Raw genomic sequence first — 54,482 nt, forward strand, 5'->3', positions numbered from 1 at the left:
TACTTGGACGAACGCGACGTGCCGGTGCGGCTATGAGTCCGACCGTCAACGAGTTGCGCAATCAGATCCGCGTCGCTGTCGACCGCTTCGAACGCGAGGGGTCGGCCGGCTTCACCAAAGAGGATCTGGCGGCAATCTGCGCCGCCGTCGACCACGACGTGGGCGCGAAGCCGTTCCCGCCGACAGCCGAGATGCGGGCAGCGATCCGCGAGCGCGTCGACGACCTCGACGCCGACACCGAGGGCCAGAAAGCGTTACGAAAGGCGGAACTCGAAACGCTGGCAGCGTCGCTCGACGACACGTAGCGATCGGCGGAGAAAGCGCGGAAACGTCGATTACGCGGCGGCGTCGAACGCGTTCTTGAACGCCGTCGTCTTATCGCGGATGCGGCCCGCGGCGTCCTCGATGGCGTCGAGGGGCTCTTTGGTCTCGTCGGTCTTGACCGAGAGGATCGGCTCGGTCTGACCGCCCGACTGTTCGGGGTTGACGTCGTAGGTCGCCGCCGTGACGCCGTCGGTTTCCAGCAGCGCGCCCTTGAGCACGTTCATGAACGTGTGGTCCTCCCCGCCGATCTCGATAGAAATCTCCTCGTCGCTGCTCTCGATAACCCGCAGTTCCATGGGCGAGATTTTGCTCGTGGATCGCTTGTACCTTTCGATAGCGAGACTCGCTGACGCCGGTGAGAGGGTGTTTTATCCCGCACGAGTCCTCAGGAGGGAGTATGCAACTCCACTGGCACCGGCGGGATCTGCGCGCCGCCGACAACCGGGCGCTGGCGGCGGCCGCCGAGGACGGGCCGGTCTGTCCGGTGTTCGTGTTCGACGACGCGGTGCTCGATCACGCCTCGCCCCCGCGGGTCGCGTTCATGCTCGACGCGCTCCTGTCGCTTCGCACTTGGTACTGGGAGCACGACGGCGACCTACTACTGGCCCGCGGCGATCCCCGCGAGGTCCTGCCGTCGATTGCAGAGGTGCTCGACGCCGAGCGGGTCGTCTGGAACAAGGATTACTCCGGGCTGGCCCGCGAGCGCGACGCCGAAGTCCGGCGAGCGCTCGACGACGCCGACGTTGCCCGTGCGAGCTACCACGACGCCATCCTCCACGAGCCCGGGTCGATCACGACCAACGAGGGCGAGCACTACTCGGTGTACACCTACTTCTGGAAGAAGTGGCGCGACCGAGCCAAAGACGACCCGTTCCCGGCGCCCGACGCCGACGCGCTGGCGGCGCCGACAGCCGGCGATCTCCCCGACGCGTCGCTGCCGTCGCTCCCGACGCTCGACGACCTCGGCTTCGACGAACCCGAGGCGTCGCTTCCCGACGCGGGGACGGCGGCGGCCCGCGAGCGCCTCGACAGCTTCTGCGAGGACGCGATCTACCGCTACGACGAGCGCCGGGACTACCCGGCCGACGAGTGTACCTCCCGGCTCTCGGCGGACCTCAAGTGGGGCACGATCGGAATCCGCGAGGTGTACGAGGCGACCGACGACGCGAAGGCGTTCGCGGACGGCGAGAACGAGGTCGAGAGCGTCGAGGAGTTCCAATCCCAACTCGCTTGGCGCGAGTTCTACACTCACGTCCTGAACTTCAACCCCGAAGTCGTCACGGAGAACTTCAAGAACTACGAGCACGAGATCGCGTGGCGCTCCGACCCAGAAGGCCTGCAGGCGTGGAAGGACGGCGAGACGGGCTATCCCATCGTCGACGCCGGGATGCGCCAACTCCGCGAGGAAGGGTACATGCACAACCGCGTCCGGATGCTCGTCGCCGCCTTCCTCACCAAGGACCTGCTCGTCGACTGGCGCGAGGGGTACGACTGGTTCCGCGAGAAGTTGGTCGACCACGACACCGCCAACGACAACGGTGGCTGGCAGTGGGCCGCCTCGACGGGCACCGACGCCCAGCCGTACTTCCGGGTGTTCAACCCGATGACCCAAGGCGAGCGCTACGATCCCGACGCCGAGTACATCACCCAGTACGTGCCGGAACTGCGCGACGCCGACGCCGAACAGATCCACGCGTGGACGGAGCTTCCCGACGCCGAGCGCGAACGGGCCGCGCCCGACTATCCGGCACCGATCGTCGACCACGGCGAGCGACGCGAGACCGCCATCGAGACGTTCGAGGCAGCCCGGGGAGACTGACTGAGACGGACGGTGACGACTTCGCACCGCCGGCCGCGCGTGTGAAGTGTCAACAATTGCCTTCTAAAAGTTTAACAGCCGTCACAGTGACATATATGACGAGGTTCCGACAATGCCAGAACATTCCAATCCCGAGCTCCCGCCCCTGCCGTACGACTACGACGCGCTCGAACCGCACATCTCCGAACAGGTGCTGACGTGGCATCACGACACCCACCACCAAGGCTACGTCAACGGCCTCGAAAGCGCCGAGGAGACCCTCGCCGAGAACCGCGAGAGCGGTGACCACTCTTCGACGGCCGGCGCGCTCGGAAACGTCACGCACAACGGAAGCGGCCACTATCTCCACACGCTGTTCTGGGAGAACATGGATCCCGAGGGCGGCGACGAGCCCGAAGGCGACCTCGCCGATCGCATCGAGGAGGACTTCGGCTCGTACGAAGGCTGGGAAGAGGAGTTCCGCGCGGCCGCGTCGGCCGCCGGTGGCTGGGCGCTGCTGGTGTACGATCCTGTCGCCAAGCAACTCCGGAACGTCGCCGTCGACAAGCACGACCAAGGAGCCCTCTGGGGTAGCCACCCGATCCTTGCGCTCGACGTTTGGGAGCACTCGTACTACTACGACTACGGACCGGACCGCGGCGACTTCATCGACGCCTTCTTCGAGGTCGTCGACTTCGACAAGGTCGCCGAGGAGTACGAGAAGGTCTCCGGCCGCGTCGAGTAACGCCGGCCTCGACTACTTCGTTTTTGTGTGTAAACGCTGATGGGCAGATTATATCAAACTCAAAATATGATGCGTTTATTATGTTTATATAAACCTAGGTTCCTGACGTGTAGGTAGAAGCTCCGGTAGTTCTGTATTCCGCAGGGAGAGACTACCTAATTAAGATAATCCGTATTATGGTTTAGCCAATTCCTGACCGTTGCCCCCGACACATTTATCAGCATGATTGTCAGATAACAATGTGGGGGAATGCAATGCACGATCTAACTGGCTTCCAGCGCGACCTCCTGTACGTGATCGCCGGACAGGACAATCCACACGGCCTCGCAATCAAGGAGGAACTCGAAGACTACTACGAGAGCGAGATCCATCACGGGCGACTGTACCCGAACTTGGACGCGCTGGTCGACAAAGGCCTCGTCGAGAAGGGGGAACTAGACCGGCGGACGAACTACTACGCCCTCACACAGCGTGGCCACCGAGAACTCGAAGCCCGCCGCGAGTGGGAGGAAGACTACCTCGACGCTGAGGAAGCCGAACTCTCACTGTAAGGCGCCCGAGGATTCGATAGCGCGTCGCCGCGCCGGGAGCGACTGGTTCGACGGCGCCGCTGACTCTTCTTACAGCGGTTCGACCAGGTCTTCGAGCGCCGCCTGCGGATCGTCGGCCTTTGCGACGCCGCTGGCGAGCAAGACGCCGTCGGCGCCCAACTCGTCGGCCGCGACGACGTCCTCGCCCGTCGAGATGCCGGCGCCGCAGTAGACGTCGACGCTCTCGTCGACGGCCGCCGCGGCGTCGACGGCGTCCTCGACGATTTCGGGATCCGCCGTCGCAACGGACACGTCGCCGCCGATCAGTTCCGGCGGCTCGACCGCGACGGCGTCGGGGCCGAGCGCGGCGGCGGCGGCGATCTGTTCGGGATTGTTCGCACAGACCACCGTCTCGAGCCCGGGACGGGCCGCGGCGTCGAGCGAGCCGTCGATGTCGGCGAGTTTCAGGCGGTTCTCGGAGTGGTTGATCATCGTCCCGGTCGCGCCGGCGTCGGCGACGGCCTCGGCCAGCGTCGATCCGGTGTGGCTGCCGTGCTCGACGGGGCTGACGTGCTGGGCCCACGTCTCGACGCCGGTCTCGGCGACCGCCGAGAGGTCGGCGGCTTGGGGCGCAACGCCGACGTCGACGCCGGACTCGTCGCTGACGGTCGCTGCGGCCTCAGCTACCTCGATCGGATCACAGGGGTACGCCTTGAGGTTGACAAGGACGAACATACGATAGAGACCGTCCCGCCCCGACAAATAGGTTGTGAGAAGCCGCTAGTCTTTCCGCTTGACCACGTCGCCGAGCGTGTACTCGCCGGTCGAGGAACCGCCGCTCCACTCCTCGTCGTCGGCGCCGGCGCCACCGGTCAGCGAAATCTCGAGGAAGCTCTCCAACTTCGACTGGATGTCGTCGTCGGGAAGCGTGTCTCCGCGTTCGAGTTTGCGGATGAGACTCGCCTTCTCGTTGAGTTCGTTCGCCAGATCGGACTGGGAGAGGTTCCGGTCCTCGCGGGCCTGACGGATGCGATCGTCGTAGTCCGTGACGACCTCGTCCATGTCGTCGAACATGTCCGAGCGGCGGCGCGTGCTACCGCCACCGCCGGCGCTGGACGAACTTGAGCTGTCGCCCCCGGAGCTCGAACTCGACGACGTGGAGTACTTTGTCGACGAACTGGAGGTGCTCTGGGTCTTGACCTCAGTCCCGAAGTCAGCGCAGTCATCACAGACGTCGAGTTCGGCCCCCTCGACTTTGACCGTCTTTGGCGACGACACGTTGGCGCCGCACATTTCACACTGCACCATATGTGCTAACCTTGGCCCGCGGCCCTGATAAAAGATGCGCCGCCGGAGCTTCGGCCGACGGCGGCGACTTCGGCCGAGTGCTTCGTGGTCTGGTTACGAGAGCGCGCGCCAAGCGCCCCAGAAGCGCTGGAGCGCAGTGACGTGGCCGACGACGGCGAAGACGACGAGCAGCCAACCGACCAGCCCGAAGCCGAGCGCCGAGATATCGACGAACGCCGCTACGGTGGTCACGATGCCGATCAGCGCCAACCGATCGGCGCGTCCCAGCATGCCGCCGTAGACCCGATCGAGACCGACTGCTTGGGACTGCGTGCCCAGATACGACGTCATCAGCACGCCCGTCACCGCCACGAGCCCAAGCGCATAGCGGTCGAGTCCAGCCGCGAGTCCCGTGACGACGACGATGTCGGCGTATCGGTCGAGGACGTGGTCGAGCAGGTCGCCGGCCTTCGAGTCGGTGCCCATCTCGCGGGCGACGGCGCCGTCGAGGATGTCGAGCCAGCCGTTCAGCGCCACCAGCACTGCGCCGGCGAAGTACCAGATCGCGGCGTCGCCGGCCTGGTAGTACGCACCCCCGGCGGCGGCCGCGAGAACGAACGCCAGCACGCTGATCGCGTCGGGCGTGATGCCGAGTCGCGTCGAGAGCGAAACGAAGGGTTCGAGCGCGCGATCGGCCACGTGGCGGAACTGGTCCAGGGTCATAGATACTCGATGAAAGAAACGTCGCCGGCACTCGGTTCTCGTTCGCCGTCGACGGCGGCGTCGATGCAGTCTGCAATCTCCTCAGGCGTTCGGTCCGTGGTGTCGACCTCGTAGACCGACTCGACGCCGTGGCGGTCGACCGCCTCCGAGAGGATCACGTCGAGCGCTTCGCTCTCGGCGTTCTCGCGGATCGACGCCTCGCTCTCGTCTCCTCGCTCGCCCAGTCGCGTTTCGAGCGTCTCGGGGTGGCATCGGAGCACGACGACCCGATCGACATCGAGGTGATGAGCGAGGTGGGACTCGACCAGCACGTCGTCGCGGTCGCCGAGCCACTCTCGGACGGCGTCGAGATCGACGATCACGCTGTCGCGGTCCTCGTCGACATCGTCGTACAGCCCGTGTTCCTGCACCGCCTCGTTGAGGTGAACGACATCGAGATCGGCGTCGACCCGCTCGGTCGCCGTTGTCTTGCCCGTCCCCGGCGTCCCGGTGACTGCCACCCTCATCGTGCCGCGAGCACCTCGTTGAGCGCGTCGACCGCCCGGCGCGTCTCCGGCTTCGTGCCGCAAGTCACGCGGATGCAGTCGTCGAGCCCGAAGCTCGTGCAGTCCCGGACGATGACTCCTTTATGTTTGAGCGCCTCGGCGACCCCGCTCGCGTCGCCGACCTCGATCAGCACGAAGTTGCCCTGACTGTCGTAGGTCGGCGCCTCGACGGCGTCGTCGATGTAGGATCGCGCCCACTCGACGGTCTCGACGGTCTTTTCGACGTGTGCGTCGTCGTCCAGCGCGGCCAGTCCGGCTCGGCACGCGATCTCGCTCGCCGCGAACGGCGTGTTGATGCGGGCGTAGGCGTCGGCCCATTCGGAAGGCGTGACGGCGTAGCCGAGCCGCAGCCCCGCGAGCCCGTAGGCCTTCGAGAACGTCCGAAGCACCGCAACGTCGTCGCGCTGCTCGACCAGTTCGATCGCGCTGTCGACGTCGGCGAACTCGCCGTAGGCCTCGTCGACGACCACCAGCGTCTCCTCGTCGGTCTCGGCGGCGATCCGCTCTATCTCCGCGGGCGCGACGACCGTCCCGGTCGGGTTGTGCGGGCTGGTGAGATAGACGATCCGCTCGCCGTCGTACGCCGATAGCACCGTGTCGGCGGTCTGGGCGAACTCGTCGTCTTTCGAGAGCTGGTACTCGTTGACCGTGCCGTGGTGGTACCGGGCGCTCATCTCGTAGTACGCGAAGCCGGGCGCCGGCACGAGCACCTCGTCGCCGGGTTCGAGCATCGCCCGGGCGAGATAATCGAGCGCGCCGTCGCCGCCGTTGGCGAGCCACACCTGTTCGGGATCGACCGCCCACCGCTCGGCGAGCCGTTCGGCGAGGTCGGCGTGGGACGCCTTCGGGTAGCTGTGGACCGACGCCGCCCGGTCGCGGATCGCCTCGACGGCCTTCGGCGACGGGCCGAAGGCGTTCTCGTTCGAGGCGAGTTTGATCAGCTCGTCGGGCTCCCTACCGAGCTCGCGGGCGACCTCCTCGATACCCCGGCCCGCGACGTACTCGACGTGGGCCGACAGGTCGCGTGGTTGCATGTCCGTGCCAACTCGCCCGCGACTCTTAAGCGTGCTCAAGCGCGGCCGTCGAGCCCGGACGACGCGGCGGGGCAGGGGATGACAACACGCCGCGCGTCACAATACTTAAGAGATCCAGCAGCCAATAAAAGCGAGATGCGACTCGGTCGTGGCGGCGTCCCGGAGAGCACCGCGTTCTCCCAGCAGCTGTCCGAACTCAAGCGCGAGGGGTGTAACCTGCTCGTGGTCGGTCAACACTCCGGCGGGGGCCACAGCGGCGCGTGCCGGCACTTGCTGGGCGATGACTGTGCCGGGCGCCGTCGACTCTTCACGTTCACACAGGGCAAGCGCGTCTGTGGGTGTTCGCGCGACGACATCGACGGCGACGGCCGCGAAATCGTCAGATTCGACCCCGATGCCGGCGGCGCCGCGGGCGACGAACTAGGCGCGCTCGGCACCGACATCGTCGATGCCGCCGACGCGCTCGAAGCCGACGCCGACGGGTTCGAGCCCGCTGAGCTTCGTGTCTGTGTCGACTCCCTCGGGCCGCTGTTCGTCGAGCACGACCCCGAGCGACTGTTCAAACTGCTCCACGTCGTCACGGCCCGGGTTCGACAAGCAGACGGAATGGGCCACTACCATCTCCGCGTCGACCGGGACAGCGACCACGTCCACCTGCTCGAACCGCTGTTCGACGCCGTCGTCGAGGTGCGCGACGGAGACGACGGCGCCGAGCAGCGCTGGCATCTCCGGAGCGGCGACGTTTCGACCGACTGGCTCACGCTCTGAGTCCGGCCAGCGTCGGGACAATGATGCTATCGCTCGGCTAGCTCCTGCTCGCTCAGCCACTCGAACTCCCCCGGCGAGTCGGCCGTCTCGTCGGCATCGTCGTGCGCGGCGTCGGTCGCCCCGACCGCCTCGGAATCAGTATCTTCCTCGCCCGTCTCGGCGTCCCCGAGCAACGCTTCGAGCGTCGGTTCCGCGTCGGCATTCGACGCCTCGCGGTCCCGATGTCGCCCTGCGCCGGCCGGAGTCGGACCGGCGTCGGCGGCGCCGACGACAACCGCCGCACCGCCGCCGGACGGCTCGGCGATGCCGTCGTCGCCGGTGATCGCGGCCCGTTCGATTTCGTCGAACAGCCCATCTAGCGCTTCGGGATCCTCGTCGGCGTCGTCGGTCGACTCGACATCCGCGCCCGTCCCGAGTTCGAGTACCGGCGGATCGTTTGTACGGGCTTCCCAGCCGCGATCGCCAGACGCCGTCGGTTCGAGCGATACGTCCGAGAGATCGCCGAACACCTGCTGGAGTTCCTGATCGCTCGCCTCGACGCCCGATGGCGTCGTCGCTGTCCGTTCGGCGGGCCGGTCGTCGAGGAGGTCGTCCGGCGTGCCGTCGAGGACGGCACCGGGGTCGGCTGCCGGCCCATCGTCGATCGGCGCCTCGGAGCCCGGTGTGACACGCAGGGCGTCGGCGTCTGGGGCTTGTTTCCGCTCGGTCGAGAACGCGCCCTGCTGGTCGGTCTCCCCTCGAAGACCGTTCAGGACAGAGGCCACCTCGACGGCCTCACCGCTGGCGAAGGCCGCGGGTTGGTCGTCACGAACCAGCGAAACGCCGGCGAACTCGATGCCGTCGCCGTGGCGGCGTTCGAGTTCGGCCAGCCGGTCGGCCTCGATCAGCACTGCCCGCCAGCGACGGTCGATGCCGGCGAGCAGCACGAACGTCAGGTCGGTCTCCGAGAGCAGTTTGGTCTCGACGGCGTCCAGCAGCGCCGGCAGGTTGTCGTCGCCGAGCGGAGTGTCGGGATACTCGAAGCGCAGGTCGTGCGTGGCGCCGCCGGCGTCTTCGAGTTCGATCTCGATGCTGGCGCCGCCGGTGCTGTGAGTGGTGTCTCGGAAGGTCACCGAACAGCCGTAGGGTTCGAACACCTCGTTGAGGTGGACCTCCGGCGCGTAGTTCCAGTAGCTCGCTGTCGCGCTGATGCCACGGCGGGACTGCGTGAGCGTCTCGACGAGGCGCGAAAAGAGCGCTCGGGGGGAGTCGGCGTCAACGCGGCGTGCCACGAACTCCTCGAGCGGCGTGTCCTCGGGCGCCTCGTCGTCGACGTGTAGGTCCCGTATCGCCTCCGAGGAGAGCCCGAACTCCCGGAGTAACGTGACGTACTCGGTCAGCAAGTCCGGCGGCGAATCCCCTGTCATGTGTCCCCAGTAACCGCTTTGATAGTCCTTTCGGCCGAAGATATTTCTGTTTTTTCATGCCAGTTTGGGGAGCGTCGGTTCGCCCCCCAGATCGCGGGTCCGATCAGGCGCCGAGATCGAAGTGCTCGGCCGCGGTCTGCATGTCCTTGTCGCCGCGCCCGCTCAGGTTCACGAGGATCACGTCGTGCTCGTCGGCGAGTTGCTCGGCGAGCGCGATGCCGTGGCTGGTCTCCAGCGCCGGGATAATTCCCTCGGTGCGACTGAGCTTGCGGAACGCGTCGAGAGCCTCGTCGTCGGTGACGCCGCGGTACTCGGCGCGCCCGCTCGCGCGGAACATCGCGTGCTCCGGGCCGACGCCGGGGTAGTCGAGTCCGGCCGACACCGAGTGGACCTCGACGTCGTCGTCGATGACGCGCGTCTTCATGCCGTGGATCACGTCGTCGTTGCCGGCGTCGAGCGGCGCGGCGTGACGCTTCGAGTCAGCGCCCTCGCCGCCGCCCTCGGCGCCGTAGAGCGCGACCTCCTCGTCGTCCCGGAACGCGTCGAACAGCCCCATCGCGTTCGACCCGCCGCCGACGCAGGCCACTGCGGCGTCGGGCAACTGGCCCGCCTGTTCGAGGATCTGGTCGCGGGCCTCGCGGCCGAGCACCGACTGGAAGTCCCGAACGATCCGCGGGAAGGGGTCGGGCCCGACGACCGATCCGACGAGGTAGTGAGTGTCGTCGATGTTCTCGATCATGTCCTCCAACGCGGCGTCGACGGCGTCGGCCAGTCCCGCGCCGCCGCGGGTGACCTCGTTGACCTCGGCGCCCATCAGGCGCATCCTGAAGACGTTCATCCGCTGGCGCTCGACGTCTTTCTCGCCCATGTAGATCTCCGTGTCAAGATCGAACATCGCGCCGACCATCGCCGTCGCGGTGCCGTGCTGACCAGCACCAGTCTCGGCGATCAGGCGCTCCTTGCCCGCCTTCTTGGCCAGCAGCGCTTGGCCGATGGCGTTGTTCATCTTGTGGGCGCCGCCGTGGAGCAGATCCTCGCGCTTGAAGTAGACCTCGGCGCCGACGGCCTCCGAGAAGCGCTCTGCGTGGTACAGCGGCGTCGGCCGGCCGGCGTACTGTTCGAGGATCTCGCGGAACTCGGCTTCGAACTCCGGCGTCTGTGCGATCTCGTCGTAGCCCGCCGCGAGCTGGTCAAGTGCGTCTTCCATCGGTTCGGGGACGTGGCGTCCCCCGTACTGCTCGAACTGCCCGTCGTCGTGTCGAGATTGCTGAGACATCGTTGCTCGAAGATTCTCGGTGGCGTACTTAGTTGTGACGAGACGGCCGCTATGTGTTCACACATGTCGATATCTGGGCGTCGGTGGGGATGCGGCCGACGGACCGAAAAGCCAGTCGAACACTGAGAATCTGCAACAGCGGCGGACGCCGATCAGCAAAAAGGTAGAGAAGCGGCGGGAACGGCGTCCTCACGCCGAACCGAGCAGCCGATCCACGTCGATCCGCGGTACCGCAAACTGGACCACGACCAGCGCCACCAGTCCGATGCAGAGGTAGCCGACGACGGCGGTCCACGTCGTCGCCGTGGGACTGTCGATCGCCAGCTTTGCGATCGTGTTGAGCGGGTGCTCGGGCAGGAGCGTCGTCACGCCAGCGATCGTGAGGATGCCGAAGGAGTAGAGGAACTGCGCCTGCCGGCGGTCCGCCGTCACCAGCGCCAGCCCGATCCCCATCGACACCACCGCGAGCGCGAGCGCGCCCGAGACTGCGATGAGCGCCGGCGCGTTCGCCACCGATGTCCCGTTGAACTCCAGCAACACCAGCCACAGCGCCGCCTGAACGGGCGCCAGCCCGGCCGCGGCGAGCAACTTCCCGTCGACGATCTCCCGGAGCTCGATCGGGGCGACCGCGAGCAGTTCCAGCGTGCCCCGCTCTAGCTCCTCGGTGACGGCGTCGACCGCGAGGCTGCCGCTGATGAACACCGGCAGGAGGATCAACAGCGGGACGAGCACGGTGTAGGTGAACCCGTAGTAGGAGTTGCCGGCCGGCGCCTCGGGCACGCCGAGGGGCTGCTCGTCGAGGAACTGGCTGCGCTGGTCGCGCTCGTAGCGCTCGTACTCCAGTAGCGTCTCTTGGAGCGAGACGACGACGAGCGTCGACTCGACGCCGGCGTCGGGCGCGATCACCTCGACGCCAATCGTCCCGTCCGACCGCTGGTTGGTTATCAACGCGGCGTCGATCGCCCGGTTACGGTAGCCTTCGCGCACGTCTGCGGCCGAGTCGTACACGATCGGCTGGACGCCGTCTTGCTGATTTGCGATGGCGACCAGATCGTTGCGCTGCTCCCCGGCGACGCCGACGGACACCGTCTGTCCCTCCGCACCCGAGGGATCGTACAGCGAGACGAGCCCGACGACGAGGAACGACGAGAACGCGGCGACGAACAGCTGGATCACCAGCGCGAGCACGATCGTCTTCTCGCTTTTGAGCGTCGCCAGTTCGCGCTTGGCGATCGTCAGGCGCGACCCCAGCGGCGAGCCCTCACGCGACATAGCTGGTCACCCCCAGATTGTACAGCGTGTGCAGGACGATCGCACACACGAGCGTCGCCACGTAATGCCAGCGCCCGCGCCGGGCACCGACAGCCGAGACGATCGCCGTCACGGCGTGAAGCGCCAGCGGGAGGAAAAACAACACCACGGCGATCGCCGGATCGTATTGGGCGGCCTGCGGGAACGCGATACGACCCAGATCGAGCGACGTGATGCCGACGACGCTGACGACGTGGGTCGCCTTCTCGCCGACGAAGAAGCCGGCGCCGCTGGCGGCGCCGACGACGGCAGCCGACCGGAGCGTCGACGGCCAGCGGTTGTGGGCGAACCCGGCGTAGACGTGGAGGCTCTTGGCGATCTCCTCGACCACCGAGATCGACAGCAACAGCACCGGCGCCGACAGCGACAGCGGGAGCGCGAACAGAATCGCGATCGCCAGCAGTTCGGCGATCAGCACGAACGGGATCGACAGCGCGGTCACCGCGAAGACGCTACGCGCGCTCCGGGCGTAGTTCGCCAGCGCGTCCATCGCCTTGAGGTGGACGGCCCGCTGGCTGAACATGTCTTCCTCGCGATAGACGCCAGCGCCGAGCGCGAACAGCAGCGTGCTGGTGAGATACAGCGGCCCAGTCGAAAAGGCGTACTGGGCGGCGGTGACGGCTTCGCCCTGTAGGTCCCAGACGACGAGCGTCAGCGGCGAGATCAGCGCGATCGGCGTGACGTTCGTGAAGATCGCGGGCACGAACGCGTAGGAACTCAGCCCGACGCTGATCGTCACGGTGACGAATGTGAGTTCCTTGAACGACCGCGAGAACATCGCCCCGACGAACGCGGCCGACAGAAACAGCGCCGCGAGCGGAACGACCGCGGCGACCGAGAGCGGGCCCCCACCGATCGCCAGTGCGATCGCCGCCGAGACGATCGCCAGCCCGAGCAGGTACGGCAGCGTCTTGCCGGTCACGATGGCGCCGCGGCCGACCGGCGAGACGAGCATCAGTTCGCCGCGGCGATTGATCCGCTCGTTCATGATCGAGCCGCTGTAGAGTTGGATGACGAAGTTCATCGGGACAATAAACAGGAACGCGAGCACGAGCGACTGCATCGGAAACGGCGGGGAAATCTCGGCCGGCGAACTGGCCGTGCTGTCGTCGGCGACGATGCTGCCGAGCAGTCCGCCCGACGAGCCGTCGTCGGCGCCAGAGCCACTGTTGTCGCCGGAGCCGTCGGCGTCCCCACCAGCGGCGTCGCCGCTCCCGCTATCTGATCCGGACGTGTCCGAGCCGTTGTCGGATCCGGAACCGTTAGCTTGTCCGTCACCGCTTCCGCTCGATCCGTCCGTACTGCCGGACCCGTCACCGCTGCCGCCGCTCCCGCTGTCTGTGCCGCCGGCTCCGTCGTCTCCGCTGTCCGTCCCAGTATCCCCGGTGCCGCTATCTGTCGTCCCGTCGGTCGACCCGGTATCAGAGCCGTCGGGCTGCGTTCCGGCATCAGCACCGCCGCTTACATCAGCCGGCGGGCGCTCGACGTACCGGAGATCGACGGTTACCGGGAACGCGGCGGTCTGGTTGGGCTGGTCGCGCATCAGCTCGTAGTTGTACGCCTCGACGGCGTTGCTGAACTCCGAGTACGCGGCCTCGCTCTTGCGGATCGAACTGTTGTATCTGACGACCGATCCCTCGATCAGCAGTTCCATCTCACCGTCGTCGATCGCATTCCCCTCAGGCTCGACCGGGCGGAACGCCGAGCTGTTCTCGACGACGGGGTGGTAGGGGTTCGACTCGTCGACGCCGACGCGATAGATTCCCTCGTCCAGCGCGGCGCTGCCGCCGAGCGCGGCCGGCGCGACGAGCGCGACCAACAGCGCGCCGACGGCGCCGAGCACGACGGTTCGCCTGTCGATCGTGCCGGCCGAGCGCGTGACTTCCCAGCGCGCGATGCGAAGTGATTTGCGGGCAAACGTCCACGCCGCGGCGAGGACGGCGCGAAGCCATCCCGCGACGCCGCGAAGCCGCCCCGCAACGGCGCCGAAGACGGACCGGCGCGTCACGCCTCGGCCTCCTGTGGCGATTCGCCGGCAATTTCTAGGAAAATCTCTTCGAGGCTCGGCTCGTGGGTCTGGATGTCGACGACGGCACCGTCCTTTGCCTGCGCGCTCTCTCGGGTCCGCTCGACGGCGTCCATCGACTCGACGACGCGTCGGTAACGGCCGTTCTCCTGAACACTGCCTGCAACCTCGACATCGGTGTAGACGCGGTACTCGGTGGTGCCGTGGCGCTCGCGGATCTCGTCGAGCGAGCCGCGCGCGATGATCTCGCCGCGGTTCATCACGACGAGCCGATCGCAGAGGCTCTCGACGTGGAACAGGTTGTGCGCGCTGAACACGACGGTTCGACCCTCCTCGCTCAGCTCGCGGACGAACTCGATGATGTAGTTGGTCGTCAGCGGGTCGAGGCCGCTGGCGGGTTCGTCGAAGATCAGCACGTCCGGATCGTTGACCAGCGCGCGGGCGATGGCGACCTTGCGTTTCATCCCCTTGGACATGTCGCCGATGGCGCGCTCGCGGTGCTCCAAGTCCAGCCGATCCAGCGCCTCGGTGATCCGCTCGTCCGCGAGATCACGGGGCACGTCGTAGAGATCGGCGAAAAAGCGCAGATACGAGTGGGCGGTCATGTCCTCGTACAGCGGCGACTCCTCGGGGACCCACCCGAGATTTTGGCGCATCTCCGTCTCGCCGGCCCGGACGCCGGCGACCGTGGCGTCGCCGCTGGTCGGCTCGATCAACCCGGCGAGCATCTTCAGCGTCGTCGTCTTGCCCGCGCCGTTCGGACCGACGATGCCGAACACCTCGCCGGCCTCGACCGAGAAACTGCTGTCCTCAACGGCGACGAACCCGCTGTACTCCTTCCGTAGCGAGTCGACCTCGATCACGATACCGCGAAGGAAGTGTGCCGTCCTGTTAAATTATCGGTCCGGGAAGGTGTCGACTAGCTGAATAGTATCAGTCCAGCGCCGATCAGAGGCCGACGCCGACGGCGTAGGCCCACTCAGCACTCCCGGCCGCCAGAAACGCCAGCGCGGCGCCGAGCATTGCGACGTTCTTGAGGAAGGCGGTCATCTCGTCTTGTTGCTGGTCTTCGGGGACTGCCCAGAAGTCGTGCATCAGCGGCGTCGTCACGACGAGGAACGCGACGATCGCGCCGGCCGCGAGCACCGGAAAGACGCCGAGCAAGATGCCGAGGCCGCCGAAGAGCAACATCCCGCCGGTAAACGGCACTGCGAGCGAGGCCGCCGGAACGCCCTTCATCTCGGCGTACCCGCTCATCGAGTCGGCGTTCTGGAAGTGGTTCAGTCCCATAAATGCCAGTACGACGCCGAACAGCACCCGGGCAACGAGAAACGCCTCGCTGGCGCCCGGGCCGCTCAGGAACAGCGGGGTGACGCCGTTCATCGAGCCACCTCCGTCCGTGCCGTTCTGCCTTGGTCAACCGGTGCGTCGGATCGCCGCATCTGTAGTATCATTACGTCACCTGGTTAGGAACCGAACCTATATATTCATTCGGCGACAATGCAGTCACCAGGTAACAGCGATGTCATCTGACCTCCAGCAGACGCGAGCGGACGCCCAAGACGAGAAAAGTGGTCCCTGTGCGGTTATTAAGTCGTTCGACCAGATCGGGTCCCAGTGGCGACTCGTTGTCCTCCACGACCTGCAGGGCGCGGAAAAACGGTTCAACGAGCTGAAACGGTCGACGGACGCGAGCTCGCGGACGCTCTCGCGCGTGCTCGACGATCTCGAAGACCTCGGCTTCGTCGACCGGCGCATGGAAGAAGACGCACCGGTCGCTACCTACTACAGTCTCACCGACAAGGGCAGATCGCTCTGTCCCGTCTTCGACGAGATCGAAGACTGGGCCGGCGATTGGCTCGACGAATAGCGACGAGCAGAATCACTCGCACCGCTGTCGTCCAATTACGCGGTCCGGCGGCGTCCGGGCGGATTCCGGAACAGTCCGTCGCCGACCGCAAGCGCGGCGACGACGGCGCCGCCGACGAGCGCGGACTGGGACGGGATCGAGAGTATCTGACCGAGGAGCGCAGCGACCACCAGTGCCGCCGGAATTGCGGCGAGCACGAGATCGTGTCTCGACACCGACGGCGGCCGGTCCGAATCCCCGGTGTTCGCAACCGATTCCGTTCGACGTCGATCTGGCGCTCTCTCGACCATCTGTAACACCTCCTCGCGTGCTAGTAGCGGCGGCGCTTCACTAAAATCCATCGCCGAGCGTTTTCTCGAAGTTGGTTCGTATTTCCTCTTGACCACAGCATTTAATTCTCATAAGTTATAGCGTGCTACAGCTCTGTCCGACCCATCTCCTGCAGTCGGTCTGACGTTCCAGTGGCGCCGCTGCGATGCCACCGGACGTGTGACAGAACGGAAAGAGAGACCGAACAGAAACGCGGTCGCCGCGGCGTCGTTACGCGCGAAGCTCGTCGAGTCGCTCGCGGCCGGGCGCGATCAGGTCGTCGAGATACGCCGCGAGCGTGCCCTTGGCGTCGGCCGGGTGAAGCTCGCCGTTCTCGAGGGCCTCGGCCAGTTCCTCGTAGTCCTCGTAGGTGACGTTACCGCCGTACTCGTCGGGGCGCTCGACGGTCACGGCGTCGAAGCGGGGGAACACGTGGTACTGGAACAGTTCGAGCACGGGGTTTTCGCGCTCGACGCCGTCCTCGGTCGGCTCGGGGTCCGCGGTCGGCGGGCAGTACGCCGAGTTGATCTTGTCTTCGAGCTCGTCGGCCGAATCCTCCATCGAGATCGTCACGCCGGCGCTGGAGGCCATCTTGCCCTCGCCGGTCGTCAGGTCGGCGATGATCGGCGTGTGCAGCGCGGGGCGCACGTCGTAGTCGAGATCCGGAAGCTCCTCGCGGGCGAGCATGTGAACCTTGCGCTGGTCGAGACCGCCGACCGCGAGATCCACGTCGAGGTACTCGATGTCGAGCGCCTGCATCAGCGGGTAGACGAGATGCGAGACTTTCGCGGTGTCGCCGCCCTGCAGTTCGGCCATCGCGCGCTGGGCTCGGTTGAGCGAGGTCGACAGCTCCATCTGGTGTACGTCGAGCACGAAGTCCTCGTCGAGTTGGTACTCCGAGCCGTAGACGAACTCGGTCTGCTCGGCGTCGAGGCCGTACGCGAGGAACTGCTCGCGCATCTGCTCGGCCGTCTCGCGGATCTCCTCGAACGTGCCCTTGCCGTTGAGGTAGGCGTGCACGTCGGCGAGCAACACGACGACATCCATGCCGGCCTCCTGCAGGTCGATCAGCTTGTTCGCGGTCAGCAGGTGGCCAACGTGGAGCACGCCGGAGGGCTCGTAGCCGACGTAGGCGCGCTTGCCCTCGGGGTCGGCTGCGAGGTCCTCGACCTCCTCCTCGGTGACGACCTCCTCGGCGTTGCGCGTAATCAGATCGTAGTCGTCCATACGGGGACTCTGACAGGGCGGCAATTTAGGGCTTCCCAACTCCGGCGGGCGTCGACAGCACTCGGAAGCACCTAAGGATCGGCCACCGAAAGAGAGGGGTATGAACGACACGCGCAAGGCCGTCCTCGACGCGCTCGACGACGGCCCGGTGACCGGACCCGATCTAGCGGCGCAACTCGACGTTTCGCGGGCGGCGGTCTGGAAGCACGTCGAGGCGCTCCGCGAGGACGGCTTCGAGATCGACAGTGGCGACGACGGCTACCGGCTGGAGTCGGTGCCGGAGTTTGGTGGCCCTGCGGTCGAGTACGGACTCGACGCGCCCTTCGATGTCGAGTACCACGAGAGCGTCCCGAGCACCAACGTCGTCGCCCGAGAGCTCGCCGACGACGGCGCCAGCGACGTGGCCGTACTCGCCGACGAACAGACCGGCGGAAAAGGACGACTCGACCGCGAGTGGACCTCGCCAAGCGGCGGCGTCTGGCTGAGTGTCGTTCTCCGGCCCGATCTGCCACCCGCCCGCGTTCCGATGCTGACACTCGCGGCGGCGGTCGCGGCGACCGACGCCGCCCGCGAAGCTGGCGTCGACGCCGAAATCAAGTGGCCCAACGACGTGCTCGTCGGCGACCGCAAGCTCGTCGGCATCCTCACCGAGATGGAAGGCGAGGCCGACCGAGTCTCGTGGGTCATCCCCGGCATCGGCGTCAACGCGAACATCCCCGCCGACGAGTTGCCCGAGGGCGCCGTCAGCCTCCAGACCGAGGTCGGTCCCGTCGAGCGCCGGTTGTTCGTCCAGCGCCTGCTCGAACGACTCGACGAGCTTCGGTCCGATCCGGACGCCATCCTCGACGCGTGGCGCGAGCGGTCGGCGACGCTCGGTCAGGAGGTTCGTGTCGAGACGCCAGAGGGCATCGTCGAGGGAGTAGCGAAAGATGTCGACCTCCCGGGAACGCTGCTCGTCGAAACCGACGACGGCGTCGAGCGCATCCACGCGGGCGACTGCGAGCACCTCCGCCCGGCCTGACGGCGGCTCAACCTCGAACCTCCGACCTACTGCGGCACTTTCCTATAGCAGCACACGCTTTATATCGCCCTGTCCGGCGCGTCGGACGACAGCACGCACCACGTCACGGGCACCGGTGAGATTGTCCGAGTCGCCGTCCAGCACCAGCAGCTTCGCGTCTCTGCCCTCGGCGACGACGCCGCGATTCAGCCCGGCGATCTCGGCGCCGTTGACCGTCGCCATCCGGAGCACGTCCTCGGCGGGGAGATCGAGTAGCTTGGCGGCAAAGGCCATCTCCCGGAACATCGAGGGGCTGTTCGTCATCACGTTGTCAGTTCCGAGCGCGAGCGTCGTCCGCTCGGCGAGCTCGCCGGCGGGTGGCAGCCCCACGTCGGTCACGACGTTCGAGCGCGGGCAGAGCACGATCGGCACCTCGCTGTCGTCGACTCGATCGAGCTGGTAGGGCTCGGGGTGGACCATGTGGACCAGAAAGTCCGGATCGAGATCGAGCGCGGCGTCGATGTCGGTGCTGTCGACTTCGCCGGCGTGAATGCCGAAGAGTTTCCCGGCCTCGCGGGTGGCCCGGCGCTCGTGCTCGAACTCGGCGTCGTTGGCGCCGCTGGCGCCGAACCCGTCGCTGGCCCGCATGGCGTCGGCGGTCTCTCGTCCCAGCACGACCGGGTCGAGGTCGACGCCGCTGGCGGCATCCTCGATCATCTCGACGCCCGGGACGCCGCCCTCGCGGAACTCGATGCACGTGCTCGTCCCGGTCGCCTGCATGAATCGCAGCGAGCGCGTCATCCCCTCGACCAGTTCGGCCCGGTCGGCGGCGTCGAGCAGTCGGTGTTTCAGTCCGTCCGGGGGAGCGACGAGTTCTTCCAGCGTCAGCCCGCCGCCGGCCTCCTTTGCGATCGAGTCGCCGAGGTGAGTGTGCGCGTTGACGAACGCCGGCAGAATCACGTCGCCGCTGTCGGTCGTCGTCTCCTCGATCGATACGATCTCGCCGTCCTCGACCACGACGCGGCCCTCGATCGGGTCGAACGCGCGCCCGCGAAGGACGGTCCCTTCAAGTTCCATGGCTGCTAGGAGGTGACTCGGGACTATTCTATCTGTCTTTGCGAACGCAAGTCTCGCCGCGAGGAGGGCCTATTCCCCGTGGCCGAACTCTTCGAGGGTGGCGTAGTCTCCCCGACGCACTTCGGTGACGAGTCCGCCGTCGGTCTCCAGTCCGAGCACGGACGCCGCGGCGCCGCCGACGCTCTCTGTCACCGCATCGGGCGCGTAGACGCCAAAGCGCCACTGGGAGCGCTGGGCGGCCCGCAGGGCGTCGACCAGCGGAGACTGCTCGCCGAGATGCCTGATATCGCCGTTGACGACGACGCGCGAGGTCGACTCGGTCATCGACGGGCGCGAGGGAACGTCGATCACGACGTGCTCGGGGTCGACGCCCGCCCGGCCGGCGATATCGGCCTCCAGATCGCGGACGCGGTCGTGGTCGGCCGACAGCAGCGAGTCCGGCACGTCGTCGAACTCGGCCCAGACGGCGCGCTTGAACAGGTCCCGATCGTCGATCGCCCGGGCGTAGCGCTCGGTGCGCTCGTTCCCGCGTAGGGCGGCGATCAGATCGTAATCGTCCATCCGCCGGACCTCGGCGGCCGTGCTGGCACCCGCTTCGAGCAGGTGCTCGGTCGCCCGGCGAAGCATCGTCTTGCCGATCCGGGCGACCGGGTGGCTGTACACCGTCGGGTTCATCAGCGCGCGGGCGACCAGCAGGCTCTCGGCCGTCTGGACGTTGCCTTCCGCGAGAACGAGTTCGCCGTCGAGGAAGGTCAGCTCGCGTACGAGGCGCTCGTGGTCGATCGTCCCGTAGGGAACGCCGGTGTGGTGGGCGTCCCGAACGAGGTAGTCCATCCGGTCCACGTCGAGTTCCCCCGAGACGAGCTGGCCGTACTGGCCCTCGCCGGCGATCAACCCGGCGACTGCACTGGGATCGAGGTCGTTCGCGCGGAGCACGTCGCCGACGGGGCTCGACGCTAGCAGTTCCTCGACATCGTCGTGGTACTTGCCGGTGTGACGATACACCAACTCCTCGACGTTGTGGCTAAAGGGGCAGTGACCGATATCGTGTAGCAGCGCCGCGGCTTTGACGCGTTCGGCCTGCTGCCCGTGAACGCCGAGGTGATCGAGCGCCTCGCAGGCGAGGTGATAGACCCCGAGACTGTGCTCGAACCGGGTGTGGTTCGCGGAGGGGTAGACCAGCGACACCGTCCCCAACTGCGCGATCCGTCGAAGCCGCTGGACCGCGGCGGTGTCGAGCAGCGCCGACGCGACGCCCTCGACCGCGATGTGATCGTGGACGCTGTCCTTGATCGTGGTCATGCGCCGCCTTCGTCCCGTTCGTACAAAAAGTATCGCCGGGAATCGGGGGCGTCACGACGCCGAAGCCGAATCGGGAGACATCGAATTCGGATCGCCGTTCCCGCAGGACAGCGCTCGAACGCAGGAAAGAATGCAAGTTATAGTACGTCGTCGAGACCAGTTACAGCACGTCGTCGAAGTCCTTGTGGCCCTGAATGGTGACCTCCTCGTCGGTCACTTCGGCGAGGAAGACGCCGTTACCGCTGCCGGTGTCGCGCTCGACGGCACTTTTGACCGCGCGCGCGGCGACTTCCTTTGCCTCGTCGTTCGAGAGGCCTTCCTCGTAGTACTGTTCGAGAGTACCGTAGGCGACCTGCATCCCGCTGCCGGTGACGGTGTAGTCGTCCGCGACGACGCCGCCGGCGGGGTCGATGCTGTAGACGTGACTCCCCTCGTCGTCGACGCCAGCCAGAATCGGGTGGATGGCGAAAAACGGCCCGCCGCGGGCGAAGTTGCCCGCTAGCGTCGACAGCGCTTCCATGCTCATCTGTTCGCCGCGGCGCGTTTCATAGAGGTTCGACTCGACGCGGAGGTACTTGATGAACGACTGGGCACCGCCGACCGAGCCGACCAGCGTCAGGACGGCGCTGGGATGGATCTGCTCGACCTTCTGGACGTCCTTGCTGGAGACGAATCGGCCGCCGAGGCTGGCGCGCATGTCCGTGGCGACGACGACGCCGTCGTCGGTCGTCAGGCCAACGGTCGTCGTTCCGGTCTTGTTGACGTTCTCGAGTTCCGCTTCGGAGAACTGGGGCTCGGGGAGCGAGCCGAGCGAAGGGCCAAGCGGGTCGTCGTCTGCACCCGACAGCCGGTCGCGGTTGCGAGAGAACTCGTTGTCGTGCATCGGGGTTCGCATTGCACGGAGCTACACGTTGGGCGCATATAAATTGACGGCGTTCCAGTCGGCCAGTACAGGCACGAAGCCGGCGCTGTCGGTGCCTCTACAGCTTGAAAACGTGTCGGGGCGTTCCGATTAGGGCTTCGCGTCCTCGTAGGTTCGCTCGAGCCGTTCGACGGCCCGGTGAATCGGCGGCGCTCGGCCGGCGGTCCGCTGGGCGGCGAGCGCGAACGGCATCGCGAGGATGCCGAGCGCGATGGTCATCTGGTACAGGGCAAACACGCTGGATCGGTACACCCGTTCGATCATCTGACTTCGATACGCTGCTGGACCATTGCCGTATATAAGACTATCTAAATTTAGATTACATAACGAACGATCTCCTCCGATTGAGGTTGCCGCAGTCTTGCGATTCAACTATGCTTGTAAACTCCTCAACTGCACCCGCCAACGGCCCCGAGTCACAGGTACGAACGCGCTCGCTGAGCATCGGCTTTTCCATAAGTTATAGCGACCTTTTGCGTGGCGTGCGCAGCGGCGCGGCGCGACACGACCGAACCACAAAGCAAGAGAACCCCCGGCCAGAAGTGTAGGTATGAGCAACTACCTCGTTGCGATGGAAGCGGCATGGTTGGTGCGCGATGTCGGCGAGATCGACGACGCGATCGGCGTCGCGGTCAGCGAAGCCGGCAAGCGCCTGAACGAAGAGAGCATGGACTACGTCGAGGTCGAAGTGGGTGCGACGGGGTGTCCGGCATGTGGCGAGCCGTTCGACTCTGCATTTATCGCCGCCGACACCGCGCTGGTCGGTCTTCTCTTGGAAATGAAGGTGTTCAACGCCGACAGCACCGAGCACGCCCAGCGAATCGCCAAAAGCGAGGTCGGTGGCGCGCTGCGGGACGTTCCGCTGTCGGTCGTCGAGACGATCGAGTACGAGGACGACGAAGAACTCGAGTCTTAGTCCTGCAGATCGCGCCGAGTAGGGGCCCCGTTTCGGTGTCCCGATCCAAGCTTTTTTAATATAACCCAAAGTAATCCGGTGTATGGAACTGCCGACGCCGGCCGATCTCCGGGAGCGCCGGAACGAACTCGGGTTGACCCAGAGCGAACTGGCCGATAGAGCCGAGGTCTCCCAGCCGTTGATCGCCCGGATCGAGGGCGGTGACGTCGACCCCCGGCTCTCGACGCTGCGGCGGATCGTCAACGCGCTGGCGGAAGCAGAGACGGGGATCGTCCGCGCCGAAGACCTCATGCACGAGGACGTGATCCGGGTCGCCCCCGACGACGAGCTGCGAGTCGCCGTGCATCGGATGGAAGAGGAGGCCTACTCCCAGCTTCCCGTTCTGCAGGACGGCATCCCCGTCGGCAGCATCAGCCAGAGCGATCTGGTCCACGCCGACGAGGACGACCGCGCCGAATCCGTCCGCGAGTTCATGAGCGAGAGCTTCCCGACCGTCTCCGAGGACACGACGCTCGACGAGATTACGAGCCTGCTCGAACACTACAAGGCGGTGATGGTGACTGATCGCGGGGAGACTGTCGGCATCATCACGGAAGCCGACATCGCCGGCCGACTCTCGTGACTCGACGAGAACGCTAATGAGACTGTGTGGATACTACCTCGTATGGACTGGCTGAAACGAGATCTGGGGAGCGGGCTCGTCGTCTTGCTTCCGATTCTCGTCCTCGTCGCCGCGGTTCGGTGGCTCTACACGAGGCTCGCCGCCCTCCCGCTGGTCGACGGCGTCCAGCCGCCGGTGGCCGGGGTGGCGCTCAGCCTACTACTGATCGTCACCTGCGTGTTCAGCATCGGCTACCTGATGCGCACGGCGCTCGGAACGGTGTTGTCGATGCGACTCGACTCCATGATGAATCGCGTTCCCGGCCTTCGCGTCGTCTATAACGCCTCGAAGATGGCGGTCGAAACGGCCGTGATGAACAGCGACGGTCTGGAGCGGCCCGTCAAACTCGAACTGTGGGGCGACCTCCGCCTGACGGGGTTCCAGACGGGCCAAGAGTCCGACGAGGGTAATCCGGTCGTGTTCGTCCCCACCTCACCGAACGTGACCAGCGGCGTCGTCGTGGAGGTCGACCAAGAGGACGTGATCGAAACGGACGAATCCGTCGAGGACGCGCTGACACGCGTGCTGAGTGCCGGATTCGGAGAGAAAAACGGACCGAGAAACGCCTCCGAAAACCTGTTTTCGACATCGGACGACGACTGACTGTCGGACGCCGACCCTCGAATGTCGGTACTCGGCTGGAAGGGAGCTTCACGCAATTGTATATATCGAAATGAGATTCATCAGTCGTGCTTCCGACGAGGCAATGCGTGGTATCAGACCGCGCGCAACCGCTGTCTCTCCCTAACTGACAACCGTTTCGCCGCCGAAAGGCGCCACTCAGCCGCTCTGGTCGAAGCGTGACGCCGACTACTAGGCCTGCCACACGTGGCCCGTGTCGTCGTCTCGAGTGCAGGCCACGGCATCGTCCACGCTCATTAACACGAGCAATCGGATATCTAAACCTGTGGCCGGGGCGCTACACGATGCCATCGGCGTGGGTGCAGTGATCCATCGCCGCCGTCATAGATGCCGAACGTAAGACTGCCTGCGAGCTGCCACAGTGGGGATCACACCCCTGTGTATGAGAATCGAGAGGGGATCTCCACACCCGTGCTCGGTCGTACGGCAATCACCGGTGTCGCCAGAAGACAACACAGATCTCTCCTGCGACGAACTGTTTCAGTTGCTGTGCCGGCACGTGCTGGGTTCGGGATGATAGCTCAGTCCGCGAGCATTGATTGGATGAGAGCCATGGCGAAACTACGAATCGTACTGCATCAAATCGAGTATTGCTGATCGAACCCAATCCGATCTGGGCAACAGTGGCGCATGTTTCAGCCCCCTCGACAGAGCCGGAAGGCAACCGAATCAAAATGAGTAGATAGTGATATTTCTTGCGAGAGACGTGCAGTGTCACGGACGAACTATCGAGCGAGGTGTATTTTATCCGTATTCCTAGTACCAGACGCCAGTTTTGTGGTGCCATAATTCAACAATAGAGCCCAATATTTGGCTCCACAAAACAGAATAACATACCTTATCTGCAGTTATGGTAACATTGATGGGGTCGCGGTTCCTCGGTCGTCGTCGTGACGACAGATCGAGACGTGGACACGTCCCGGACGGCCGTGAAGACGTACGTCCCCGCGTATCAAAAGCGTCGGTGGGCCGACCACGCCGACGAGTTGGGCATGAGCCAGAGCGAGTTCGTCCGAACGATGGTCCAAGCCGGCCGCAGTGGGTTTTCGCCGTCCGAGGACGCCGAAATCACCCGTGAGGAGGCACCGAGCGGTCGGAAATCCGACGATGTTCCGGATTCCTCAGACCGACCTAGCGAGGAACCCACTTCTACGGACGTAACCCCTGGGGTTGAGACCGGGAAGACGGGGTCCTCTGAGCCCCGCGGTGGTGGCACGCCGGGACTCACCAACCGAGTGCTCGAAGTGCTCGACCGCGAGGGCGTGCTCTCGTGGGACGATCTCCTCGACGCCGTGACCGACGACATCGAAGGGCAACTCGACGAGGCGATTCAGGAACTACAATCGGAGAATCGAGTCCGCTACAGCGGTCGAGAAGGCGGGTACACGCTGGCCGACCGATCATGAGTGGGGGCGTCCAGACCGACACCGAGGATGTCGAGGATCCGGTCGCGTACTTCCTGCAGGACGTAGGGTATCACGGGAAGACGGAGCGGACACAGGACGCCTACGAGCGCGTGCTGCGGGATTTCGAGGCGTTTCTCACAGAGGGAACTGCCCGAACGACGAGCGGTCTGACGGTCGATGAAGCGACACACAGAGACTGTATGGAGTGGGTACATACGAAGCGTGGCGAGCTGGCCGACAGCACGATCGCCACCTACGCCTCGTATCTCCACCGGTTCTACGGGTACATGACGCAGGTCGGCGTGTTCGACGCGAACCCGATGACGATCGTCGTCGAGCAGATGGACGAGTCTATCGACACTGACCCGGCGCGGCGGGAGATTTCGGTCCCCGAGATGCAGGCGTTCGTACGCGGTATCGAACATCCGCTGGATAGGGCAGTGATCGTTACCTTGCTGAAGACGGGACTCAGAGCCGGCGAGCTCTGCAATCTCGACCGCAGGGATCTACACTTGCCTGCGGCGCCGGACGCCGAAGACGCGCCGGTCAGAGCGACGATCGATGGGCGACCGAGATCGCTCTACGTTTCGCCGAAACCGCGACAAGGCGTCGAGGTCAACGGCGAACGCCGTACCGAATCGAACAAGCGAAAACGCGAGACGGTCGTTCCGGTCGACGAGGAGCTTTCGGCAATCCTCGTTCGGTGGTTGGCCATCCGCCCGGACGCCGTGTCGCCGGCCGAACCGCTGTTCGTCGGCACGCGAGACGGGTGGGGCCAGCGGCTCTCGATCGACACGGTCCACCGAATCGTCACGGACCATGCCCGCGATCGGGGGTGGTATCGCACCGGTGGCGGCGCCGCCGAGAACGTGACACCGCATTACTTCCGGCACTTTTTCACCACGCATCTGCGCAGCGAGACGGGAGATCGGGGGATCGTGAAGTACCTCCGCGGCGACGTTGCCGAGGACGTGATCGACACGTACACCCACAACTGGGGCGATCGGGTCCGCGAGACATACGAGGGCAAGATCTACTCGCTGTTGGACTAGTAATTCGAAGCGCGTGCTTCGTTGCCGCTGCGACGCCGGATCTGAGCCTTTGGTGAGTAAAAGTAGCGCATGCCGGTGATTTACCGGTGATTTCAGAGCGGTTTTGGGAGGTAATGGTGATTGAATATCATTTTGGGGCGTTCCAGTTGCAACGTGTAAACCACATTTCGATATATCAAATCTCCTCCGGCGCCGGTTAACGAGAAGTGTCGCAAATGGGGCCAGAGAACCGCTGACAGTTCATCTTCCGGAAGATATCCTGTAGACGAGAGCATAATCACCTACCCATACTTGTGTGTTAGCCGTTACCAATAACTAAGGACGGATCTGCCGAACTAGTCCACATGGGGCTGGTGGAGCGCCTCCGATCGGCCGTCGGCGGCCACAGCGACGGGCGGCTCTACGAGTGTGGCACTTGCGAGGAGACGTTTGCGTACGCGCCGTCAGTCGACAATCCGACCTGTCCGTACTGCGACGCCGAGCTACGAGCTACCGAGGTTGCGTGAAAAAACGGGGTTCGGGTCAGTAGCCGCGTTCGATCAGGTAGTCCGCGAGTTGTTCGAGCAGATATCGCTGCTCGTTGTCCGGAAGCACCTGCAGACGGTCCTTGCCGGACTCGACGAGGTCGGCGGCCGTCTCGCGAGCGTAGTCGATGCTACCCGCGGCTTCGAGTTCGGCCACGGCGTCATCGATCTCCGACTCTGTGACGGCCTCGACGCTTTCGGCGTCGACCAGCGAGTCGACGTCGACGCCCTGATTGCGGGCGTGCAGCGTCAACAGCGTCTGCTTGCCTTCGACGAGGTCGCTGCCGCGCTGCTTGCCCAGCTGCTCGCTGGGAACGGTCAGGTCGAGCACGTCGTCCTGAATCTGGAACGCACGCCCGACGTCGATGCCGTAGCCGTACAGTTGTTCGACGGTCTCGTCGTCGGCGCCGAGCAACAGCGCGGGGACGCAGGCCGAAGCACCGTAGAGCACGGCCGTTTTGTGTTCGACCATCTCGAGATACTCCTCGGGCAGCACTTCCGAGCGCGTCTCGAACTCGACGTCTAAGGCCTGCCCCTCGCAGATCTTGGTGCAGGTCGACGCCAGTACGTCGAGCGCGCGGACGGTCCGGTCGGCCGGTGCACCCGTCTCGAGCATGATCTCGAAGGCCATCGAGTACAGCGTGTCGCCGGCCAGTATCGCCGTTTCGAGATCGTACTCCCGATGAACCGCGGGGACGCCGCGCCGCAGGTCGTCGTCGTCCATGATGTCGTCGTGAATCAGCGTGAACGACTGGATGACTTCGACGCTGACGGCGGCGGCCATCACGTCGACGACGCTGTCGTTAAGCGAGGGGAACGACCGGTAGTCGACATCGTCCGCGTCGGCGTCCGCGAGGGCTTCCGCGACCAGCAACAGCACCGTCGGTCGGAGCCGTTTTCCGCCGGCGTCGAGCAGGTAGCGCGACGCCTCGTAGAGCCGCTCGGGATCAGTGATCGGTAGCTCCTCGGGGATGGCGTCGTTGACCCGTTCGCGTCGCTGCTTGACGGCGTCGAGCACCCGCTTCTCGCGTGCCTCGGGGTCAGTCATGTCACTCGACCAGCTGAATCAGGTTGCCGTTCCGGGTCACGTGCAGGTCCCGACCCATCTTGTACCCCTCGCTCTCACAGAGATTGACGTACGAGGAGTAGCCGCTCATGTCCTGGTGAGCGGGGATGACGTGCTGGGGCTGGAGCGCGTCGAGCATCTCGTAGTGGCCCTCTTGGTTGAGGTGGCCCGAGACGTGGATGTCGTCGTAGATGCGGGCGCCCTGCATGCCCAGCAGCTTCTCGGACTGGTAGCGCTGGCCCTCGTTAGTGGGCTCCGGAATGACGCGTGCGCTGAACAGCACCTTGTCGCCTTCTTCCAGTTCGTAGGGCGTGTCGCCGCGGCCCATTCGGGTGAGCATCGCGCGGGGCTCGCCCTGATGGCCGGTGACGATCGGGAGATAGTTCTCCTTGCCCTCGTTCATGATCCGCTTGAACGTCCGGTCGACGGACTTGCGGTGGCCGAACATCCCCAGATCGTCGGGGAAGTCGACGAAGTTCAGGCGCTCTGCGGTGCCGGAGTACTTTTCCATCGAGCGGCCGAGCAGGACGGGCTGACGGCCGATGTCCTTGGCGAACTCGACGAGGCTGGAGACGCGCGCGATGTGGCTGGAGAACGTCGTCGCCACGATGCCGCCGTCGTAGTCTTCGATGCTGTACATCACGTCCTTCAGGTGCTCGCGCGCGACGCTCTCGCTGGGCGTGCGGCCCTTCTTGTTGGCGTTCGTACAGTCCTCGATGTAACAGAGTACGCCCTCGCCCTCGCGGCCGATCTCGCGGAACCGCTCCATGTCGATCGGGTCGCCGATGACGGGCGTGTGATCCATCCGCTTGTCAAGCCCGTAGACGACGGCGCCCTCCGGGGTGTGGAGAACCGGGTTGATCGCGTCGATGATCGAGTGCGTGACGTTGACGAACTCCAGCTCAACTTTGCCGGAGTCGCCGATGCTCATCATCTCGCCGGCTTCCATCTTCACCAGATCGTTCTCGACGCCGAACTTCTGCTCGCCTTCGATCTGCTGTTTGACCAGCTCGATCGTAAAGGGCGAAGCGACGATCGGCGCGTTGTATCGGTGAGCGAGTTTGCTGATCGCGCCGATGTGGTCGAGGTGGCCGTGGGTCGGCACGATGGCCTTCACGTCGCCCTCGAGGTCGCTCATGATCCGGTCGTCCGGAATGGCGCCCATGTCGATCAGGTCGAGACTGTGCATCCGTTCGGTTTCGACGTTGTCGTGGATCAGAACCTTCGAGAGGTTCAGACCCATGTCGAAGATGACGACGTCGTCGCCCGCTCGCACTGCCGTCATCTGCCGCCCGACTTCCTCGTAACCGCCTATTGTTGCTATTTCGACTTCCATAGTTGATCCGAGCATTCAAAGCCACGTGCGTGGCGATGCGCTCACACAAACACCCGCGAATAACGGGAACGAGACCCCGGCGTCTTACAGCACGTCGGCCGCGCACCCGCCCGCAGCGCGCGTCACAGACGCACGCTACTACCCGCGGGTCGTGTTGTGCGAAGCTATGCGCTCATGGTTTAAAAAGCCGTGGCTTACGAGACGTTCCGCTTCAAATGCGTTCAAATAATCCGGAAAACACCCGCTAGAGAGGTGTGAACGCACCACTCGGTCGACGACGGTCTTAATTTCCCGGAGCGCGTTGAACGCGTATATGATGCTGACGACACACGTGCTGGTCGGGCTGGCGCTGGCAGCGCCAGTGCTCCTCGTGGCTCCCGAACTGGGACCGGCCGCACTCGTCGGCGGCGCCGTCGGCGGGGCGTTTCCGGACGCGGACATGTACACCGCCCACCGACGGACGCTTCACTTCCCAGTGTACTTCAGCGCGCTCGCGCTTCCGACGCTCGTGATCGCGGCCGCCGTCACGACGCCCGCAACCGTCGCCCTCGGCGTCGGGCTGCTGGCTGCTGCGATCCACTGCCAGATGGACGCCTTCGGCGGCGGCCTCGAACTCCGGCCGTGGAAGGGCACCTCCGAGCGCGCCGTGTACGATCACTATCGCGGACACTGGCGCTCGCCGCGGCGGTGGATCAGGTACGACGGCGCCCCCGAGGATTTCCTGCTGGGCGTCGGTCTCGGCGTCCCGCTGTGGCTCGTGCTCGATGGCCCCTTCGATACGGTGGTCGTCGTCGCGCTGGTCATCTCGGCGGTGTACGCCGCCGTCCGGAAGCGTCTCCCCGATCTGGCGCCGTTCGTCGTCTCGGTCGCGCCCGACGCCGTGGCTACCTATCTTCCTGACGAGTACGAAGACGCCTGAACCGCCCAGTTGATCGCCGTCAATCAGCCCGCTCGACCGTCGTCCCCGGACGCTCGCCGGCGAGAAAGTCCGCGAGCGCGTCCAGATCGAAGATCGACGCCGGCGCGTCCAGCGCGAGCAGCTCCCGGACCTTTCCTGCCATCCCGCCGGACACGTCGGTCGCGTCGCTCCCGCCGAGCACGTCGGCCACGTCGTCGAACGTCTCGATCTCGGGGATCACGGCGTCGTCGGCGTCGAGCACGCCGGGGACCGTCGAACAGACGCCGATGCGATCGGCATCCAACTGTGTTGCCAGATCGACCACTATCTCGTCACCGCTGAGCACCGTGACGCCCTCGCCGACGTGGCCGACCACGTCGCCGTGGCAGACTGGGACGAACCCCTCGCCGAGGAGCGTCTCGATCTGGCCGGCCGGGAGCGTCAGGTCGGCGTCAGCGTCGCGATGGGCCGCCGAGAAGGGATGGACCGGCACCGCGGGGACGCCGGCGTCGCGCAGCCGTCGGAGGACGAACTTGTTCAGCGTCGTCATGGCGCCGTGGATCGCCAGCACGCCGTCGGGATCGTGCGTCCCGTCGTCCGTCGTGACGCCCCATTCGGCCGCGTTTGGATGGCCGAAACTGCCGCCGCCGTGGACGATCACGAGGTCGTCGACGGCGCCGTTGCGCGCGGCGGCGACGGCGTCTGCGGCGCGGTCGAGCGCCGGCCCGTCGACCGTCTCGTCGCGGTCCTTCTCGGTGACGACGCTGCCGCCGAGTTTCAGGACCGTCGTCATGCGTCGCCCTCCGACTGTCCGCCGTCGGTCGCGGGCTCGGCGCGCACGCCGTCCCGGTCGAGTTCGGCGCGGAACGCCTCCTCACAGCCCGGCGTAAATCGGAGTGCAGTCCCCGTCTCGTCCGTCTCGTCGAGCGCGACGACGCAGCCGCCCCCGCCCGCGCCGGTCAACTTTGCGCCCTCCGCGCCGGCGTCCCGGGCGGCCCAGACCATCCGATCGAGCGAGCGCGAGGAGACGCCCAGCGCCTCCAGCAGGCCGTGGTTGAAGTTCATCAGCCGGCCGAGCTCGGCCACGTCGCCGCTCTGTAGGGCTTGCTCGCCCTCGCGGACGATGTCGCCGATCGCTTCGACCGTGTCGGCCGCGAAGCCGTACTCCTCGCGCAGTTGCCGGACGCCGGCGACCAGCGCGCCGGTGTCGCCGGCGCCGCCGTCGAAGCCGACGACGATCGGCAGGTCCGGCGTCTCGATCGTTCGGCACTCGTCGCCCTCGACCCAGACCGCCCCGCCCATCGCCGAGCAGAACGTGTCCGCGCGGGAGGCTTCCCCGTCCTGCACGTCGTACTCGGCGCGAAACGCGCGGTCGGCGACTTCTTCGGGCGAGAGTTCGACGCCGAGCTCCCGCGTCGCGGCGTCGATCCCGGCCACGGTGACCGCGGCAGAGGATCCCAGTCCGGCACCCAGCGGAATCTCGCTCTCGATCGTGATGTCGAAGCCGATCGTCTCGGGATCAGGCCCGTCGTCGCGGCGTTCGGCGACGGCGGCGCGGGCCTGCTCGACGGCGGCGTCGACGTAGCCCATCGCGGCGTCGATCAGCGATTCCGAGACCGCAACGTCCGGCGTGCCCTCCGACGCGCCGCTGTACTCGACGGTGAATCCGTCCAGCGAGAGGTCGTCGGCGTGGACTCGCAGGAGGTCGTCGTCCCGACGGTCGACGGTGACTCGCGCGCGCCGCTCGATCGCGCAGGGCACCGCCGGCTCGCCGTAGACGACCGCGTGCTCCCCGAACAGGTACACCTTGCCGGGAGCGCTCGACGTAGTCATAGGCGTTGCTGGGGGGCCATCGGTTACAGTAGTTGCGGAATGGCGGCGGGCTGCCGACGCGGCTGAGATCGGCGACACAGCTGCCGGTGCAGCGGGACGCCGAACCCGGCGGGCTTACTGCAGTCCGAGCGCGACAGCAAGCTTGTCGCTGTTGCGGATCTCGTGCTCCTGAGAGGCGTCGTAATGGTCTCGGGCGTCGTCCGACCGGTTTTGGTATTCGAGGTAGTTCCCCTCTCTTCGAGCCGTCGCGGCGTCGCTCCACGCCGTCGACGATTTCCGGAAGTCGACCGACTTAGCTTCGGCGGCATCGCAGATCGTGACCGCATCCTCGACGCCGATTTCGGCCGCATTCGCCCGTGCGCTCTCGAAGGAGTTCTCGGCGGCGCGGTACGCGTCGGCTGCGTCGGTGAACGCCTCGCTCGCCTCGGCCCAGCGTTCGTTCTCGAGGGCATCGCTGCCGTCTTGGTACTTCTCATTGCCGGTGTTGAACGAGCGCAGTCCCGAGAGATACGCGTCGTGGGACGCCCGCCGCGTCTCGTAGTTCGGGATGCGGTCGGCGGGATCACCGGACATGATCCGGGCGGGCTCGTCGTCGTGGCCCAGCCCCAGCGTGTGGCCCAGTTCGTGCGTGATCGTCGTCCGGGTAAGCTCGTCCGAGTAGCCCGACAGGATCTGGACGGTCGCGGTGTCGGGCGCGTTGCCGGTGATCAGCGGCGCGCAGCCGACGACCTGATACTCCTCGCTGGAGCGCTCGCAGGTCGTGATCTCCGAGACGAGCGTCACCAGCACGTCCGGCTCTGCGGCGTCGGCGTCGAGGACGTACTCGACCTGATAGTCGAGGTACTCGTCGTCGTTGCCCTCCCAGAACGTCGCGGCGGCCTCGGTGAGTTCGGGAAAGTTCGACCGCTCGAGCCCGTCCTCGTAAGCGATGCCGAGCGTGATCGGCTCGCCGTCCCACGGGTGGCCCGAGCCGCCGACCTCCTCGATCCGAGAGCCTTCGGTCACCCGGTCGACCGTCTCGGCTAACTGAGTACAACCAGCGCTTGCCGCACTTGCTCCGGCCACGGCGCCGAGGAACGTTCGTCGTCGCACTGTCTACCTACGACTGACGAGACGCGAGGGTTGAGTGTTTCGGCCGTCGCCGGGGGCTGCCGGAATCGTCCGCCGAGAATTTCTTTAGCGTCGGTCCCGAACAGCGGCGATGTGTGGGAGGCGATCGCAGCGCTGCCGGAGTGGCTCATAGTCGGCCTCGGGATCGCAGCGGCGGCGTCGCTGCTGATCGCGGCCGCGTTCGCCGCCGGCGAGTGGCTGTTCCCGCCCCTCGATGACCGCCAGCACGCCCCCGAACGCGAGGGCGCCGAGCGACGCGTCTCCGAGATCCGAAGCTACCTCGACGGCATCGGCGAGCGCTACGTCGAGGACGCCACCGTCGACGGGCAACGGGTTCGCTTCTATCTGCCCGAGCGCGACGTGGCGATCACGTTCGACGCCAGAACGTTCTACCGACTCGACGGCTCCGAGACCGAGCCGGTGCTGGTCGAGCACGAACTGCCCGGCGCCAGTCTGGGCTCGCGGCTTCCCTTCGAGACACCGACGGTCGACGCCGACCCCGACATCGACCACAGCGTCGCGTCGGCGTTCGCGGCGCTGGGCGTGCCCGCCAGCGCCGACGCCGAGGAGGTTCGGCGCGCCTACCGGCGACGGATCAAGGATGCCCATCCCGATCAGGGCGGGGACGAAGCCGAGTTTCGGCGCATCCGCGACGCCTACGACACTGCGCGGGAACACGCCGACTGATCGAGAGCACGGTAACCGAGAGCAACGGTGCCGCGTCCGGCGCGCACGATGCCGATAGCTCTTTATTTCGATAGCGCTTGCGTCCTGTCGTGACGACGGAACTAGCCGCCCCGCTCGCTATCGAGTCGCTGTGGGCGACCGGGACGCGCAACATCTTCGTCTGGGCCGCCATCGCCGCCTTCCTCCTCACCGCCGCGCTCGAACTGACCGGCCGGACGCGCACCGCGCGGACGACCGGCGCCGCGGCGTGGGTCGTCTTCGGCGTGTTCTGGCTGCTGATGTTCCCGTACTTCGCCTTCGACGCGAAGAGCATCATCGAGGGCGTCCTGAGCCTCGCCGGACTGCCGCTGTCGCTGTACGCGGCGTACCTGCTCTACACGGGCCGGGACTCGCTGTTGATCCTCTCGCGGGCGGTTGCGATGATGGGACTGCTGTACCTGCCCGCGATGACGATTCCAGCCGTCAAGGTGTTCCTCATCGAGACGGTCGCCCAGCAGGCCCACTTCGGAATGGAACTGCTCGGCTATTCGCCGGGCATCGAGACCGGCAAGAACGGCTACCAGAGCCGCTTTGCCTTCGAGGGGTACTCGACGTACATCGTGCTCTCGTGTACCGGCATTGGTAGCATCTCGATCTTCGGCGGCGCGATTCTTGCGGTGCGCGCGCCGCTGGCCCGGAAAGCCAAGGCGTTCGCGCTCGCGGTCGGCGTCATCTGGATCGCCAACCTCGCCCGGAACGTGTTCGTCGGGCTGGCGGCGCCGCTTGGCTGGTTCGACTACCCGATCTTCAACACGATCACGGACACGCTCGCCGGCGAGTCGATGGTGACCTCCTTTTACGTCTCCCATCACCTGATCTCCCAGACGCTGTCGGTGCTCGCGCTGGTCGGCATCACCCTGCTCGTGGTTCGGGTGCTTCCGGAACTGTTCGCGGTCCTCGACGAGATTCTGTTCGTGCTGACCGGCACCGAGTACGACCTCCAGTCCGAACTTGCACCCTCTAACGACGCCGGCACCGTGGGACAGGTCGACGCCGCCGATCCGGGCGACGACTGAATGCCCTCGCTGGACGCCGAGTTTTGCGACCGCGCGGTCTACCTGCCCGGTGCGGACGCGCTCGTCTGTGCCGACCTGCATCTCGGGCGGGACGCCGACTCGAACGTCGAGTTACCCGTCGGCGAGCGCGAGGACATCGAGGGGCGAATCGAGACGCTGCTGGCGAGATTCGAGCCCGACGAGGTCGTCGTCGCTGGCGACGCGCTCCACGCGTTCGACCGGCTCCCCGACGGCGTCGCCGCGTCGCTGGCCGACCTCGCCGAGACAATCCACGGTGCTGGCGCTGACCTCTCTATCGCGGTCGGGAACCACGATACGATGCTCCACGCCGCCGTCGCGGAGGGCATCGACGCCGTGTCCGTCACCGACGAGCACCGACTCGGCGGCGACGGCGCCGTCGTCCTGCACGGCCACGAGCCGCCCGAGGCCGACGCCGGGCTGTACGTCTGCGGGCACGTCCACCCCGCGATCAGGATCGAAGGCCAACGGCGTCCCTGCTACCTCTTTGACGAGGGGAGCGACGACGGCGCCGACGTGCTCGTCGTGCCGGCGTTCACCCGGCTCGCGGCCGGCTCGCTGGTCAATCGCTCGCGGCGCGGCGGCGTCGAGACGCCGCTTTTGGGTCGACTCGGCGACGTTCGGCCGATCGTCCGCGACGACGACGCCGACGAGACGTTCTGGTTCCCGCCGCTGGCTGAGTTTCGGTCGATGCTGTGACTGGTCGGTCTGTCCCAGTAGACGAGAGGGAATCGCCACTTCAGAGATCTGATAGCGCGGTCTGAGCGGCGTCCCGGCCGCTCTCTAAGGCGCCCTGAATCGACGACCAGCGGGTGTAGTCGCCGGCGAGGTAACACCGGCCGTCGGGGTCGTCGACGCCGGGCAGTTCGTCGAGACGCCCCGGCGGCTGTCGGAACTGCGCGAACGGAATGCGCTCGGTGTGGAGCAACTCGAAGTCCGCAAACGAGCGCTCGGGATACCACGACGACAGCGCGCGCCGGGTCATGTCGTCGAGTCGCGCGGGCTGTTCGTCCCGGTCGCCGAGGAACGTCGCGCTGACGAGGTGGCGGTCCTCGGGCGCGTGTTCGGGGGCGATCTCGGAGTTGACGACGACGTGGTTGGGGTCCTCGCGGCCCGCGTTGAGGATGATGCGCTTGCCGGCGTCGAGCGACTCCGAGCGAGGCATCGAGTAGTACTGCGTGACACAGCCCGCGCCGTCGGTCGGCACGGCGTCGACGCCGGTCAGATCGCGGGCCGTCGGCGGGTCGGTCGCCACGACGACGGCGTCAGCGGTCCGCGTTTCGGCGCCGACCTCGACGGTCGCGCGCTCGTCGTCGGCGTCGACCGCCTCGACCGTCTCCCCGGTCGTGATCGTCACGCCGGCCTCGCGGGCCCGCTCGGCGAGTTGCTCGGGGATTGCACCCATACCCTCGGCCGGGACAGCGATCTGGCCCTCGGTGAGCATCTTGAACGTGTACTCGAACACCTTCCGCGAACTCGACAGCGAGCGATCGAGCGTGATGCCGCCGTAAAACGGCGCGGCGAAGTTCTCGATGAACCGATCGGAAAAGCCCCGGTCGCGGAGATACTCGCTGATCGGCCGATCCCGACCGCTGAAGATCGCCGTCTCGGTCTTGTCGGCCAGATCGCGGCGGAGCTTCAGCGTCCGGAGCTTGTCGCCCATCGAGACCTCGGTGTTGAGCGCTGACGCGAACAGCGCAGAGCGATCCCGAAACGGATCCGAGAGGATCGAACGCTCGCCCTCGCGGGCGATGCAGGCGCCCGGCGTGAACCGACGCAGATCGAGCGCGTCGTAGTCGAGTTCCCGCTTCGCGGCGGGGTAGGCGGTGAACAGCACCTGAAAGCCCTTGTCCATCACGAAGCCATCGTCGTGGACCGTGCGGACGCGTCCGCCGACGGTGTCCCGGCGCTCGACGACCTCCACGTCGACACCGGCGTCCGCGAGGTGGCGTGCGGCGACCAGACCGGCCAGCCCCGCGCCGGCCACGATCACGCGCGTATCAGTTGACATACCGGTTCGTTGGAACTCCCCGGTCAAAACTCCACCCGTGTCGGTGGCGGTCGTTGTGACTCGGGTGCCCGTGTCAGATTCTTTTGTCAGGTCGTCGTACCCTCAAGTATGAGCGTGCTGTGTGAGATCACCGTTCCCGCCGAAGAGTTCGTCCTCGAAGACGCGCTGACGAGCGCCCCTGACATGCGCATCGAGATCAAGCGCGTCGTCGCCGGCCCCGAGGACGTGACGCCGTACTTCTGGGCCTACGGCGATTCTGTCGAGGCGTTCGATCGTGCCCTGCGGGACGACGAGACGATCTCGAACATGGTGATCCTCGAAGAACAAGAGAACGACGAGCGGTTCTACCGGGTGAGCTGGAACGGCGCCGTCCCGAACCTCCTGAGCGCGATCACGGACGCCAAGGCGACGATTCTCGAAGCCGTCAGCGGGGACGACCACCGGTGGGAGCTGAAGATGCTGTTTCCCGACCGCGACGCCCTGACGGAGTTTCACGCCTACTGCATCGACAACGATCTCGACTTCGAACTCGAACGCGTCTATCGCCCCGAGAATCCACAGGAGACCGCCGAGTACGGCGTCACCGACGACCAACACGAGGCCCTGACGGCGGCGTACGACGCGGGCTACTTCGGCGTCCCGCGCGAGGAGACGTTGGGCGAGGTCGCAGAGCGCCTCGACATATCGACGAACGCGCTCTCGACGCGGCTTCGCCGCGGTCAGCGTAACCTGCTCTCGAACACGATCGTCCACGATACCTGACCCGACTTAACTGTGGTAGCAGTACCACACACGTCCTTTGGAGAAACCGCGAGTACCACAGAGTGCGCTGAAAGTGGGAGTGCCCACAGATGCGCACAGAGTGGTACAATGGTGACTGAACCTAACACAACCGTCCTCGAAGCATCGACCGAACGGACACCGCTGTGTTACCGACAGTCGGCAGACGAGTCGCTCACCGAGGCGATCGTCACCGCAGTGTGTGACCGCGCCGACGCCGATACGACCGAACTGTCCCCGCTGTACGCTACGATCGATCCCGACGCCCTAGAGTCGCTGCTCGGCAGTCGAGCCGACGGTAGCCCCCGTAACAGCTATCGCTCGGTCGCCTTCGAGTACGAGTCGTACCACGTGCAGGTCGAGAGCGGCGGGCTGATCACTGTGAACTGATCGCCTCGTAGCCCGGTACGAACGCCGTTTTGACGTTCTGGAAGCCGACGGGAGCGCGCATCCGAGGGTCCGTCCCCGTCGCGTGCAGTCGGGGATAGACAGGGATTAGGGCCCGGCCTCGAAAGACAGACCTATGCAAACGAGCGACGCCCTCGTCGGACTGGAGTGTTACGAGTGTGGCGACCGCGTCGACCCGGCCGACGCTGACCAACGTTGTCCCGAGTGTGGCGGTGCGCTCGACCCGGCGTACGACTACGAGCAGATCGACCTCGACAGGGAGACGCTCGACGCGCGCCCGTTCGACAGTCAGTGGCGCTACCGCGAGCTGTTGCCGTTCGATCCTGACACGGCAGCGAGCCTCGACGAAGGCGGGACGCCGCTGGTCGAAGGGCCGTCGCTCGCCGGCGAACTCGGTGTCGGCGAACTGTATCTCAAAGACGACGGCCGCAACCCGACCGGCTCGACCGCCGACCGTGGCCTCTCGGTCGCGGTGACTGCGGCACGAGAACACGGCGCCGGCGATGTCGCCTTGGCGTCGACCGGCGACGGCGGGCAGTCGGCGGCCGCCTACGCCGCGCGGGCCGGTCTCGACGCCCACGCGTTTCTCCCCTCGCGGTCGCCGTTTACCAACAAGGCGATGGTCAACGTCCACGACGGCGACATGACCGTCGTCGGCGGGCGGATCGGCGACGCGCTCGACGCCGCCGGCGAGGAGATCGAAGCCGAAGGCTGGCACGATCTCGGCTGGTTCGAGACGCCCTACCGCCGCGAGGGCGTCAAGACCGCGCTGTTCGAGATCGTCGAGCAACTGGCGTGGGACGTGCCCGACGCCGTCGTCGTGCCGACGGGGTCCGGCGTCGTCGCAGTCGGCGTCCACAAGGCGGCGACCGAACTCGAACGGCTCGGCCTGATCGAGGACGCACCGGCGATCTACGTCGCGCAGGCAGCCGGCTGTGCGCCGATCGTCGACGCGTGGGAGGACGGCCGCGACGAGCCCGAGCCGGTCGAGTACCCCGACACGATCTGTGGCGGCATCGAGGTTCCCGACCCGCCGGCCGGCTCGCTCGTGCTCGACGCCGTCGCAGAAACCGACGGCGGCGCCGTCGCGGTCGAGGACCCCGCCATCCTCGACAGCGCGATCGCAGTCGCTGCGAACGAGGGAATCGAAGTCGGCGCCAGCGCGGCCGCGGCAGTCGCCGGGGCGTGGGAGCTATCGCGCGAGGGCGTCTTCGACGAGACCGATTCGGTCGTCGTGCTCAACACCGGTGCGGGCTCGAAGTCCGACGACGTGCTCCGGAGCCACCTGATGGGACAGGGCATCTAAGCAATCAATCGGACCGGTCACGGCTAGAGCGGCCGCGCACGAACGTCGGCCTCGGTGAGCGTGATCTTGTAGCCCGCGTACGGAAAGACGAAGCTCCCCACACCGTCCAGTGACTCGTGGATATCATCGAGCGCTTCGGGGTCGACGCTTTCGTACAGCGGCACGAGCGTCTCAGAGTCCATCTCTTCGAGCGCGGCAACGAACTCGACGACAGCGAGCGAGGGGGACTCAGCGGGGCAGGCTTCCAGCGGGACCGAGTAGACGCCAGCGGCGTCGTCGTACGCGATGGCGTCGTCGGAGAGGGTACTGGTATCCATCGCTACCCGCGGTAGTTCGGTCCGAGTTCGTATCAATGTTTGTGTATGGTCAACACGGACCAATCGACGGCGTCGGTACGGGAGCGTTCGGGGGCAGAAAGACGCCGCTGGCCGGGACGCCAGTGCCAAAAACAGCGACGGCGCCGCGATCAGTCGTCGAGGTCGATCGCCGCGACCTCGTCGCCGAGCCAGTCTTGGAACCAGCGAACGCGCTTGAGACGCCTGTGAGCGATGCTTTCGGCCGCGTCGGTTTCGACCCGGTCGGCGGCGTCCCGGCCGCGTTCGAGCACCCGCTCGACCATCTCCCCGGCGTCCATGTGGGTGCGGGCTTCGTAGCCCATGCGCAACAGCATCAGCGCCGTCCCGTTGGCGCCGACCTTATCGAGTAGGTCGGCCTCGATCAGGCAGCGCGTCTCCAGCGCCAGATCGTTCAGATCGCCCTGATAGGAGTGGTCGCGGACGGACCGACAGACCTGATCGACGAACGACTCGGGAAAGTCGCCGTGAGTTTCGAGATACTGTCGGGCGACGCGCGCGCCCTCCTCGGCGTGAACGTCCTGTTCGGCGTCGAGTTTGGCGATATCGTGAAACAGCGCGGCGACCCGCGTCACGTCTACGTCGGCGCCTTCCTTACGCGCGATCTCCTCGGATAGCTCGACCACGTTGAGGATGTGGTTGTGTCGGTACTCCGCGGAGTGCCATGGGTACCAGCGCATCCGGCCGCCCTCGTCTTCGTTCTCGACGCTCGCGGCGAGATACTCGAAGACGAACTCGGACATTTCAGCAAATTCCTCGGCTGAGACGCGCGATTCCTTGATTTCAACCCCCACAGCACCACCTCGACGATACGAATCCGATGATCATTGTTATCTGAACAAAGGCGTGTTCGACTCTTTAGCGTTACGCAGCCACGATCGGCGAAACAAGCCGAATCGAGCGGTCGTTCGGCGATCAGGCCGCGGTCGCCCCGTCCCCTGACGCGAAGCTATATACCCGTCGAGCCACGACTGGCCACGTTACCGATGCAACTCCGGCGCAAGTTCCTACTGGCGCTCGTTCTCGTGGCGGTCACCATCGCCGGAGTGCTCGTCATCACCTTCGACTCGCAGCGGGACGCCGCCGTCGAATCGGCGCAGGCGGACGCCGTCGAGCGGGCCGAACTCACGGCGTCGACGATCGACCAACAGCTCAGTGACAAACAGCGAACGATCTCGGTCGCAGCCGAGCATCCAGCCGTGATCGACCACGGAAGCAGCGCTCAGCACGAGCGGCTCGTCAGCATCAGAGAGGAGACCGAGTTCGACGGCGTCTCGGTCGTCGCTGCGAACGGGACCATGGTTGCGCTGGCGACCGCGAACGGATCCAGCGAGCAAGACGCCGTCGGGCAGAACTACGGCGACCGGCAGTACGTCCAGCGCGCGCTGGCGGGCGAAGTGTCCATCAGTGAGCCGTTTCGGGCCCGTACCGGCAACCGCATCGTCGTCGTGAGCGCGCCGATCCGCTCGGACGGCGACATCGTCGGGGCGCTCAACGGCGCGTTCTATCTCGCTGACAGCGCGCTGTTTCAGATCATCGACCAGCAGCGCGGCGCCGACACGTCGGTCGAGATCACGGCCGGTGGGGAGCCGCTGTACGCCGGCTCCGACGGCGTCGAATCGAACATCCGGGGGAGCGCGGCCGTCGACGCCACGGGCTGGACCGTCACCGTCGAGCGCCGCCAGTCGGCCGTCACCGGACAGATCCGACGCCTCGGCGTCGCGCAAGCGGTCACCGGCATCGTCATGCTGGCGGCGGTCGCGCTGTTCGGACTCTGGATCTACCGGTTGGACATCCGGCAAGCCGAGCGACTTCGCGACCAGTTCCGCCGCATCGAGGCCCGCGAGTACGACAGTCGGGTCGACCTGTCTGGCAGCACGGAGTGGTCCGAGATCGGTCGAGGGATCAACCGACTGACGGAGTCGCTGGCCCGCCGCGAGCAGATGCTGCTCGTTCTCAATCGGCTGTTGCGACACAACCTCCGGAACTCGCTGAACGTCATCGTCGGGCGGTCGGGGCTGATCGCTGCGGGAGCGGACGACGGGTCAGAGACGGACGAGCGCACCCGCGAGCACGCCGAGGAGATCCGTTCAGCCGCCGACGAACTGCTCGACCTCAGCGCGCGCGCCAGAAAGACCGAGGCGCTGATCGCCGACGACCGTCACCGGGTCGGCACCCCGGTCGACATCACCGCCGTCGTCGCCGACCGCGTGGCGGCGTTCCGCGATGACAACCCGGAAGCGACCGTCGAGGTCGAGACGCCACAGCGCGCGTGTGCCGCTATCGGCACTGAATTCTCGACAGTGCTCGACGAGTTGCTGTCGAACACCGTCGATCACGCCGGGCCGTCTCCGAGCGTGTGCGTGACCGTCGAACGTATCGATGCCGATGTCTACGAGCACCTCGACGCAGACCAACGCTGGCACGGTGCGACGAGCCCACGGCCGGACGGCGGCAGTGACGATGCCGCAGTGTGCCCCGGGCAGACGCTCGCGGGCGAGTCAGCGGGCGCCGCCGAAACGGGGACGGGATCGATCGAACTGCGCGTCGCCGACGACGGGCCGGGAGTCCCGCCCGACGAGCGGGCAGTGCTATCGGGCGAGCGTGAGATCGACCCGCTCCACCACACGAGCGGGCTCGGACTCTGGCTCACCGGCTGGATCGTCTCGCAGGCCGGTGGGTCGATCCAGATTGACGTCGATGACGGGACGACCGTCGTCGTTCGACTGCCCGCCACACCGGTCGAGGGCGACACGTAAATCGCCGCCTCGGTCGCTACTTCGATTTCGGAATCGAGTGCTATTCGGAAGTCGATAAATAATTTACCGGGCGAGCACGGGACCTAGAGTATGAGCTCCGACGACCTGCGCGTGACGATGGAGCGCGTCGGCGAACGCTTCAACCTCGGGGAGTACGAGATCGACGCCTATCTCGCAGTGATGGAACACGGAACGCTGACGGCGAGCGAGATCGCCGACCGAACCGATATCCCCCAGCCGCGCGTGTACGACACAGTTCGAAGCCTTAGCGACCGCGGCCTCGTCGAGCTTCGAGAGTCCCGGCCGATGAAGGTCATCGCCGTCGACCCCGACGACGCGTTCTCGGACGTGCAGTCGTCGCTCACCGATATGATCGACGAGCTCGAAGCGCGCTACACCGCGCCGGCGCGGGACACCGAAGCCGTCTCGCTCGTCAAGTCCCGGTCGACGATTCTGCGCTACGTCGAGGAGGTGATCGAGGCCGCCGAGTACGAGCTCGCGCTGTCGCTGACGCCGGAACTGCTGGAGCGCTACGAGGACGAACTTGCTGCACAGCGCGCCGACGGCGTCAGTATCGACCTCCTGCTGACGCCCGCCCGCAACGCGCCCAGTCCCGAGGAGTACGACTATCTGAACGTCTGCACGGCGGCACGGACCCGCCGTGGCATCACGACGCCGGTCATCGCGGTCGCCGACGGCGAGTATTCGATCTACGCGACCCAAGACGCGATCCGGGACAACGACCGCGACCGCTACGGCGTGATCTTCAACCGCTCGGCGCTTGGCTTTCTCATCTCGGGGTTTTACGGGACGGTGCTGTGGACGACAGCGATGGAGACACTCGCCGAAGACGGCGCCGATCGGCGATTCCCGCGGCGCTACGCCTCGATCCGTCGCTGTGTCAAAGACCTGCTCGACGTGACCGGCGAGTTGTACGCGACGATCGAGGGTCGCGATGTCGCATCCGGCGAGGCTCGCCTCGTGAAGGGCAAGATCGTCGATATTTCCTTCGAGACCAACGAGGAAGTCGCCGGCCTGACGATCGACACCGGCGACCGGCGGATCGATATTGGCGGGCAGGTCGCCTCGTTCGAGGCCGTCGAAGCCCACGAGATTCGTATCGGGCGGGACGCACCCCCGGAGCCTGACAGCTGATCGGCGGCGCTACTTCGGCGTCGCCACGACGCCGAGGTGGTCGTCGTGGAACGGTTCGAGTCGCTCGGTGTCGAGAATCTCGAAGTCCTCGCGGAGCTCCGCGAGCACGTCGTCGAACACCTCGTCGGGGTCGGCCGTCACGTCCTCGCTGCGGGCTTTGAACGCCGCGACCAGCCGCCCGTCCTCGGCCAGAAACTGCTTGTTGAGCGTCGACACGCGCGCTTGCCCGCTGGTGGCAACGTCCTGTACGACGGCGTCGAGATCGCTCTCGACGACGTGGGCGTACGTCTCTGGCTTGCGGGCGTCTTTGACCAGGGGGAACAGCCGTGCTCGATCCTCAGCGGCGTCGAGCAGGTCCCGGACCGGTCGGGTGGCGAACTCGACGGCGTAGGTCGGGCCCGCGAAGTCGGCGACGTGGCTGACGGTTGTCCCGCTTGCGGCGCCGAGATACAGCACGCGATCCTCCGCGCTCAGGCCGGTGTCCATCCCCAGCTCCAGCATCGCGCCGAGCTTCGACCGGCGGGCGTCCCAGAGGCGCCACTGGCCGTCCGTCGGCTCGCCGTACACCGGCGTCCCGCGAGTCGCCAGTCGCTCCTCGCCGTCGAACGCTCGGCGCTCGACGCCGTCGGGCAGGCTCATTCGTCCTCACCCCGCGATCGGATGCGCTCGATGCGCTCGTCCAACTCGGCGTCGAGTTCGGGTTTGCGGTCGCCGGAGTAGTGGTCGACGCGCGCTGCGATCGTGAGCTTGCCAGCCAGCGCTCTGGCGGCCGATCCGCGCTCGTCGGGGTCGGTCCCACGGACGTACTCGTGGGTGAAGATGACGCCGTGCTTGGGCGAAGGGCCTCGTCCCCGGAGATGTGCGAACAGCGCGTCCTCGGCGCCGAGCACCTGCACGGTGCCGCTTGGTTGCTTGGCGAGCGATTCGAGATCGCCGGCCAGCGCGATCAGGCGCGCGGCCAGCACCGGCCCCGCGAGCGCCGAGAGATTCGGCGCGACCTCGGCGGCCTGTCGTTCGACGAACCCCCGGAGTGCGTCGCGCTCGTCGGCGAGGTCGGCGACGCGCTCGGCCAGCGAGACGAGGCGGCGTTCGGTCGGATCGTCGGCGTCGATCCCGGCGAGACGCCGCGCGTACTCGATCCCGGTTCCGGCGTCGTCGTCGCGGCTCCCAGCCCACTCGGCGACGCGCTCGGCGAGCTCGTTCGCAGTGCGCTCACAGTCGTCCATCGACCGAACCGCGTGGACGAGTTGTTTGTCGCCGGCTCGTTCGCTGGCCGACACCTCGGCTCTCGCGGCCGATCGAGTCGCCGCCCGGAGCGCGTCGTAGTAGGCGTCTTCGTCGTCGACCGCACCGTCCTCGACGGCCTGTGCGGGCCAGTCGGCCGGCGCGTCCGCACTACCCGTGCGGATTCGGTCGGCGGCCGCATCCACGTCGTCAGGCGGGACGGATTCGAACCAGCCCGTCCCGGCTGTGTCGTTAGTCATACTCGGAGCCTGCGGCCGAAATCGTATATGTGTCCCGGTGTGCTATCCGAAACACAGTACGCGAAGCCGTGCTCTCCGGACAGATAGCGACCAGCTAGCAGATGCACTCGTAGGGGACTCGACTCTCCTCGACGAGATGCCGATGAAGCTCGCGCGCGAAATTCTGCATCGCTTCTGCTTGCGCTTCTGTCGCAATGCCGAGTCGATAGTACGTCTTCGTCCGGTTCTGGTTCCACAGCTCGGCGAGTTCGTCGGCGAAGGCGTCGTCGTAGAGCCCGACCTCCGCCCCGCGCTGATAGAGCCGACGATGGCTGCTGATGACCTCCGACCCCGACATCGCGCCGTCGTGGATGAGCCGGAACTGGATCGTCCGCTCGATAGCGACGAACGAGGATTCGATGACGACCGTGTAGTAGCCTCGATCGAGAAGATAGGACGCAGCGTCGAGGAGCCGGCACGCCCGACGGAGCTGCACGAGTTCGGCGTCCTCGACATCGAGACCCTCTTCGACATTCTCCGGCGCTCGCTCGAAGCTACGCTCGGCGGCACCTAGGGCCTCGGCGACCGCGTCATTCTCCATTTGCGTACACCTCCGAACGAATCTCTGATAGCCGGTCCGTACTGACGAGCGTAATTCCCTCGTCGAACTGCTGGCGGAGCCGCTCACCGATCCGGTCCACACTGCCGGTCGACTCGACGAGCGCCTCGAACGTGTAGCGATTGCCGTCGAACTTTGTCTGTTCGAGGTCGCTGACGATGGATTGGACGGTACGGCGTGCTTGCGTCTTATTCTCGCCGACTATCACGAGGACGTCGACATCGCTCGCCCGATCTGCCTCACCGCGGGCGACGCTGCCGAAAAGAACGATCCCGACCAGCGCGCCGAGTTCGTCTTCGGCTCGGTCGACGAAGGCACGCACCGGCCGCTGAAACTCCGGTTGCGGGATCGAAAGTACGGGATCCGGCTTCGTGAGGCGGTCCCGGTTGATGCTCACGTACCGTTTGCGACCCTCTCGCCGGGTACGAACCGTCCCCAGTTCTCGAAGTAGCTTCACGGCCTTCGAAACCGTCGCCTGATTCGCGTCGACCATCTCCGCGAGTTGGCTGATAGTAAACTCCTGATACGGCTCTTCGATCAGCCGCGAGAGCGAATCTTGCATCGCTTGGTAGCGGAAGATCCGGTCGTCCGGAAACGGATACTCCAGCGCGACCGTGGTTTTTCCCTTCCCATTGGGCATACGATTCCTAATAGGAATACATACAAGAAGATTTGCCCTCCGAACGGTGGCGACTCGAACAACGATCGGAACGACTGATCGCGCTGAAGTTTGCCGAATCAGTCGCCGGCCCGCGAGTCCAGCGAGGGGTTGATCGCACCCGTTTCGGCGCGGACGCCGACGACGAGCACGACGCCGGCGACGACCGGGATCAGTGCGCAGGCCACGTACACCGGCGCGAATCCGACGGTTTCGACCAGCGGGAGCGAGACGAGCGGGCCGAGCGCGCCGCCGACATCGCCGAGCACGTTGTTCGTCCCCATCGCCCGGCCCATGCGCTCGTCGGGCGTCAGGTCGGCGATCAGGGCCATCATCGGCCCCGTCGTGCCGCCCTGTCCGGCGCCGATGAGTACGCACGCAGCGACGAGGCCGCCGACGCCGCCGGGCGTGGGCAACAGGAGGAAGCCGACGCCGGAGACCGCGAGCGACCCCAGCACGATCGGGACGCGATAGCCGTGGCGGTCGCTGAGCGTGCCGCCCGCGAGCATCGCCACCGATCCCGAGAGCACCGTCACGGCCATCAGCGCGCCGGAGGTTCCCTGCGCGTCGAAGCCGAACAGGCCGAACGAGCGGGCTTCGAGAAACAGCACGAGCGTCGAGAACAGCGCGCCCACGTACGCGAAGAAGAGGCCGAAATTGACCAGCCCGACGGTCAGCGTCGAGATGCTGGGGTCGATCTCCCACGGCTTGATCGAGTCGTCGCCGGCGTCGTCGGCGTCGACGTGGGTCTCGGGGACGATCCGGTAGGCCAGCACGCTCGCAAACAGGGCGAAGCCGGCCGCGAGGACGAACGCCGCGGCGACGCTCGCGGCCTCGCTGACGACGCCGCCGAGCACCAGCCCCGCCGGGAAGCCGAAGGTGATGCCGGCCCGGACGACGCCCATGCTGGTCCCCCGCGAGCCGGCGTCGCTGACGTCGGCGGTGATGGTGTAGGCGGTCGCAAACACGAGCGCGCTGCCGACGCCCCAGCAGACGCGCGAGAGGAGAAACCACACCTCCGGCAGCGGGGCGGTGACGGCGACGACGTAGCCCAGCGTGGCGACGCCCTCGACGAACAGGCCGACGACAAAGGGCGTCCGCGTCCCGGCGCGGTCGACCAGCGCGCCGGCCGGCGCGTTGGCGACGAGGCGGGTGATCCGGTTGGCGCTCAGAATCAGGCCGACGAGAAACGGCGAGATGCCCAGCACCGCGCCGAGATTGGGGAGAATCGGAAAGACGACGCCGCCGCCGAAGCCGACGAAAAAGGTGCACGCGATCACGGCGTAGACGACGCGGCGGCTGTCGGTCACTGAATACTGACTAGCCGTTCAGGCGTTTAACGGCCTCGAAAGCGGCCTGCTTCTCGTGTGGCAGAGCTATTATTACCGGGCGGGCTAGAGGTATGCCAGATCATGAGTTGCATCCGCATGACGGACGTGCGAAAGTCCTACGGGGATTTTCTCGCGCTCGACGGGCTTTCGCTGTCGGTCGAACCCGGCGAGACGTTCGGTCTGCTCGGGCCGAACGGCGCCGGCAAGACCACGACGATCCAGTTACTGACCGGTCAGGCGACGCCGGATGCCGGCGAGCTGTCGGTGCTCGGCACCGACCCCGCGACCGAGCCGATCGAGACGCGGCGTCGAGTCGGGATCGTCCCCGAAAAGGAGTCGCCACCGAGTTTCCAAAGCCCGCGCGAGTATTTTCAGTTCGTCGGGCAGGTTCGGGATATCGACTCCGAGACGCTGTCGGATCGCATCGCCGAGTGGGCCGACCGCCTCGCGTTCGAGGACAAACTCGACGCGATGGCGACCGACCTCTCGCGGGGCCAACAGCAGAAGGTGATGATCTCGCAGGCGTTCTTGCACGACCCGGATGTCGTCTTCATCGACGAGCCGTTGGCCAACCTCGACCCGATCGTGCAGGCCCGCGTCAAGGAGTTTTTCGAGTCCTACCGGGCCGATGGCAACGCTCTGTTTCTCTCGACGCACCACATCGAGGTCGCCGAGGAAATCTGTACCAGAGTCGGCGTCGTCGGCGACGGACGGCTCGTCACCGAACGGCGACCGGCCGAGATGGACGCCGACGAGTCGCTGCTGGACGCGTTCGTCGACGAAGTCGGCGACGATCCGGAGCTCGACCGGCGCGAAACGACGCCGACAGCCTGACCATGCGGGGTTCTCGATGAGCCGGAATCTCGACCGGACGCTCTTTACCGGCATGGTTCGCGAGGAGTGGCGGCTTCACGCCGAGCTGTTCGGTGGGCGTCGCTTCGCCGCGTTTCCGGTACTGATCGCGGTGCTCGCCGGCGCCGCCGTCGTCGCACTGACCGAGACGGGAACGTCGGTCGACGCCACGATCGCCGGCCTCCACGCGCTCGTGTTCGCGTTCGGCCTCCACACCGGGACAATCGGGCTGGTCGGCCGGGACGCCATGGACAACTTGGTGGGCGAGATAAACCTGCTCGTGTTCTCGGCGCGGACGCTTCCCGTCTCCCGGCGGCGCCTCCTCTTGCACTTTCTGCTCAAAGACGCGCTGTACTACTCGATTCTGTTCGTCCTGCCGGCGTCGCTCGCCTTTCTTCCGGCTGCTCTCTCCGGACAGCTCGGTTTCGCGCAGGTGCCGGTGCTGTGGGGATCGCTCTCTGCGACGTTCGTGCTCGGGCTGGTCGTGACGCTCGCGCTGCTGGGGCTGTCTTCGCGCGGCGTCGCCGGGTGGCTGGTCGCCGGCGTGCTCGCGGTCGGTGCTGGAGCGGTCCACGTCGCCGGCGCCGATTGGATCGGCGCGACGCCGTACGCGCTCTTTGCTTCTCCCTCGCCGGTCGCCGCCGTCGGGACGGCCGGCGCCGTCGGCTTCGCCGCGCTGATCGGCGTCGTCGCGTTCGAGCCGTCGACATCGCGGGCGACCAGAACGGTCGATCCTGCCTTCGAGCGCTGGCGAGCGCGCCTCGGCGACGAGCGTGGCCTGACGACCAAGACGTTCCTCGATGTCGCGCGCTCGGACGGCGGCCTCTGGAAGGTGCCGTTCTCGGGCGGCGTGATCTTCGGCGTCTGCGTCGGGCTGGTCGAACTCGCCGGGCGGATCACCGGCGTCGAGCCCTCGACCGGCGCGACCTTCGGCGCCCTGCTGGGGCTGTCGGCCTTTACGACGTACAACTGGGTCACCCAGTACGACGACGCCGAGTCGTACCTGCAGTACCCCCTTGCGGTCGAGGAGCTGTTCGTCGCCAAGCGCCGCGTCGCCGCGCTCGTCGGGCTTCCGACCGCGATTGGATACTTCCTGATCGCCGCACTGCTCTTCGACGCGCGCCTCGTCGACGCCGTCGCCGGGCTGGCGCTGCTCGTCGGCTTCCACCAGTACCTGCTCGGACTGACGACCTTCCTCGCCGGCTTCGACCCCGCCGAGTTCCTCTTCGATACGGTGCTGTTTGCCGTCTTCACCGTCGCCGTCGCCGCGACGCTGGTGCCGGCGCTGGTCGTCGGCCTCGTGCTGGCGCCGCTGTCGAGCACCGCACTGGCCGCGCTGGCCGGCGGCGGCGTCCTCATGCTCGCGACCGGAGAGTTGGCCTACCGGCGTGCGATCGGCCGGTGGATCGGACGGATCGGCGGCTGAAAGCGGTCGAGGGTGCCAACTAGAGCGAGTTCGGCGTCCGGCATCGAGCGCACGAACGTCCGTCTTCGATCCACGAAGTTTTAACTCCGTTTGCACGGTACGTGATACCATGGACGTACGTCGAGCGGAAGTCGATGACGGGGAGCCGATCAGAGAGGTCGCACGGCAGTCGATGTACGCGTCCTACTCGATGAGTCCGGACACCATCGACGCCGCCGTCGAGCAGTGGTACGGCGAGGACGAGATCGACGCCGCAGTCGCCGTCGAGGGACGCCAGTTTCTGGTCGCCGAGCGCGACGGTTCGATCGTCGGCTTCGCCGACGCCGTCGTCGTCGGGGACGACGAGACCGGGGACCTCCACTGGCTCCACGTCCATCCCGACTACCGGGGCGAAGGCATCGCCCGGACGCTGCTGGACGAGACGCGGGACGCCCTCGAAGAGCGGGGCGTCGACGTGCTGCGCGGGATGGTGCTCGCGGACAACAGCGAGGGCAACGCCTTCTACCGACACCACGGCTTCGAGACGGTCGACGAGCGCGAGATCGAGATCGACGGCCAGCGACACGTCGAGAACATCTACGTCGAGAGCGTTCCCTCGGGACTGACCGCGACGGTGCCGGCCGGCGGGCGCGGCGAGGAGGGCACTGACGAGCGCCTGATCGAGGTGGCAACCGACGACGACGGAACCGTCTACGCCGACCGCGAGGACACGGAGACGGGCACGATGGCCCCGTTCCTCGTCGCCTACTCCGATCGAGAACTCGAAGACCGCTTTGGGTACTACTGCGGGAACTGCGAGTCGCTGGCGACGGCGATGAACTCGATGGGCCGCATCGAGTGTGGCGAGTGTGGCAACGCACGCAAGCCCTCGCGCTGGGACGCCTCGTACCTCTAGCCCGAACGAGTGCGGCGGGAGCCGCCCCACATGTTAACGGGTAAGTCCGACCGGTCCCAACGGGCCGGATATGCAAGCCCGAATCGGGGACAACGTTGCGCTCACGGCGGGGATACTGAGCGTCGTCTCGCTGGTGATCGTGTTCGCGGCCGCGCTGCAGGCCATCCCGACGGCCCTGATCCCGCGGGCGCCGGACGCGGTGTTAGACGCCATTCCGACGCTGAACGCGGTGGTGAGCCTCGCCGCGATCGGGACGATCACGGCCGGCGTGCGGGCGATCCGTCGCGGCGACGTGGAGCGCCATCGCAAGCTGATGGGCACGTCGTTCGCGCTGTTCGTCGGGTTCTTGGCGATGTACCTCTACCGGGTGACGCTGATCGGACCCGCATCGTTCGCCGGCCCGGACGCCATCGAGCAGTTCGTCTACTACCCCGTGCTGGCGATTCACATCCTGCTTGCGATCGCCTCGCTCCCGCCCGTGTACTACGCGCTGGTACTCGCACTAACTCGACCGGCGAGCGCGCTTCCGTCGACGAACCACGCGCGTGTCGGCCGGGTTGCGGCGGCGCTGTGGCTCATCTCCTTTGCCCTCGGCATCGTGGTCTACCTGTTGTTGCACGTGCTGTTTTAGCGCCGGCGTCGAAACCGGACGAAGGCGTCGACCCACGCCACAGGAACGTATAAACTGCTTTCATATGGAAGCTCTGGAGGTATCCTCGCGTGTGGCGTTCGTCCAGGCATGCAATCGGGACTCAACGGCGGCGACGACCAAACCCATAGCCCGGAGCTGACGCCCGGCCGAGTGTTCGAAGTCCTCGAAAGCTCGCGACGGCGCCACGTCCTCTCGATCCTGCGCCAGCGAAGTTGTGAACTCTCGAACGCCGAACTTGCCGCCACCGTCGCGGTCCGTGAGGGCGACTACGACTGCCCCACCGACGTCGACGAGGACCGGCTTCGACAGGTGCAGTTATCGCTCCATCACGTCCACCTGCCAAAGCTAGAGAGCGTCGGACTCATCGAGCGGTCTCGGGGGGACGCCCAGACGGTCGCGCTGGCCGGCGACCTAGGCCCGCTCGAACCGGGGCTGGATGCCCGACAGACCGGCGAACAACGCGAGTACTACACGAACTAATCCACGTACTCTTAGCGTGCCTGCGGTCAGACGCCGTCGTCGAGTTCGCTGTCGACCTCGCGGACGCGCACGCCCTTCGACTGGAGGTGCTGGAGCTGTCGCCGGGCGAACTCTTCTTCAGTCGTCCCGCGCGTGGCGAGCGCGAACACGCGCGCTTTGCCCGAGGGCCGCATCGTGCGCCCGGCGCGTTGGGAGCCCTGTCGGCGCGACCCGCCCAGCCCCGACGCCAAGATTGCGAGGTCGGCGTCCGGAAGATCGATCCCCTCGTCGCCGACCCGGGAGACGATCAGCGCATCACGCTCGTCGCGCCGGAACTGGCTGAAGAGCCGCTCCCGGCGGGCGTGTGGCATCTCGCCGCTGATGAAGGGCAGCGTCAGCGCCTCGGCGAGGGCGTCGCCCTGATCGATGTAGTCGGCGAAGATCAGCGCCTTCGAGCCGGGATGGTCGGCGAGAATCTCGCGCACCTCCTCGATCTTCTGTGGGTTCGCGGCGGCGAGCTGGCGCTTCTCGTGGCGTTCGGCGGTGGCGTACTCGTCCTGATAGGTCTCCTCGTCCCACGGTACGTAGCGAATTTCGACCTCGGGCTCTTGGACGTAGCCCGCCTCGAACAGCGCGTCCCAGTCGGTGCCGATCGGCGGTCCGATCAGCGTGTAGATCTCCTTCTCGCGGTCGTCCTCGCGGATCGGCGTCGCCGAGAGGCCGAGCCGAGCGCTGGCCTGTAGGTCGGCACTGCGCCGGTGAACGTCCGCGGGGACGTGATGAACCTCGTCGTAGACGATCAGGCCCCACCGGCGCTGATCGAACAGCTGGCGGTGCCGATCCATCCCGGCGGTCTGGTACGTTGCGATCGTAACTGGTCGGACGGTCTTCTCACCGCCGTGGTACTCGCCGATCTGGTCGGGGTCGAGATCGGTGTGGGCGAGCAGCGTGTCGCGCCACTGGCTGGCGAGTTCGCGCGTCGGGACGAGGATCAGCGTCTCGCCGCCGACGGCCTCCATGACGCCCATCGCGGCGACGGTCTTCCCGCTGCCCGGCGGGCCGACGAGCACGCCAGATCCGGCGTCGACGAAGCGGGTCACCCAGTCGGACTGGTAGCCCCGAAGGTTCATGCGTAAGGAGATGTCCAGCGGGTCGCCCTCGTCGAGATCGCGCTGGTCCTGCACGGGGTAGCCGGCCTCGTACAGTCGGCGCTTGATCGCCGCCTCCGATCCCTCGGCGACCCAGCTCTCGGTGTCCGAGATGGGGGCGCGGAGTTGCGATTCGTCTAACTTCTGGCGCGCGACGTTGCCCATCAACTCGGCGCTCCGGGCTTCGAGCACGGTGTAGCCGTCCTCGTGGGTGAACAGGCGGAACTGCCGCGCCCGATCCCATTGGTCTTCGATCCACTCCTCTAGCCCGTCCAGACGCTCGGGGAGCACCTGTCGGACGGTTTTGAGCAGCCGGTCGAACGAGTCGTACGGCGCTTGCCAGATGTCTTCCTTGCGGATCTCGTAGCGGTAGGCTTCGTTACCGGAGACATCGGCGAGGTGGGCGAACTGCGAGAGCTGCGCCCGGGTGAACTGGGTTGGCTTGTCGACGACGATCTCGCGGCGCTTCGGGAACGGCACGACGCGCTCGCGGTCGGCGAGTTCGCCCCACTCCGCGGGGTACCAGACCACCGGATCGGTCTCGACATCGACGCGGCGCACGTCGTCGGCTTCGACCAGTCCATCCAGTGCGTCGACGGCCTCAGCTTGGCTGTGGTCGAGCGACCGGCCGACCTCGCTGGCGGTGACGACCGGGCGTCCGGCGTCCTCCAGCGCGTCGTGGAACTCGTCGAGTGCGACACTTGGCTCGGCAGACGATGCTTCAGCATCGGCGTCCTCGCCGTCGGGCGACGCCGCCCCGTCATCGGCGTCCTCGCCGGACGACGCCGCTGTGGTATCGGCGTCCTGTGGCTCGGTGGCGTCCTGCGCCGCGCCGTCGCCATCCAACTGCTCGCCGGCGTCGGCGTCGTGTGTCTCGTCGGCGGCGCCCGGATCGTCGGCGGACGCGGAGAACTCGTCGTCTGTCACTGGCGGTCCTAGGGCTGCGGGACATCAAACGACTTTCGTACCCGGTATCGAACGTCGACCGACTACAGAAGCCACTTCTCAGTTAGCGTCGGAAGGATGGTGCGTGGGTGCAGTCCCAAGGGAGTGCACCGTATGCATCGTCGGCGGCTGAGCCGCCATTGCACCGGAAATCAGAGATTTCCGAGCCTGCGAACCGCAGGTTCGCAGACGATGCGTGGGACCGGATTTGGACTTCCGTCAATTCGCGTGGAAGAGCTTCGCTCACGAGAACTGTGCTCGTGACGCTGGTCACGTTCGACGACGTCGACCGCTCACCGCCGGACCCACAGATGGGTCTTCTAACTTTGCTTCGGAAGGATGGTGCGTGGGTGCAGTCCCAAGGGAGTGCACCGTATGCATCGTCGGCGGTTGTACCGCCATTGCGATGCGTGGGACCGGATTTGAACCGGCGGACCCCTACGGGACAGCGCCCTCAACGCTGCGCCGTTGGCCTAGCTTGGCTACCCACGCTCGCGGTGTCTTGCTGCACTCATCTCTAACCCACGGGTGGATAAAAGGGCTTTCGTTTACGCGCTTGGGACGGGAGGCGTTACCAC

The 54,482-nt window shown here is 66.2% G+C and carries 60 protein-coding genes and 1 tRNA gene (1 of these 61 running past the window's edge); 28 read left to right on the plus strand and 33 right to left on the minus strand.

Features of this window, described 5'->3' with window-relative positions; all coding sequences use genetic code 11:
* Positions 1-36, plus strand: partial view of an imidazole glycerol phosphate synthase subunit HisF gene (hisF, locus tag CRO01_RS02825; RefSeq protein WP_097007592.1) — the 3' portion only. Its footprint begins 780 nt before the window's first position; 36 of the gene's 816 nt are visible here — the last part of the coding sequence; its start codon lies off the left edge, out of view; it ends in the stop codon at positions 34-36.
* Positions 33-305, plus strand: a complete 273-nt coding sequence (locus CRO01_RS02830; RefSeq protein WP_097007593.1) for a hypothetical protein — start codon at positions 33-35, stop codon at positions 303-305. The genes hisF and CRO01_RS02830 overlap by 4 nt, the downstream gene beginning before the upstream one ends.
* A gap of 30 nt (positions 306-335) precedes the next feature.
* On the opposite strand, the gene CRO01_RS02835 is transcribed toward CRO01_RS02830, so the two are convergent.
* Positions 336-620, minus strand: coding sequence for a DNA-directed RNA polymerase subunit L (locus CRO01_RS02835; RefSeq protein ID WP_097007594.1), 285 nt, complete (start codon positions 618-620; stop codon positions 336-338).
* 101 nt (positions 621-721) lie between these two features.
* On the opposite strand from CRO01_RS02835, the gene CRO01_RS02840 reads away from it, so the two are divergent.
* The 3 genes from CRO01_RS02840 to CRO01_RS02850 all read left to right on the plus strand — a co-directional run bounded on the left by CRO01_RS02840 (position 722) and on the right by CRO01_RS02850 (position 3,418).
* A complete protein-coding gene (locus CRO01_RS02840) occupies positions 722-2,143 on the plus strand; it encodes a cryptochrome/photolyase family protein (protein ID WP_097007595.1) in 1,422 nt (473 codons plus the stop codon).
* 112 nt (positions 2,144-2,255) lie between these two features.
* Positions 2,256-2,867, plus strand: coding sequence for a superoxide dismutase (gene sod / locus CRO01_RS02845; protein ID WP_097007596.1), 612 nt, complete (start codon positions 2,256-2,258; stop codon positions 2,865-2,867).
* 254 nt (positions 2,868-3,121) lie between these two features.
* On the plus strand, positions 3,122-3,418 hold the full coding sequence (locus CRO01_RS02850; RefSeq protein WP_097007597.1) for a PadR family transcriptional regulator: 297 nt from the start codon (positions 3,122-3,124) through the stop codon (positions 3,416-3,418).
* Positions 3,419-3,487: 69 nt separating this feature from the next.
* Here the strand turns inward: CRO01_RS02850 and tpiA are convergent, their stop codons facing one another.
* The 5 genes from tpiA to hisC form a co-directional block, all read right to left on the minus strand.
* Entirely contained in the window at positions 3,488-4,132 is a 645-nt protein-coding gene (gene tpiA / locus CRO01_RS02855; RefSeq protein WP_097007598.1) for a triose-phosphate isomerase, read from the minus strand.
* Between the two features lie 45 nt (positions 4,133-4,177).
* Entirely contained in the window at positions 4,178-4,705 is a 528-nt protein-coding gene (locus CRO01_RS02860; protein WP_097007599.1) for a multiprotein bridging factor aMBF1, read from the minus strand.
* Positions 4,706-4,798: 93 nt separating this feature from the next.
* On the minus strand, positions 4,799-5,407 hold the full coding sequence (locus CRO01_RS02865; protein ID WP_097007600.1) for a CDP-alcohol phosphatidyltransferase family protein: 609 nt from the start codon (positions 5,405-5,407) through the stop codon (positions 4,799-4,801).
* Positions 5,404-5,913, minus strand: a complete 510-nt coding sequence (locus CRO01_RS02870) for an adenylate kinase family protein (RefSeq protein WP_097007601.1) — start codon at positions 5,911-5,913, stop codon at positions 5,404-5,406. The genes CRO01_RS02865 and CRO01_RS02870 overlap by 4 nt, the downstream gene beginning before the upstream one ends.
* A complete protein-coding gene (gene hisC, locus CRO01_RS02875) occupies positions 5,910-6,986 on the minus strand; it encodes a histidinol-phosphate transaminase (RefSeq protein WP_097007602.1) in 1,077 nt (358 codons plus the stop codon). Before hisC ends, CRO01_RS02870 begins: the two co-directional genes overlap by 4 nt.
* 135 nt (positions 6,987-7,121) lie before the next feature.
* Here hisC and CRO01_RS02880 point away from each other — a divergent pair, with 135 nt between their 5' ends.
* The gene (locus tag CRO01_RS02880; RefSeq protein ID WP_097007603.1) at positions 7,122-7,754 is read left to right on the plus strand and encodes a DUF7504 family protein; all 633 of its coding nucleotides are present in this window, start codon (positions 7,122-7,124) and stop codon (positions 7,752-7,754) included.
* 26 nt (positions 7,755-7,780) lie between these two features.
* On the opposite strand, the gene CRO01_RS02885 is transcribed toward CRO01_RS02880, so the two are convergent.
* The 6 genes from CRO01_RS02885 to CRO01_RS02910 form a co-directional block, all read right to left on the minus strand.
* Positions 7,781-9,160 carry a hypothetical protein gene (locus CRO01_RS02885; RefSeq protein ID WP_097007604.1) on the minus strand — a complete coding sequence of 460 codons (1,380 nt, stop codon included), beginning with the start codon at positions 9,158-9,160 and terminating at the stop codon, positions 7,781-7,783.
* Positions 9,161-9,263: 103 nt separating this feature from the next.
* Entirely contained in the window at positions 9,264-10,436 is a 1,173-nt protein-coding gene (gene trpB, locus CRO01_RS02890; protein WP_097007605.1) for a tryptophan synthase subunit beta, read from the minus strand.
* A gap of 189 nt (positions 10,437-10,625) precedes the next feature.
* The gene (locus tag CRO01_RS02895) at positions 10,626-11,708 is read right to left on the minus strand and encodes an ABC transporter permease (RefSeq protein WP_097007606.1); all 1,083 of its coding nucleotides are present in this window, start codon (positions 11,706-11,708) and stop codon (positions 10,626-10,628) included.
* Positions 11,698-13,755, minus strand: a complete 2,058-nt coding sequence (locus tag CRO01_RS02900) for a PrsW family intramembrane metalloprotease (RefSeq protein WP_245838490.1) — start codon at positions 13,753-13,755, stop codon at positions 11,698-11,700. Before CRO01_RS02900 ends, CRO01_RS02895 begins: the two co-directional genes overlap by 11 nt.
* Positions 13,752-14,636 (minus strand): ABC transporter ATP-binding protein, encoded by an 885-nt coding sequence (locus tag CRO01_RS02905; RefSeq protein ID WP_097007607.1) that lies wholly within the window; start codon positions 14,634-14,636, stop codon positions 13,752-13,754. The genes CRO01_RS02900 and CRO01_RS02905 overlap by 4 nt, the downstream gene beginning before the upstream one ends.
* An 85-nt stretch (positions 14,637-14,721) precedes the next feature.
* A complete protein-coding gene (locus tag CRO01_RS02910) occupies positions 14,722-15,156 on the minus strand; it encodes a DoxX family membrane protein (protein WP_097007608.1) in 435 nt (144 codons plus the stop codon).
* Positions 15,157-15,295: 139 nt separating this feature from the next.
* On the opposite strand from CRO01_RS02910, the gene CRO01_RS02915 reads away from it, so the two are divergent.
* A complete protein-coding gene (locus tag CRO01_RS02915) occupies positions 15,296-15,643 on the plus strand; it encodes a winged helix-turn-helix transcriptional regulator (RefSeq protein ID WP_097007609.1) in 348 nt (115 codons plus the stop codon).
* 35 nt (positions 15,644-15,678) lie between these two features.
* Here CRO01_RS02915 and CRO01_RS02920 read toward each other — a convergent pair whose 3' ends face one another.
* Both CRO01_RS02920 and CRO01_RS02925 read right to left on the minus strand, forming a co-directional pair.
* Positions 15,679-15,933, minus strand: coding sequence for a hypothetical protein (locus CRO01_RS02920; protein WP_097007610.1), 255 nt, complete (start codon positions 15,931-15,933; stop codon positions 15,679-15,681).
* Positions 15,934-16,183: 250 nt separating this feature from the next.
* A complete protein-coding gene (locus CRO01_RS02925) occupies positions 16,184-17,179 on the minus strand; it encodes a tyrosine--tRNA ligase (protein WP_097007611.1) in 996 nt (331 codons plus the stop codon).
* 100 nt (positions 17,180-17,279) lie between these two features.
* Between CRO01_RS02925 and CRO01_RS02930 the strand changes: the two genes are divergently transcribed.
* Positions 17,280-18,200, plus strand: a complete 921-nt coding sequence (locus tag CRO01_RS02930; protein WP_097007612.1) for a biotin--[acetyl-CoA-carboxylase] ligase — start codon at positions 17,280-17,282, stop codon at positions 18,198-18,200.
* A 42-nt stretch (positions 18,201-18,242) separates the two neighbouring features.
* Here the strand turns inward: CRO01_RS02930 and CRO01_RS02935 are convergent, their stop codons facing one another.
* The 4 genes from CRO01_RS02935 to CRO01_RS16465 all read right to left on the minus strand — a co-directional run bounded on the left by CRO01_RS02935 (position 18,243) and on the right by CRO01_RS16465 (position 21,744).
* Positions 18,243-19,256, minus strand: a complete 1,014-nt coding sequence (locus CRO01_RS02935; RefSeq protein WP_097007613.1) for an amidohydrolase family protein — start codon at positions 19,254-19,256, stop codon at positions 18,243-18,245.
* 69 nt (positions 19,257-19,325) lie between these two features.
* On the minus strand, positions 19,326-20,558 hold the full coding sequence (locus CRO01_RS02940) for an HD domain-containing protein (protein ID WP_097007614.1): 1,233 nt from the start codon (positions 20,556-20,558) through the stop codon (positions 19,326-19,328).
* Positions 20,559-20,718: 160 nt separating this feature from the next.
* Complete coding sequence (gene psmB / locus CRO01_RS02945) at positions 20,719-21,453, minus strand: archaeal proteasome endopeptidase complex subunit beta (protein WP_097007615.1); 735 nt, start codon at positions 21,451-21,453, stop codon at positions 20,719-20,721.
* 117 nt (positions 21,454-21,570) lie between these two features.
* Entirely contained in the window at positions 21,571-21,744 is a 174-nt protein-coding gene (locus tag CRO01_RS16465) for a hypothetical protein (RefSeq protein WP_179747379.1), read from the minus strand.
* A 286-nt stretch (positions 21,745-22,030) separates the two neighbouring features.
* Here CRO01_RS16465 and CRO01_RS02950 point away from each other — a divergent pair, with 286 nt between their 5' ends.
* From CRO01_RS02950 to CRO01_RS16470, 6 genes are all read left to right on the plus strand, one after another.
* Positions 22,031-22,396, plus strand: coding sequence for a DUF555 domain-containing protein (locus tag CRO01_RS02950; RefSeq protein ID WP_097007616.1), 366 nt, complete (start codon positions 22,031-22,033; stop codon positions 22,394-22,396).
* 82 nt (positions 22,397-22,478) lie between these two features.
* Positions 22,479-23,018 carry a CBS domain-containing protein gene (locus tag CRO01_RS02955; protein WP_097007617.1) on the plus strand — a complete coding sequence of 180 codons (540 nt, stop codon included), beginning with the start codon at positions 22,479-22,481 and terminating at the stop codon, positions 23,016-23,018.
* Positions 23,019-23,060: 42 nt separating this feature from the next.
* Positions 23,061-23,660 carry a DUF502 domain-containing protein gene (locus CRO01_RS02960; RefSeq protein ID WP_097007618.1) on the plus strand — a complete coding sequence of 200 codons (600 nt, stop codon included), beginning with the start codon at positions 23,061-23,063 and terminating at the stop codon, positions 23,658-23,660.
* Between the two features lie 929 nt (positions 23,661-24,589).
* A complete protein-coding gene (locus CRO01_RS02965) occupies positions 24,590-25,105 on the plus strand; it encodes a DUF5805 domain-containing protein (protein ID WP_218839113.1) in 516 nt (171 codons plus the stop codon).
* Positions 25,102-26,157, plus strand: coding sequence for a tyrosine-type recombinase/integrase (locus tag CRO01_RS02970; protein ID WP_097007619.1), 1,056 nt, complete (start codon positions 25,102-25,104; stop codon positions 26,155-26,157). The genes CRO01_RS02965 and CRO01_RS02970 overlap by 4 nt, the downstream gene beginning before the upstream one ends.
* Before the next feature lie 344 nt (positions 26,158-26,501).
* Entirely contained in the window at positions 26,502-26,663 is a 162-nt protein-coding gene (locus tag CRO01_RS16470; protein ID WP_179747380.1) for a hypothetical protein, read from the plus strand.
* 16 nt (positions 26,664-26,679) lie between these two features.
* On the opposite strand, the gene idsA3 is transcribed toward CRO01_RS16470, so the two are convergent.
* Entirely contained in the window at positions 26,680-27,729 is a 1,050-nt protein-coding gene (gene idsA3 / locus CRO01_RS02975; RefSeq protein ID WP_097007620.1) for a geranylfarnesyl diphosphate synthase, read from the minus strand.
* A 1-nt stretch (position 27,730) separates the two neighbouring features.
* Positions 27,731-29,083, minus strand: coding sequence for a ribonuclease J (locus tag CRO01_RS02980; protein ID WP_097007621.1), 1,353 nt, complete (start codon positions 29,081-29,083; stop codon positions 27,731-27,733).
* A gap of 313 nt (positions 29,084-29,396) precedes the next feature.
* On the opposite strand from CRO01_RS02980, the gene CRO01_RS02985 reads away from it, so the two are divergent.
* Entirely contained in the window at positions 29,397-30,002 is a 606-nt protein-coding gene (locus tag CRO01_RS02985) for a metal-dependent hydrolase (protein WP_097007622.1), read from the plus strand.
* A 19-nt stretch (positions 30,003-30,021) separates the two neighbouring features.
* Here CRO01_RS02985 and CRO01_RS02990 read toward each other — a convergent pair whose 3' ends face one another.
* From CRO01_RS02990 to CRO01_RS03000, 3 genes are all read right to left on the minus strand, one after another.
* Complete coding sequence (locus tag CRO01_RS02990; protein WP_097007623.1) at positions 30,022-30,774, minus strand: isopentenyl phosphate kinase; 753 nt, start codon at positions 30,772-30,774, stop codon at positions 30,022-30,024.
* Entirely contained in the window at positions 30,771-31,814 is a 1,044-nt protein-coding gene (mvk, locus tag CRO01_RS02995; protein WP_097007624.1) for a mevalonate kinase, read from the minus strand. Before mvk ends, CRO01_RS02990 begins: the two co-directional genes overlap by 4 nt.
* 114 nt (positions 31,815-31,928) lie before the next feature.
* The gene (locus CRO01_RS03000; RefSeq protein WP_143824891.1) at positions 31,929-32,906 is read right to left on the minus strand and encodes a hypothetical protein; all 978 of its coding nucleotides are present in this window, start codon (positions 32,904-32,906) and stop codon (positions 31,929-31,931) included.
* A gap of 111 nt (positions 32,907-33,017) precedes the next feature.
* Here CRO01_RS03000 and CRO01_RS03005 point away from each other — a divergent pair, with 111 nt between their 5' ends.
* The 3 genes from CRO01_RS03005 to CRO01_RS03015 all read left to right on the plus strand — a co-directional run bounded on the left by CRO01_RS03005 (position 33,018) and on the right by CRO01_RS03015 (position 35,383).
* Positions 33,018-33,611: a J domain-containing protein gene (locus tag CRO01_RS03005; RefSeq protein WP_245838491.1), complete on the plus strand. Its 594-nt coding sequence runs from the start codon at positions 33,018-33,020 to the stop codon at positions 33,609-33,611.
* An 89-nt stretch (positions 33,612-33,700) separates the two neighbouring features.
* Positions 33,701-34,666 (plus strand): archaeosortase A, encoded by a 966-nt coding sequence (artA, locus tag CRO01_RS03010; RefSeq protein WP_218839114.1) that lies wholly within the window; start codon positions 33,701-33,703, stop codon positions 34,664-34,666.
* Entirely contained in the window at positions 34,667-35,383 is a 717-nt protein-coding gene (locus CRO01_RS03015; RefSeq protein WP_097007627.1) for a metallophosphoesterase, read from the plus strand. It begins immediately after the preceding gene.
* Positions 35,384-35,423: 40 nt separating this feature from the next.
* Here the strand turns inward: CRO01_RS03015 and CRO01_RS03020 are convergent, their stop codons facing one another.
* Positions 35,424-36,695 (minus strand): NAD(P)/FAD-dependent oxidoreductase, encoded by a 1,272-nt coding sequence (locus tag CRO01_RS03020; RefSeq protein WP_097007628.1) that lies wholly within the window; start codon positions 36,693-36,695, stop codon positions 35,424-35,426.
* 108 nt (positions 36,696-36,803) lie between these two features.
* On the opposite strand from CRO01_RS03020, the gene CRO01_RS03025 reads away from it, so the two are divergent.
* The 3 genes from CRO01_RS03025 to CRO01_RS03035 all read left to right on the plus strand — a co-directional run bounded on the left by CRO01_RS03025 (position 36,804) and on the right by CRO01_RS03035 (position 39,189).
* Positions 36,804-37,457 (plus strand): helix-turn-helix domain-containing protein, encoded by a 654-nt coding sequence (locus CRO01_RS03025; RefSeq protein ID WP_097007629.1) that lies wholly within the window; start codon positions 36,804-36,806, stop codon positions 37,455-37,457.
* Positions 37,458-37,565: 108 nt separating this feature from the next.
* Positions 37,566-37,865: a HalOD1 output domain-containing protein gene (locus CRO01_RS03030; protein ID WP_097007630.1), complete on the plus strand. Its 300-nt coding sequence runs from the start codon at positions 37,566-37,568 to the stop codon at positions 37,863-37,865.
* A 133-nt stretch (positions 37,866-37,998) separates the two neighbouring features.
* Entirely contained in the window at positions 37,999-39,189 is a 1,191-nt protein-coding gene (locus CRO01_RS03035) for a threonine synthase (RefSeq protein ID WP_097007631.1), read from the plus strand.
* A gap of 23 nt (positions 39,190-39,212) precedes the next feature.
* Here CRO01_RS03035 and CRO01_RS03040 read toward each other — a convergent pair whose 3' ends face one another.
* Both CRO01_RS03040 and CRO01_RS03045 read right to left on the minus strand, forming a co-directional pair.
* On the minus strand, positions 39,213-39,506 hold the full coding sequence (locus CRO01_RS03040) for a HalOD1 output domain-containing protein (RefSeq protein ID WP_097007632.1): 294 nt from the start codon (positions 39,504-39,506) through the stop codon (positions 39,213-39,215).
* A gap of 149 nt (positions 39,507-39,655) precedes the next feature.
* On the minus strand, positions 39,656-40,336 hold the full coding sequence (locus tag CRO01_RS03045) for an HD domain-containing protein (RefSeq protein ID WP_097007633.1): 681 nt from the start codon (positions 40,334-40,336) through the stop codon (positions 39,656-39,658).
* Between the two features lie 192 nt (positions 40,337-40,528).
* Here CRO01_RS03045 and CRO01_RS03050 point away from each other — a divergent pair, with 192 nt between their 5' ends.
* Both CRO01_RS03050 and trmB read left to right on the plus strand, forming a co-directional pair.
* Complete coding sequence (locus CRO01_RS03050) at positions 40,529-42,301, plus strand: cache domain-containing sensor histidine kinase (protein ID WP_097007634.1); 1,773 nt, start codon at positions 40,529-40,531, stop codon at positions 42,299-42,301.
* Positions 42,302-42,391: 90 nt separating this feature from the next.
* Positions 42,392-43,456 (plus strand): HTH-type sugar sensing transcriptional regulator TrmB, encoded by a 1,065-nt coding sequence (trmB, locus tag CRO01_RS03055; RefSeq protein ID WP_097007635.1) that lies wholly within the window; start codon positions 42,392-42,394, stop codon positions 43,454-43,456.
* A 9-nt stretch (positions 43,457-43,465) separates the two neighbouring features.
* Here the strand turns inward: trmB and CRO01_RS03060 are convergent, their stop codons facing one another.
* The 5 genes from CRO01_RS03060 to CRO01_RS03080 all read right to left on the minus strand — a co-directional run bounded on the left by CRO01_RS03060 (position 43,466) and on the right by CRO01_RS03080 (position 47,506).
* On the minus strand, positions 43,466-44,095 hold the full coding sequence (locus tag CRO01_RS03060; protein WP_097007636.1) for a fibrillarin-like rRNA/tRNA 2'-O-methyltransferase: 630 nt from the start codon (positions 44,093-44,095) through the stop codon (positions 43,466-43,468).
* The gene (locus tag CRO01_RS03065) at positions 44,092-44,940 is read right to left on the minus strand and encodes an NOP5/NOP56 family protein (protein WP_097007637.1); all 849 of its coding nucleotides are present in this window, start codon (positions 44,938-44,940) and stop codon (positions 44,092-44,094) included. Before CRO01_RS03065 ends, CRO01_RS03060 begins: the two co-directional genes overlap by 4 nt.
* A 94-nt stretch (positions 44,941-45,034) precedes the next feature.
* Positions 45,035-45,520: a hypothetical protein gene (locus CRO01_RS03070; RefSeq protein WP_097007638.1), complete on the minus strand. Its 486-nt coding sequence runs from the start codon at positions 45,518-45,520 to the stop codon at positions 45,035-45,037.
* Entirely contained in the window at positions 45,510-46,178 is a 669-nt protein-coding gene (locus CRO01_RS03075; RefSeq protein ID WP_245838492.1) for a nucleotidyltransferase domain-containing protein, read from the minus strand. The genes CRO01_RS03070 and CRO01_RS03075 overlap by 11 nt, the downstream gene beginning before the upstream one ends.
* A 98-nt stretch (positions 46,179-46,276) precedes the next feature.
* Positions 46,277-47,506: an MFS transporter gene (locus CRO01_RS03080; RefSeq protein WP_097007639.1), complete on the minus strand. Its 1,230-nt coding sequence runs from the start codon at positions 47,504-47,506 to the stop codon at positions 46,277-46,279.
* 102 nt (positions 47,507-47,608) lie between these two features.
* On the opposite strand from CRO01_RS03080, the gene CRO01_RS03085 reads away from it, so the two are divergent.
* The 5 genes from CRO01_RS03085 (at position 47,609) to CRO01_RS03105 (ending at position 51,832) form a co-directional block, all read left to right on the plus strand.
* On the plus strand, positions 47,609-48,361 hold the full coding sequence (locus tag CRO01_RS03085; RefSeq protein WP_097007640.1) for an ABC transporter ATP-binding protein: 753 nt from the start codon (positions 47,609-47,611) through the stop codon (positions 48,359-48,361).
* A gap of 16 nt (positions 48,362-48,377) precedes the next feature.
* Positions 48,378-49,805, plus strand: a complete 1,428-nt coding sequence (locus tag CRO01_RS03090; RefSeq protein WP_097007641.1) for a hypothetical protein — start codon at positions 48,378-48,380, stop codon at positions 49,803-49,805.
* Between the two features lie 109 nt (positions 49,806-49,914).
* Positions 49,915-50,700: a GNAT family N-acetyltransferase gene (locus CRO01_RS03095; RefSeq protein WP_097007642.1), complete on the plus strand. Its 786-nt coding sequence runs from the start codon at positions 49,915-49,917 to the stop codon at positions 50,698-50,700.
* 70 nt (positions 50,701-50,770) lie between these two features.
* On the plus strand, positions 50,771-51,331 hold the full coding sequence (locus CRO01_RS03100; protein WP_097007643.1) for a DUF420 domain-containing protein: 561 nt from the start codon (positions 50,771-50,773) through the stop codon (positions 51,329-51,331).
* A gap of 108 nt (positions 51,332-51,439) precedes the next feature.
* Positions 51,440-51,832 (plus strand): DUF7344 domain-containing protein, encoded by a 393-nt coding sequence (locus CRO01_RS03105; protein WP_097007644.1) that lies wholly within the window; start codon positions 51,440-51,442, stop codon positions 51,830-51,832.
* A gap of 26 nt (positions 51,833-51,858) precedes the next feature.
* Here the strand turns inward: CRO01_RS03105 and CRO01_RS03110 are convergent, their stop codons facing one another.
* Together CRO01_RS03110 and CRO01_RS03115 are read right to left on the minus strand one after the other, a co-directional pair.
* Entirely contained in the window at positions 51,859-53,805 is a 1,947-nt protein-coding gene (locus tag CRO01_RS03110) for a DEAD/DEAH box helicase (protein ID WP_097008319.1), read from the minus strand.
* 506 nt (positions 53,806-54,311) lie between these two features.
* Positions 54,312-54,396 (minus strand) — tRNA-Leu (locus CRO01_RS03115).
* Positions 54,397-54,482: the final 86 nt, after the last annotated feature.

Source organism: Natronoarchaeum philippinense (assembly GCF_900215575.1).
Classification (GTDB): domain Archaea; phylum Halobacteriota; class Halobacteria; order Halobacteriales; family Natronoarchaeaceae; genus Natronoarchaeum; species Natronoarchaeum philippinense.

Excerpts from the sequence above, each read along its gene's own strand:
- CRO01_RS02830 (WP_097007593.1), top strand. The coding sequence starts at position 33 with ATGAGTCCGACCGTCAACGAGTTGCGCAATCAGATCCGCGTCGCTGTC.
- CRO01_RS02835 (WP_097007594.1), bottom strand. The coding sequence starts at position 620 with ATGGAACTGCGGGTTATCGAGAGCAGCGACGAGGAGATTTCTATCGAG.
- CRO01_RS02840 (WP_097007595.1), top strand. The coding sequence starts at position 722 with ATGCAACTCCACTGGCACCGGCGGGATCTGCGCGCCGCCGACAACCGG.
- sod (WP_097007596.1), top strand. The coding sequence starts at position 2,256 with ATGCCAGAACATTCCAATCCCGAGCTCCCGCCCCTGCCGTACGACTAC.
- CRO01_RS02850 (WP_097007597.1), top strand. The coding sequence starts at position 3,122 with ATGCACGATCTAACTGGCTTCCAGCGCGACCTCCTGTACGTGATCGCC.
- tpiA (WP_097007598.1), bottom strand. The coding sequence starts at position 4,132 with ATGTTCGTCCTTGTCAACCTCAAGGCGTACCCCTGTGATCCGATCGAG.
- CRO01_RS02860 (WP_097007599.1), bottom strand. The coding sequence starts at position 4,705 with ATGGTGCAGTGTGAAATGTGCGGCGCCAACGTGTCGTCGCCAAAGACG.
- CRO01_RS02865 (WP_097007600.1), bottom strand. The coding sequence starts at position 5,407 with ATGACCCTGGACCAGTTCCGCCACGTGGCCGATCGCGCGCTCGAACCC.
- CRO01_RS02870 (WP_097007601.1), bottom strand. The coding sequence starts at position 5,913 with ATGAGGGTGGCAGTCACCGGGACGCCGGGGACGGGCAAGACAACGGCG.
- hisC (WP_097007602.1), bottom strand. The coding sequence starts at position 6,986 with ATGCAACCACGCGACCTGTCGGCCCACGTCGAGTACGTCGCGGGCCGG.
- CRO01_RS02880 (WP_097007603.1), top strand. The coding sequence starts at position 7,122 with ATGCGACTCGGTCGTGGCGGCGTCCCGGAGAGCACCGCGTTCTCCCAG.
- CRO01_RS02885 (WP_097007604.1), bottom strand. The coding sequence starts at position 9,160 with ATGACAGGGGATTCGCCGCCGGACTTGCTGACCGAGTACGTCACGTTA.
- trpB (WP_097007605.1), bottom strand. The coding sequence starts at position 10,436 with ATGTCTCAGCAATCTCGACACGACGACGGGCAGTTCGAGCAGTACGGG.
- CRO01_RS02895 (WP_097007606.1), bottom strand. The coding sequence starts at position 11,708 with ATGTCGCGTGAGGGCTCGCCGCTGGGGTCGCGCCTGACGATCGCCAAG.
- CRO01_RS02910 (WP_097007608.1), bottom strand. The coding sequence starts at position 15,156 with ATGAACGGCGTCACCCCGCTGTTCCTGAGCGGCCCGGGCGCCAGCGAG.
- CRO01_RS02915 (WP_097007609.1), top strand. The coding sequence starts at position 15,296 with ATGTCATCTGACCTCCAGCAGACGCGAGCGGACGCCCAAGACGAGAAA.
- CRO01_RS02920 (WP_097007610.1), bottom strand. The coding sequence starts at position 15,933 with ATGGTCGAGAGAGCGCCAGATCGACGTCGAACGGAATCGGTTGCGAAC.
- CRO01_RS02925 (WP_097007611.1), bottom strand. The coding sequence starts at position 17,179 with ATGGACGACTACGATCTGATTACGCGCAACGCCGAGGAGGTCGTCACC.
- CRO01_RS02930 (WP_097007612.1), top strand. The coding sequence starts at position 17,280 with ATGAACGACACGCGCAAGGCCGTCCTCGACGCGCTCGACGACGGCCCG.
- CRO01_RS02935 (WP_097007613.1), bottom strand. The coding sequence starts at position 19,256 with ATGGAACTTGAAGGGACCGTCCTTCGCGGGCGCGCGTTCGACCCGATC.
- CRO01_RS02940 (WP_097007614.1), bottom strand. The coding sequence starts at position 20,558 with ATGACCACGATCAAGGACAGCGTCCACGATCACATCGCGGTCGAGGGC.
- psmB (WP_097007615.1), bottom strand. The coding sequence starts at position 21,453 with ATGCGAACCCCGATGCACGACAACGAGTTCTCTCGCAACCGCGACCGG.
- CRO01_RS16465 (WP_179747379.1), bottom strand. The coding sequence starts at position 21,744 with ATGATCGAACGGGTGTACCGATCCAGCGTGTTTGCCCTGTACCAGATG.
- CRO01_RS02950 (WP_097007616.1), top strand. The coding sequence starts at position 22,031 with ATGAGCAACTACCTCGTTGCGATGGAAGCGGCATGGTTGGTGCGCGAT.
- CRO01_RS02955 (WP_097007617.1), top strand. The coding sequence starts at position 22,479 with ATGGAACTGCCGACGCCGGCCGATCTCCGGGAGCGCCGGAACGAACTC.
- CRO01_RS02960 (WP_097007618.1), top strand. The coding sequence starts at position 23,061 with ATGGACTGGCTGAAACGAGATCTGGGGAGCGGGCTCGTCGTCTTGCTT.
- CRO01_RS02970 (WP_097007619.1), top strand. The coding sequence starts at position 25,102 with ATGAGTGGGGGCGTCCAGACCGACACCGAGGATGTCGAGGATCCGGTC.
- CRO01_RS16470 (WP_179747380.1), top strand. The coding sequence starts at position 26,502 with ATGGGGCTGGTGGAGCGCCTCCGATCGGCCGTCGGCGGCCACAGCGAC.
- idsA3 (WP_097007620.1), bottom strand. The coding sequence starts at position 27,729 with ATGACTGACCCCGAGGCACGCGAGAAGCGGGTGCTCGACGCCGTCAAG.
- CRO01_RS02980 (WP_097007621.1), bottom strand. The coding sequence starts at position 29,083 with ATGGAAGTCGAAATAGCAACAATAGGCGGTTACGAGGAAGTCGGGCGG.
- CRO01_RS02985 (WP_097007622.1), top strand. The coding sequence starts at position 29,397 with ATGATGCTGACGACACACGTGCTGGTCGGGCTGGCGCTGGCAGCGCCA.
- CRO01_RS02990 (WP_097007623.1), bottom strand. The coding sequence starts at position 30,774 with ATGACGACGGTCCTGAAACTCGGCGGCAGCGTCGTCACCGAGAAGGAC.
- mvk (WP_097007624.1), bottom strand. The coding sequence starts at position 31,814 with ATGACTACGTCGAGCGCTCCCGGCAAGGTGTACCTGTTCGGGGAGCAC.
- CRO01_RS03015 (WP_097007627.1), top strand. The coding sequence starts at position 34,667 with ATGCCCTCGCTGGACGCCGAGTTTTGCGACCGCGCGGTCTACCTGCCC.
- CRO01_RS03020 (WP_097007628.1), bottom strand. The coding sequence starts at position 36,695 with ATGTCAACTGATACGCGCGTGATCGTGGCCGGCGCGGGGCTGGCCGGT.
- CRO01_RS03025 (WP_097007629.1), top strand. The coding sequence starts at position 36,804 with ATGAGCGTGCTGTGTGAGATCACCGTTCCCGCCGAAGAGTTCGTCCTC.
- CRO01_RS03030 (WP_097007630.1), top strand. The coding sequence starts at position 37,566 with ATGGTGACTGAACCTAACACAACCGTCCTCGAAGCATCGACCGAACGG.
- CRO01_RS03035 (WP_097007631.1), top strand. The coding sequence starts at position 37,999 with ATGCAAACGAGCGACGCCCTCGTCGGACTGGAGTGTTACGAGTGTGGC.
- CRO01_RS03040 (WP_097007632.1), bottom strand. The coding sequence starts at position 39,506 with ATGGATACCAGTACCCTCTCCGACGACGCCATCGCGTACGACGACGCC.
- CRO01_RS03050 (WP_097007634.1), top strand. The coding sequence starts at position 40,529 with ATGCAACTCCGGCGCAAGTTCCTACTGGCGCTCGTTCTCGTGGCGGTC.
- trmB (WP_097007635.1), top strand. The coding sequence starts at position 42,392 with ATGAGCTCCGACGACCTGCGCGTGACGATGGAGCGCGTCGGCGAACGC.
- CRO01_RS03060 (WP_097007636.1), bottom strand. The coding sequence starts at position 44,095 with ATGAGCCTGCCCGACGGCGTCGAGCGCCGAGCGTTCGACGGCGAGGAG.
- CRO01_RS03065 (WP_097007637.1), bottom strand. The coding sequence starts at position 44,940 with ATGACTAACGACACAGCCGGGACGGGCTGGTTCGAATCCGTCCCGCCT.
- CRO01_RS03070 (WP_097007638.1), bottom strand. The coding sequence starts at position 45,520 with ATGGAGAATGACGCGGTCGCCGAGGCCCTAGGTGCCGCCGAGCGTAGC.
- CRO01_RS03075 (WP_245838492.1), bottom strand. The coding sequence starts at position 46,178 with ATGCCCAATGGGAAGGGAAAAACCACGGTCGCGCTGGAGTATCCGTTT.
- CRO01_RS03085 (WP_097007640.1), top strand. The coding sequence starts at position 47,609 with ATGAGTTGCATCCGCATGACGGACGTGCGAAAGTCCTACGGGGATTTT.
- CRO01_RS03090 (WP_097007641.1), top strand. The coding sequence starts at position 48,378 with ATGAGCCGGAATCTCGACCGGACGCTCTTTACCGGCATGGTTCGCGAG.
- CRO01_RS03095 (WP_097007642.1), top strand. The coding sequence starts at position 49,915 with ATGGACGTACGTCGAGCGGAAGTCGATGACGGGGAGCCGATCAGAGAG.
- CRO01_RS03100 (WP_097007643.1), top strand. The coding sequence starts at position 50,771 with ATGCAAGCCCGAATCGGGGACAACGTTGCGCTCACGGCGGGGATACTG.
- CRO01_RS03105 (WP_097007644.1), top strand. The coding sequence starts at position 51,440 with ATGCAATCGGGACTCAACGGCGGCGACGACCAAACCCATAGCCCGGAG.